General features: G+C 74.6%; 28 protein-coding genes and 1 pseudogene. 16 read left to right on the top strand and 13 right to left on the bottom strand.

Annotated features, from left to right (window positions below; genetic code table 11):
* Positions 1–121 precede the first annotated feature (121 nt).
* The 3 genes from ACFWIS_RS32940 to ACFWIS_RS32930 all read left to right on the top strand — a co-directional run bounded on the left by ACFWIS_RS32940 (position 122) and on the right by ACFWIS_RS32930 (position 1,949).
* Complete coding sequence (locus ACFWIS_RS32940; protein WP_380524169.1) at positions 122–481, top strand: hypothetical protein; 360 nt, start codon at positions 122–124, stop codon at positions 479–481.
* 97 nt (positions 482–578) lie between these two features.
* Positions 579–1,490 (top strand): hypothetical protein, encoded by a 912-nt coding sequence (locus ACFWIS_RS32935; RefSeq protein ID WP_380462169.1) that lies wholly within the window; start codon positions 579–581, stop codon positions 1,488–1,490.
* Between the two features lie 132 nt (positions 1,491–1,622).
* Positions 1,623–1,949 carry a putative quinol monooxygenase gene (locus ACFWIS_RS32930; protein ID WP_380462168.1) on the top strand — a complete coding sequence of 109 codons (327 nt, stop codon included), beginning with the start codon at positions 1,623–1,625 and terminating at the stop codon, positions 1,947–1,949.
* A gap of 135 nt (positions 1,950–2,084) precedes the next feature.
* Here the strand turns inward: ACFWIS_RS32930 and ACFWIS_RS32925 are convergent, their stop codons facing one another.
* A complete protein-coding gene (locus ACFWIS_RS32925) occupies positions 2,085–2,921 on the bottom strand; it encodes a DUF4389 domain-containing protein (protein ID WP_380462167.1) in 837 nt (278 codons plus the stop codon).
* A 269-nt stretch (positions 2,922–3,190) separates the two neighbouring features.
* Between ACFWIS_RS32925 and ACFWIS_RS32920 the strand changes: the two genes are divergently transcribed.
* The gene (locus tag ACFWIS_RS32920; RefSeq protein WP_380462166.1) at positions 3,191–4,012 is read left to right on the top strand and encodes a S1 family peptidase; all 822 of its coding nucleotides are present in this window, start codon (positions 3,191–3,193) and stop codon (positions 4,010–4,012) included.
* A 234-nt stretch (positions 4,013–4,246) separates the two neighbouring features.
* Here ACFWIS_RS32920 and ACFWIS_RS32915 read toward each other — a convergent pair whose 3' ends face one another.
* The 3 genes from ACFWIS_RS32915 to ACFWIS_RS32905 form a co-directional block, all read right to left on the bottom strand.
* Positions 4,247–5,791, bottom strand: coding sequence for a condensation domain-containing protein (locus ACFWIS_RS32915; protein WP_380462165.1), 1,545 nt, complete (start codon positions 5,789–5,791; stop codon positions 4,247–4,249).
* Positions 5,788–19,188, bottom strand: coding sequence for a MupA/Atu3671 family FMN-dependent luciferase-like monooxygenase (locus ACFWIS_RS32910; protein ID WP_380462164.1), 13,401 nt, complete (start codon positions 19,186–19,188; stop codon positions 5,788–5,790). The genes ACFWIS_RS32915 and ACFWIS_RS32910 overlap by 4 nt, the downstream gene beginning before the upstream one ends.
* A gap of 214 nt (positions 19,189–19,402) precedes the next feature.
* A complete protein-coding gene (locus tag ACFWIS_RS32905) occupies positions 19,403–20,707 on the bottom strand; it encodes an MFS transporter (protein WP_380462163.1) in 1,305 nt (434 codons plus the stop codon).
* Positions 20,708–21,179: 472 nt separating this feature from the next.
* Here ACFWIS_RS32905 and ACFWIS_RS32900 point away from each other — a divergent pair, with 472 nt between their 5' ends.
* The gene (locus ACFWIS_RS32900; protein ID WP_380462162.1) at positions 21,180–21,998 is read left to right on the top strand and encodes an MBL fold metallo-hydrolase; all 819 of its coding nucleotides are present in this window, start codon (positions 21,180–21,182) and stop codon (positions 21,996–21,998) included.
* Positions 21,999–22,163: 165 nt separating this feature from the next.
* Here the strand turns inward: ACFWIS_RS32900 and ACFWIS_RS32895 are convergent, their stop codons facing one another.
* Positions 22,164–23,558 (bottom strand): DUF4190 domain-containing protein, encoded by a 1,395-nt coding sequence (locus ACFWIS_RS32895; protein WP_380462161.1) that lies wholly within the window; start codon positions 23,556–23,558, stop codon positions 22,164–22,166.
* A gap of 703 nt (positions 23,559–24,261) precedes the next feature.
* Between ACFWIS_RS32895 and ACFWIS_RS32890 the strand changes: the two genes are divergently transcribed.
* Positions 24,262–24,705 (top strand): hypothetical protein, encoded by a 444-nt coding sequence (locus ACFWIS_RS32890; RefSeq protein ID WP_380462160.1) that lies wholly within the window; start codon positions 24,262–24,264, stop codon positions 24,703–24,705.
* A 25-nt stretch (positions 24,706–24,730) separates the two neighbouring features.
* Here the strand turns inward: ACFWIS_RS32890 and ACFWIS_RS32885 are convergent, their stop codons facing one another.
* On the bottom strand, positions 24,731–25,171 hold the full coding sequence (locus ACFWIS_RS32885; protein WP_380524167.1) for a VOC family protein: 441 nt from the start codon (positions 25,169–25,171) through the stop codon (positions 24,731–24,733).
* Between the two features lie 246 nt (positions 25,172–25,417).
* Between ACFWIS_RS32885 and ACFWIS_RS32880 the strand changes: the two genes are divergently transcribed.
* Positions 25,418–25,792 (top strand): hypothetical protein, encoded by a 375-nt coding sequence (locus ACFWIS_RS32880; RefSeq protein ID WP_380462771.1) that lies wholly within the window; start codon positions 25,418–25,420, stop codon positions 25,790–25,792.
* Between the two features lie 35 nt (positions 25,793–25,827).
* On the opposite strand, the gene ACFWIS_RS32875 is transcribed toward ACFWIS_RS32880, so the two are convergent.
* The 5 genes from ACFWIS_RS32875 to ACFWIS_RS32855 form a co-directional block, all read right to left on the bottom strand.
* Positions 25,828–26,436 (bottom strand): response regulator, encoded by a 609-nt coding sequence (locus ACFWIS_RS32875; RefSeq protein ID WP_380462769.1) that lies wholly within the window; start codon positions 26,434–26,436, stop codon positions 25,828–25,830.
* Positions 26,433–27,608: a sensor histidine kinase gene (locus ACFWIS_RS32870; protein WP_380462768.1), complete on the bottom strand. Its 1,176-nt coding sequence runs from the start codon at positions 27,606–27,608 to the stop codon at positions 26,433–26,435. Before ACFWIS_RS32870 ends, ACFWIS_RS32875 begins: the two co-directional genes overlap by 4 nt.
* Before the next feature lie 14 nt (positions 27,609–27,622).
* The gene (locus tag ACFWIS_RS32865) at positions 27,623–28,039 is read right to left on the bottom strand and encodes a hypothetical protein (RefSeq protein ID WP_380462766.1); all 417 of its coding nucleotides are present in this window, start codon (positions 28,037–28,039) and stop codon (positions 27,623–27,625) included.
* Between the two features lie 241 nt (positions 28,040–28,280).
* Positions 28,281–29,483 (bottom strand): PP2C family protein-serine/threonine phosphatase, encoded by a 1,203-nt coding sequence (locus ACFWIS_RS32860; RefSeq protein WP_380524165.1) that lies wholly within the window; start codon positions 29,481–29,483, stop codon positions 28,281–28,283.
* Positions 29,484–29,627: 144 nt separating this feature from the next.
* Entirely contained in the window at positions 29,628–30,563 is a 936-nt protein-coding gene (locus tag ACFWIS_RS32855; protein WP_380462762.1) for a class I SAM-dependent methyltransferase, read from the bottom strand.
* A 436-nt stretch (positions 30,564–30,999) separates the two neighbouring features.
* On the opposite strand from ACFWIS_RS32855, the gene ACFWIS_RS32850 reads away from it, so the two are divergent.
* The 6 genes from ACFWIS_RS32850 (at position 31,000) to ACFWIS_RS32825 (ending at position 36,286) form a co-directional block, all read left to right on the top strand.
* Positions 31,000–32,745, top strand: a complete 1,746-nt coding sequence (locus ACFWIS_RS32850; RefSeq protein ID WP_380462760.1) for an ATP-binding protein — start codon at positions 31,000–31,002, stop codon at positions 32,743–32,745.
* Between the two features lie 17 nt (positions 32,746–32,762).
* Positions 32,763–33,149, top strand: coding sequence for a roadblock/LC7 domain-containing protein (locus tag ACFWIS_RS32845; RefSeq protein ID WP_380462758.1), 387 nt, complete (start codon positions 32,763–32,765; stop codon positions 33,147–33,149).
* A 90-nt stretch (positions 33,150–33,239) separates the two neighbouring features.
* Positions 33,240–33,602 carry a DUF742 domain-containing protein gene (locus ACFWIS_RS32840; RefSeq protein WP_380462756.1) on the top strand — a complete coding sequence of 121 codons (363 nt, stop codon included), beginning with the start codon at positions 33,240–33,242 and terminating at the stop codon, positions 33,600–33,602.
* A complete protein-coding gene (locus ACFWIS_RS32835; RefSeq protein WP_380462754.1) occupies positions 33,583–34,200 on the top strand; it encodes an ATP/GTP-binding protein in 618 nt (205 codons plus the stop codon). Before ACFWIS_RS32840 ends, ACFWIS_RS32835 begins: the two co-directional genes overlap by 20 nt.
* An 88-nt stretch (positions 34,201–34,288) precedes the next feature.
* Positions 34,289–35,749, top strand: coding sequence for a cytochrome P450 (locus ACFWIS_RS32830; protein ID WP_380462753.1), 1,461 nt, complete (start codon positions 34,289–34,291; stop codon positions 35,747–35,749).
* 234 nt (positions 35,750–35,983) lie between these two features.
* A complete protein-coding gene (locus ACFWIS_RS32825) occupies positions 35,984–36,286 on the top strand; it encodes a hypothetical protein (RefSeq protein WP_380462751.1) in 303 nt (100 codons plus the stop codon).
* A 38-nt stretch (positions 36,287–36,324) separates the two neighbouring features.
* Here ACFWIS_RS32825 and ACFWIS_RS32820 read toward each other — a convergent pair whose 3' ends face one another.
* Positions 36,325–37,041, bottom strand: a complete 717-nt coding sequence (locus ACFWIS_RS32820; protein ID WP_380462749.1) for an SDR family NAD(P)-dependent oxidoreductase — start codon at positions 37,039–37,041, stop codon at positions 36,325–36,327.
* 124 nt (positions 37,042–37,165) lie between these two features.
* On the opposite strand from ACFWIS_RS32820, the gene ACFWIS_RS32815 reads away from it, so the two are divergent.
* Positions 37,166–38,218 (top strand): Lrp/AsnC family transcriptional regulator, encoded by a 1,053-nt coding sequence (locus ACFWIS_RS32815; protein WP_380462748.1) that lies wholly within the window; start codon positions 37,166–37,168, stop codon positions 38,216–38,218.
* Positions 38,219–38,266: 48 nt separating this feature from the next.
* Here ACFWIS_RS32815 and ACFWIS_RS32810 read toward each other — a convergent pair whose 3' ends face one another.
* A complete protein-coding gene (locus ACFWIS_RS32810) occupies positions 38,267–39,898 on the bottom strand; it encodes a purple acid phosphatase family protein (RefSeq protein WP_380462746.1) in 1,632 nt (543 codons plus the stop codon).
* A 197-nt stretch (positions 39,899–40,095) separates the two neighbouring features.
* Between ACFWIS_RS32810 and ACFWIS_RS32805 the strand changes: the two genes are divergently transcribed.
* Together ACFWIS_RS32805 and ACFWIS_RS32800 are read left to right on the top strand one after the other, a co-directional pair.
* Entirely contained in the window at positions 40,096–40,725 is a 630-nt protein-coding gene (locus ACFWIS_RS32805; RefSeq protein WP_380462744.1) for an RNA polymerase sigma factor, read from the top strand.
* A 56-nt stretch (positions 40,726–40,781) separates the two neighbouring features.
* Positions 40,782–41,036: pseudogene (locus tag ACFWIS_RS32800) on the top strand (hypothetical protein); the annotation flags it as partial.

Raw genomic sequence — 41,036 nt, 5'->3', positions numbered from 1 at the left:
TGGGGGCGGGGTCCGGGGGGGGCGGTACCCCGGTACCCCCGGCCCCGGGGGAACCGGGACAGCTCGATGCCTCGACAACCCGATGCCTCGACAGCTCGACACCTCGATCGAAGGGATCCTCATGCAGATCGGCAGGAAGCTCCTCACCCTCACCGCCACCGCCGGCCTCGCCCTGGCCGGCGTGGCCGTGGCGGCCCCGGCGAACGCCATCGACGGGGTGGGCTGCCCGACGTACGGGCTCACGGTCAACACCAGTGGCAACGGCAACTACTGCGCCGCAGGCTCCATCGGCTACAAGAACGTCAGCAGCCTCTTCGGGATCGGCGAGATCGACCACGTCACCTACGAGTCGACGCAGTGGAACTGGGCCCAGTTCTACAACTCCAGCGGCGTAGTCAGCCTGAAGCCCGGGCAGTCCACCGGCTACCTCGGCGGCGTGATCACCTACGCACTGGAGATCGACAACCCGAACTGGACGTGATCCCCGGCCGTACCGGCACGTGAGTGCGGCACCCGCCACCGACCACGGTCGCCCGTGGCGGGTGCCGCTCCGCCGTGCCCGCTCCCGAAGGACGGACATGAAACGCTCGACCACGTCGGCCCTGACGATCGCCCTGCTGGCGGCCCTCGCGGGCTGCGGCGCGTCAGGCACCCGCCCGGAACCCCCGCAGCTGGGCGAGATCCCCACCGTCACCGGCGTCGGCCAGGTGGTGCGTCCGATCGACGCCTACCTCCCCACCGCGGCACAGTCCCGCACCGTGGCCCGGGCCGCCTACCTCACGAGTGCCCGCTGTCTGCGCCGGCTGGGCATCTCGGAGCCTCCCGGACCGGACCCGGCCCGGACCGAGGGCGCCGACGACCGGGACGTCCGCTCCCAGCTCTACGGGTACTTCGCGCCCGAGCGCGTCGCGACCACCGGTTACGACGCCGTCGTGGCCCCCGGGACCGGGCAGCCCGCCTCCGCCGCCACCCGGCAGGCCCTCACCGGGCGGGACGCGACCGGCGCGCCGATCACCGAGTACCAGGGCAAGCCGGTCCCCGAGGGCGGCTGCCTGCAGGAGGGCCTGGACGCCGTCGGCGGATCGAGGTTCCTGCACTCCGACCCTTCGGCCCTCCCCGACGGCGGGCCGAAGGAACCCCTGACCGACCCCCGCGTCGTGGCGGCCGACCGGCGGTGGAGCGGCTGCATGAAGGAGCACGGGTTCGCCTACGCCACCCCGGCCGACGCCTACCTGGACCCGCGCTGGCGCGACTCCGCGCGGAGCAGCGGAACCTCCGTCACCCACAGTCCGGCCGAGATCGCCACCGCGACCGCCGATGACGCCTGCAAGCGGTCCACCGGCTTCATGGGGATCGCGGTGGCCGTCCAGTCCGCCTACGACCGGCAGTACATCGCGGCGCACCCGGACGACCTGGCGACGTTCGCACAGGGTGTCAGCCGGCACGTCGCCGACGCGGAGCAGGTCGTCGCAACGGGCGGGGACGGGTAGCGGGCCCGGTGGGTGGCCCGGTGGGGGCGGCGCTTTCCGGCACGGGGGAATGGCGGCGGCTTCCGTTTCGCGCGGCGGGCGGCGCTCGGGCAGGGTGGGGACTCGACCGTTCCACCGAACCGAGAGACCTCCATGATCTTCATCACCGCGAAGTTCCCCGTCCGCCCCGAGCACAGCGCCCAGTGGCTGGACATCGTCCGCGACTTCACCGAGGCCACCCGCGCCGAGCCGGGCAACCTGTTCTTCGACTGGTCCCGCAGCGTCGACGACCCGGACGAGTACGTGCTGGTGGAGGGCTTCCGGGACGGCGAGGCCGGCCGGGCCCACGTCGAGTCGGCGCACTTCCGGCAGGCGATGGAGACGCTGGCCGGCGCGGTCGCCGCCAAGCCGAGGATCATCAGCGTCGACCTCCCGGACCGCGAGGGCTGGGACCTGATGGGGGAGATCACGCCTCCCTAGGGCATGCCCCGGGGCATGCCCCGGGCCTGAGCCTAACGGTGAACCTTAGGGTGAGACCGGGGGTCGCCGGCCACCCCCGGTCCCGCCACCCGCTCACTGGACGGATCTCCCCAGGACGATCCGGAGGAGCACCCGTCATGGCCGGTCGGACCGGGCGGCGCCCCGTTCGACCGGGCCCGGCACCAGCGGCGCGATGACGTGCCGACTCGGATTCGTGCCGTCGTCGTCGCCGTCCTCGTCGCCGTTCACCGAGGCGGTGACGGAGCCCGTCGCCCAGGAGACCAGCCCGAGGAGCAGGAACAGGACCACCAGGCCGCGCCCACCACCGCTCAGCACCAGCGGGCGGGTGGCCGACACCCGCTCGGGCTCGCTGCCCGGCTCCTCGCCGAACAGCCGCTTGGGGTAGGCGGACGTGAGCATCATCAGGTAGGCGGTGTACCGCAGCTGGTAGCGCAGGATCGCCGTCGTCGCCTCGTACAGCGGCTGCGGCATCCGGCCGAGGACCAGCACCACCAGCCAGCTGATGAGCGAGACCATCCACCAGCCCGCGTGCACCAGACCCTCCACGATCGACGCCGGGATCACCAGGACGATGCGGAACAGCACGGCCAGCCGGTTCAGTTCGCCCGGTCGCAGATCCACCTGCACCGGGTACTCGGGGGCCCGGAACCGGAACGGCGGGTAGCGGTCCACGGTGAGCATCAGATAGGCGTTGACCCTGGTCGCGTACGGGACGAACGCGGTCAGGTAGTCCGCCACGAACGCCGGCAGCCGGCCGAGGACCAGCGCGCCGAACCAGCCGATCACGGTGACGACGAACGCCACCAGTGACAGCACCCACACCACCACGAACTGCGGGACCAGCAACAGGAGGCGCAGCAGCACCGTCCAGCGGTTCTGCTCGCCGGCCGCCGGCATGTCCAGCACCGGAAGCCACTCACGGCTGACGGGGGCGGGGGGAGCCTGCCACATCCGGGCCTCCACGGTCTCGGAACGACGGGGCCCGGCAGTCGGTCACTGCCGGGCCCCTCCGAAGATCGCAGTCGCCCGCCCGCCCCGCGCGCCGTGCTGCGCCGGACGGGTAGGCCGGTACCCCCGCTCGGGGCAGCCGCGGCCCGGCTGGCCCCCAGGACCGGGGGTAATCCCCACCATCCATGGTCCGGTTGGCCGGATGGCTCTGTGGATCTTGAAAAGGAAGGCTGAAGACAGAAGGAAATCCCACCTCCGAAGGAGAATCCCTGATGCTCAGCGGGAAGTTCATGAAGCGCCGCGCGGCCCGCGTCGCGACCGTGGCCGCGGTCGCCGTCGGGTGCGCAGTGGCGACGGCCGGCAGCGCCGGGGCGATCGTCAACGGGACGGACGCCACCCAGCGCTACCCGTTCATGGCCTCCGTCCCGGTGTCGGCCCCGGGCCTGGACGACGGTGTCTGCGGCGCCTCCCTGATCGACCGCCAGTGGGTGCTGACGGCGGCCCACTGCGTCGACCCGAACCTGGTCAAGCCCGCGGGCATCGTCCGCATCGGAAGCGACGAGCGCAAGTCCGGCGGCACCGTCCGCGGGATCGCCGGCACCTTCACCCACCCCGACTACCGGCAGGGAGGCGGTACCGGACCCAACCTGAACGACGTCGCACTGATCCACCTGGACCGCCCGGTCACGGAACGACCCGTCCCCATCGCCGAACGGCCCGGCGTCCCGGGTACCCCGACCCGGCTGCTCGGCTTCGGCACCGTCACCGACACCAACGACCTCGGCGGCCTGAAGTTCCCCGACCACCTTCAGCAGCTCGACACCCGCCGGGCGGCCGAATCCGAGTGCGACCCCGGCTACGCGGGGCCCACCCGGCTGTGCACCGTCAGCCGGGTCCCCCGGGCGATGGCCTGCTTCGGCGACTCCGGTGGGCCACAGATCCAGCGCGGCCGGGGCGGGCGCTACGAGCTCATCGGCGTCACCTCCGGCCCCGGCGTCGGTGGACACGTCCCCTGCTCCTCCGGCCCCGGCCTCTACAGCAGCGCCCCCGCCTACGCCGACTGGATCCGCGCGACGATCCGCGCGAACGGCTGAGCCCGGTGCCCGGCGCCTCCCGCACGGCGACCGGGCGGTGACGGGCGCCGACGGGCTCGGGCGGAACCCGAGCCCGTCACCCGCCGCCGGTCAGTAGGACGGGCCGGGGCTCAGCTGGTGGCCGTAGCCCGTGCCGGCTGGTGAGGCGAAGCCCGTCTCTCGCACGGCCCTCTCCGGCCCACGGGGCCAACGCCGCGTCATCCCGTGCAGGCGGGGCCCGAGGACCGCGGACGGTCAGTCCGTCAGGTCCCGGGCTAGCCCCGCCACCAGGGTCTCCAGCCAGGAGCACACCGTCCCGGGGTCGAAGAGGTCGGCGTCGTACTCGGCCAGGCCCGCGTAGCCGTCCCGGTCCGGGGCGAGCAGCAGGAGCAGGTCGGAGCGGTTGGAGGGGCCCGGTACGTCCTCGATCTCGGCGGTGAGGCCGGGGAGGTCGAGGGCGATGGTCGGGGTGCTCTGCACGGTGAGCAGGACCTGCGGGTACGAGTCCGGCAGCTGCACGCCGCGCTCGCGCAGCCCCTCGACCAGCTGGCCGAAGGGCACCGTGGCGTGGTCGAGGGCGGTGGCGATCGCCTGCGCGGCCGCGTCCACCAGCGCCCCGAACCCGCCCGGGCGGCGGGTGGGCAGCCGGATCGGCAAGCCGAACGTGAGCAGGCCGACGACCTGCTCGTCGACCGGCCGGGTGCGGTTGGCGTGCGAGAGCACCACCACGGTCTCCGCCGCCCCGGTCAGCTCCCCCAGTAGCCGGGCGTAGCCGGCGAGGAAGACGGCCGAGGCGGTGGTGGAGCGCCCGGCGGCGTACCGGCGAACCGCCTCGGCCAGGGCCGCCGGGACGCGCAGGTCGACCGTGCCGCCGCGCCCGGAGCGCTGCTCGGGGCGCGGGCGGGCGGTGGGCAGGTCGACGGTCAGCGGGGCGCCGCCCAGGGTCTCGGTCCAGTGGTCGAGGGCCTCGGCGACGGCGGCCGGGGTGACCACCGTCCGCTCCCAGCAGGCGTGGTCGGTCATCCGGCCCGGGTCCGGCAGCGGCTTGCCGTCGGCGCGGTAGAGAGCGCCCAGGTCGGCCAGCAGGGTGGCCAGCGACCAGCCGTCGACGACGATGTGGTGGAGCGTCAGCAGCAGCGTCCAGGCGTCGTCAGCCGATCGCAGCAGCCGGGCGCGCAGCAGCCGGGCCCCGGCCAGGTCGAAGGCCGTCGCGCCCTCCGCCCGGGTGGCCTCGGCGAGGGCCGCGTCCCGGGCGGCGGGGGCGAGCGCCCGCAGGTCGTCGACCGGCAGTGCCACCGGGGTGTTCGGCAGCACCTGCTGGAGCAGGCCCAGGTCGGTGTCCCGGTAGCGGGTCCGCAGGCTCTCGTGGCGGTCGGTCAGCGCCGTCAGCGCGGCGGCCAGCCGCTCGGGGTCCAGCGGCCCGCGCAGGGTGACGCGCTGGCTGATGTTCCACACCGCCGGGTCCGCGGAGCGGCCGTGCGTCCGGTACAGGCGGCGTTGGGCCAGCCCGGCCGGCGCGGCGGCGAGCGCCGTACCGGAGTCGGTCAGGACGGCCAGCAGCCGCTCCCGGTGTGCCCGGACCAGCCCGGCCACCTCCTCGTCCAGCGCGCCGGGCGGGGCCAGGTAGCCGAGCCGGTCGCCGGTGGTGCGCAGCACGATGTCGCGTTGGTCGAGCAGCCTGACCAGCCGGTCCCAGTCCGTCCCGGCGGCGGACGAGCCGGTGGCCGGGGTGACGGACGAGCCGGTGGCCGGGGTACCGGGCGAGGGGGTGGCCGGGGTGACGGGTGCGGCGGCGGTCACAGGGTGCCCTCCTCGTAGGCGGGGGCCGGGCGGTGCTCGGTCGCCGGGCGGTGGGCGGCCATCGCCCGGATGGTGGGGCGGCGGAAGAAGTCCAGTACGCCGATCCGCAGCCCGGTCGCCTCGCGGACCCGGTTCAGCAGCCGGGTGGCGGCCAGCGAGTGGCCGCCGAGGTCGAAGAAGGAGGTCTCCACGCCCGCCGGGCCGCCGAGTTCCTCCTCCCACAGCCGTTGCACGGTGCGCTCCAGCTCGGTGGCCGGGGCGACGGCGGCCAGGCCGGCGCCCAGCGGCAGCGGTTCCGGCAGGGCGTCGGCGTCGAGCTTGCCGTTCACGGTGAACGGCAGCGCCGGGACGGCGGCCCAGAGCCCCGGCACCATGTGCTCGGGCAGCAGGTCGGCCAGACGGTCGCGGACCCGGGGCAGGTCGGCGGCCGCGCACTGCACGTACCCGGCCAGCGTGGTGCCCGCCTGGGTGCGGCGCGCCGTCACCGCCGCGCCGCGCACCCCGGGCACGGTCCGCAGCACCGTCTCGACCTCGCCCGGTTCGACCCGGTAGCCCCGCACCTTGACCTGGCGGTCGGCCCGGCCCAGGTACTCCAGGGTGCCGTCCGGCCGCCACCGGCCGAGGTCGCCGGTGCGGTAGCGGCGGCCCTCCGGGGTGTCGGTGAACACGGCGGCGGTCTCCTCCGGCCGACCGTGGTAGCCGAGCCCGACCTGGACGCCGAGCACATGGATCTCACCGACCGCCCCGACCGGGGTCGGGCGCCCGGCGGTGTCCAGCAGCACGATCCGGTTGCCCGGCGCCGGACGGCCGATCGCCGCGTGGTCCGGTCCGCCCGGGTCGACCTCGCCGGCCGTGACCCCGTGGGTCTCGGTGGGGCCGTAGTGGTTCACCAGCCGGCAGCCGGGGTTGCGGGCCAGGAAGGCCCTCAGTGCCGGGGTGAGCAGCAACTGCTCGCCGCCCTGGATGAGTTCGCGCAGGTGGGGCACCGGTTGGTCGCCCAGTGCCTCGACCAGCGCGGCCAGCGGGGTGTACGGCAGGTGCAGCCGCTCGGCCCGGGTGGCGCGGACCACGGCGGCCAGCGCGGTGATGTCGTAGCGGGTCTCCTCCTCGATCAGCAGCAGGGTGCCGCCGCCGGACAGGGTGGTCAGCACCTCCTGGACGCTGACGTCGAACCCGCAGGAGGCGTACTGGAGGGTGCGGGCGGCCTGGTGGCCGGCGACGTTCCAGGCCAGGAAGGAGGCCAGGCCGAGGGTGTGCATCAGCACCCCCTTGGGCCGGCCGGTGGAGCCGGAGGTGTACAGCAGGTAGGCACCGGACTGCGCCGAGGGGACGGGCAGCAGCGGCAGTTCGACGGCCTCGGTGCCCGCCCCGGCACCGGTGTGGACGGTCGGCAGGGTGATGCCCATCAGGTCGGCGCCCGGGGCGGTGAGCAGCACGGTCGGTGCGGCGTCCGCGGCGATCAGCCGGCAGCGCTCCGCGCCCTGCACCGGGTCGATCGGCACCAGGACGGCGCCCAGCCGCAGCACCGCCAGCAGCGCGGCCACCTGGTCCACCGAGCGCGGCAGCAGTACGCCCACCCGGCTGCCCTCGCGCACCCCGGCGGCCAGCAGTCGGCGGGCGAGTTCCTCGGCCCGGGCGACCACCGTCCGGTAGTCGGTCGAGGTGCCGTCGGGCGCGACCACGGCGACGGCGTCCGGCTGGGCGGCCGCCGTGGCGGCCACCCTGGCCAGCGGGTGCGCGGGCGCCGGCTCCGCCTCGGGCCCGCACTCCAGGGCGGGGTCGGCCGGGGCGGCGGTCAGCTCGGCGAGCGGTCGGGCCGGGTCGGCGACGGCGGCGGCGAGCAGCCGCTCGAAGGCGTCGAACAGCCGGTCCACCGTGGCCCGGTCGAACAGGGTCTCGGCGTACTCGACCTGGCAGCGGATGCCGTCCGGCAGGTTGGTGAGGAACAGCGACAGGTCGAAGGCGGAGCGGTCGACCACGTGGTCCAGCGGACGGGCCGTCACCCCGGGCAGGTCCAGCTCGAAGACCGCGTGGTTCTCGAACTCGACCAGGACCTGGAAGAGCGGGTTGCGGCTGGTGTCCCGCTGCGGGTTCAGCTCCTGCACCAGGACCTCGAAGGGCAGTTGCTGGTGCTCGTAGGCGTCCAGCGCGGTGGAGCGGACCCGGTCCAGCGCCTCGGCGAACTCCGGCTCCCCGGAGAGGTCCAGTCGCAGCGCCAGGGTGTTGACGAAGAAGCCGACGAGGTCCTCCGTGCCCTCCGCCCGGTTGGCCAGCGGGGTGCCCAGCACCACCTCGTCCTGGCCGCCGTAGCGCTGGAGCACCCCGGCGAAGGCGGTGAGCAGCACCATGAACAGGGTCGAGCGCCGACTGCGGGCCAAGTCCCTTACGCCTGCGGAGAGTTCGGCGGGCAGGTGGCGGACGTGGGCGCGGCCGCGGCCGTCCGGCACCGCGGGGCGGGGCCGGTCGGTGGGCAGGGCCAGCACCGGCAGGCCGCCGCCGAGCACCTTGCGCCAGTAACCGAGGCTTTCCTCGTACGCCCCGGCGGCCACCGCGGCCCGCTCCCGGGCGGCCTCGGCGGCCGGGGTGGTGGTGAGCGCCGGCAGCCGGTGCGGCCGCTGCTCCCGGGCGGCCCGGTAGAGCTCCCCCAGCTCCCGGGTGATCACCACGGTGGACAGGGTGTCGATCACGATGTGGTGCATCGAGAGCACCAGGACGTGCCGTTCGGGCCCGGTCTCCAGCAGCCGGGCGCGGAACAGCGGGCCCTCGGCCAGATCGAAGCGGTGGACGCCCTCGGCGGCCACCAGCGCGGCCACCGCCCCCGGTGCCGAGCCGTCAGCGGCGCCCGCCGCACCGGCCTCGCCCACCGCCTCCACCGCGCCCACCGGGATCCGCTCCAGCAGCGGGCCCTCCGGCGCCGGGAGCACCTGCTGGAACGGTTCGCCGTCCTGCTCCCGGAACACGGTGCGCAGCCCGACGTGCCGTTCCACCAGCGCGCGCAGCGCGGCGTCCAGTGCCTCCCGGTCCAGCGGGCCGTCCAGTTCGACGGCCTTGACCTCGTTGTACTGCGCGGCGTCGGGCAGCATCCGGTGCAGGAACCACATCCGCTGCTGGGCGTAGGACAGCGGGGCGCCGCGACCGGTGGCGCGGCGCAGCGCGTCCAGCTGCGGCAGGCCGGCCGCCACCAGGTCGGGGGCGAGGCCGAAGTCGACGAAGCAGGCGATCTCGTCCGCGCCGGCCGCCCGTAGCTCGGCGAGCACCGACCGCACGCTCTCCGGGGTGCCGATCAGGGCGCGCGAGGCGCAGTAGCGCTCGTAGGCGCGCTCCAGCACGAACTCCAGGTCCTCCTCGCGGGTGTTCTCGAAGTCCAGGGTCAGGCCGAGGCTGTTGGCCATCTGCCCGAACAGCGAGAGCGAGGAGCGCAGGTAGTGGCAGAACGGGCGGTAGGCCTGGGCGCGGGCGGCGTCGAGGTCGGTGCCCAGGTAGGTGTGGACCAGCACGACCACCCGGCCGGCTTCCGGGTCCAGGCCGTGTTCGGCCCGGGTGCGCCGGTAGAGGGCGACGTTCTCGGCGAGCTGGGCCACGTCCTGGGTCATCAGGTTGGTGATGACCCCGAGGTCGTGCCGGGCGGCCTCGCGGAAGCTGTCCGGGTTGCCGACGATCGCGGTGAACATCGGCGGCTGTTCCTGCAGCGGGCGCGGGTGCAGGGTCACCTCGATCGGCTCCCCGTTGCCGTTGCGGCCGCGGTAGGGCTCGCCGCGCCAGAGCGCCCGCACCGTGTCGATCTGGCGGTGCATCAGTTCCTTGTGGCCGCCGTAGTTCTCCGGGAAGAACAGGAAGTCGTTGGGGTGCCAGCCACTGGCGCAGCCCAGGCCGACCCGGCCGCCGGAGAGGTTGTCGACCACCGACCACTCCTCGGCCACCCGGACGGGGTGGTGCAGCGGCAGCACCGCGCAGCCGGCGTTGAGCCGGATCCTGCTGGTCTCCCGGGCCAACGCGGCGGCCAGCACCGAGGGGTTGGGGAAGATCCCGCCGAAGGAGTGGAAGTGGCGCTCCGGCAGCCAGACGGCGTGGAAGTCGTGCCGGTCGGCGAATCGGGCGCTGTCCAGGACGATGCGGTACTTCTCGTCCTCCGGGGAGTCCAGGGGGTAGTCGCCGAAGAAGTAGAGGCTGAAGTCCACCGGGCGCTGGGGATCGCGGACCGGCTGGTACGAGGTGGCGGCGGGCTCGGTGCCGGTGTCGCCCTCCGCCACGAGTTCGGGCGGCGCGGCCGCCGCCGGGCGCGGGGCCGGGAGCCGTACCCCGGGCGAGGCCGGGAAGAAGCCGCCGCGCCGCAGGCCGCGCAGGGAGTCCCGGACGGCGTCGGCCACGAACTCCAGGTCGCCGTCGGTGTGCGCGGTGGAGAGGAAGAAGTTGCGCCACTCCCAGACGTAGACCCCGCGGGTCAGCAGCTCCGGGAAGAACAGCTCCACGTCGGCCCTCGGCTCGAACCGGAACAGCGAGCCGAAGTGGGCCAGCCGCAGCGGGAACTCCTCCTCCTCGAAGAAGCCGTTGAGGGTCGCGGCCAGTTCGTCGGTGCGGGCGTTCAGCCGCTCCTGGAGGCCGGGGCCGGCCTCCTTGAGGTGGCGCAGCACGGCACCGGCCGCGGTCATCGCCAGCGGGTGCTGGATGTAGGTGCCACCGAAGAAGGTGGTGTCCTGGGGCGGGTAGCTGTCGTCCCCGTAGTCCCAGTGGCCGCCGTCGATGCCGTCCAGGAGGTCGGCGCGCCCGGCGATCGCGCCGATCGGGTAGCCGCCGCCGAGCACCTTGCCGTAGGTGGAGAGGTCCGGGGTGACGCCCCAGAAGCCCTCGGCGCCGCGCAGGTGGGGGCGGAAGCCGGTGAGCATCTGGTCGAAGAGCAGCACGATGCCGCGGCGGGCGGTCAGTTCGCGCAGCGCGCGGACGAACTCGACGGGCTGGCGTCCCGGGTGGCGGCTCTGCACCGGCTCGACCAGGACGGCGGCGATCCGGTCGCCGAGTTCCTCGATGACCTGGAGGCTCTGCGGATCGCCGTACTTCAGCACCACCAGGTCGGCGACCGCGCTGCCGGGGATGCCGCTCGACACCGGGACGGTCTCCCGGTCGGCGCCGTGGCCCACCGTCCGGCCCAGGGTGTGGTCGAAGTGGCCGTGGTAGGAGCCCTCGAACATGACGATCTTGTCCCGGCCGGTGAAGGCGCGGGCCAGCCGGATCGCCCCGGCGTTCGCCTCGGTGCCGGAGTTGGCGAAGGCGACCCGCTCGGTGCCGGTCAGCTCGGCCAGCAGCTCGGCGGCCTCGCCGGTCTCCGGGCCGCGCGGGCCCAGTCGCAGCCCGCCGGCCAAGTGCTCGCGGACGGCCTCGGAGACGAACTCCGGGTCGTGGCCGAAGAGCAGCACGCCGAAGCCCATGGTGATGTCGACGTAGGTGTTGCCGTCGAGGTCCTCCAGCCGGGAACCCCGGGCCCGGCGGGCCGCCAGCGGGTAGAGCATCTCCTTGGTCGAGGAGCGGAAGCCCACCACGGCGCGGCTGTCCGCGAGGGTGCGCCGGTGGCGGCGGGTGACCGCCTTGGAGGCGGCGGTGCGGGCGGTGAAGCGGGCGACCAGTTCGTCCACGTGGGCGCGCTGGCGCTCGGTCAGGCCGCCGGCGGCCATGCCGGACTCGCGGGAGAGGGTCACCCGGGGGCCGTGCACCTGCGGGGCCGATGGTGCGGGGGCCGCCGGGGTGGCGGGCTCGGGGACGGGGACGGCCGGGACGACCGCGGGGGCCGGGGCGGCGGACGGCGGCAGGGCGACGGGGGCCGCCGCCGGGACGGGCGCGGACGGCACCGTACCGGTCCCGGCCAGCAGGCCGAGCTGGTCGCGCATCAGGTCGGAGAACTGGCCGAGCAGCGCGAGCTGTCGCTCGATCAGGCCGGTGCCGTCCGTCACCGGGGCGGGCGCGGCCGGCAGCGGAGGAACCACCGGGGCGGGCGTTGAAGGCACGGCGGGCGAGGCGGGGAGGGCGGGCGAGGCGGGGAGGACGGGCGAGGCGGGGAGGACGGGCGAGGCTGCTTGCGGTGCCGGTGCGGCGACGACCGGGGCCGCGACCGGAGCCGGGACGGGCGCAGCCGCCGCGGCCGGGGTCGGCTCCGGCTCAGCCGCCGGCAGCAGCGCGTCCCGGACGGCGGGCTCCAGCCGACCGGCGATCAGCCCCGCGAGCCGGGCCGGGGTGTCCGACTCCTCGAAGAGTTCGCGCATCGAGATCCGCACCCGGAAGGCGCGCTCCAGGTCCCGGATCATGTTGATCATCCCGAGCGAGTCGGCGCCCAGGTCGAAGAAGGGGTCGTCCGGGCCGACCGCCCCCTCGTCGTGGCCCAGCTGCCGGGCCGTCTGTTCCAGCACCCGGCGCAGCACCGCCTCCTGGGCGAGCTGCTCGGGGCTCGCGACGGGAGCCTGGGCGGCGGGTGCGCTCTGCTGGGACGGCGGTGCCTGGTGCATGGCGGGGTCCTCGGTGGTCGGCCGGTCGGGGGCGGTGAACCAGTGGCGGCGGCGTCGGAAGACGGTGGTCGGCAGGGGCACCCGGCGGGCCGGGCCGTCCGGCCAGTCCCGGGCGGCGGCGAAGCGCGCCCAGTCGATCGGGACGCCGTGGGACCACAGCGCGGCGGCCGCGGCGTCGAACCGCGGCTCCTGGGGCGCGCCGCGCCGGGCGGCGGCCACGAAGTGGTGGTGCGGCAGCTCCCGGCGGCCCATGCCGGTGAGCGTCGGGTGCGGGCCGAGCTCCAGGAACAGCTCGTGACCCTGCTCGTCCAGGGCGGCCAGCACCAGGTCGAAGCGCGCGGTCTCCCTGGTCTGCCGGACGAAGTAGTCGGGCGTGGGCACGGTGCCGGGGGCCAGCACCTCGCCGCCCAGGTTGCTCACCAGCGGTACGGTCAGCGGCCGCAGGCGCAGCCGGGCGAGCTGTTCGCGGAGCGGGTCGAGCACCGGATCGAGCAACCGGGAGTGGAACGCCCGGTCGGTGGCGAGGCGTTCGGTGGGCACGCCCTCGGCGGCCAGGACGGTCTCCGCCGCCGCGATCGCCTCCGGCGGGCCTGCCAGCACGCACTGGCCGGCGCCGTTGACCACGGCCGGCTCCACCCCGGGCAGCCGGCCGGCGAGTGCGGCGAGCCGCTGCGGGCCTACCATCACCGCCGTCATGGCGCCGGGCGCGGTCGCCCGTTGCATCAGCCGACCGCGCAGGGCGGTGAGGAACATCCCGTCGGCGAGGTCGAGCGCGCCCGCGGCGTGGAAGGCCGCGTACTCACCGGCGCTGTGTCCGGCGACCGCGGCCGGACGGAGCCCGAGCTCCTGCCAGAGCCGCAGCTGGGCCGCCTGCAGGGCGAACAGCGCGGGCTGGGCCGCCTCGGTGGTCCAGGCGTCGTCGGCGCCCTGGGGCACCGGGTCGAGCAGCAGCGGCAGCAGCGGTTCGTCCCAGGCCTCGCGGTGCAGCCGGTCGCACTCCTCCAGGACGGCCCGGAAGACCGGGAAGGCGCGGTGGAGTTCGGCGGCCATGCCCCGGTGCTGGGCGCCCTGGCCGGTGAAGAGCAGCACCGGCTGGACGTCGGTCCGCCGGGCCTCCCGGCGGACCGGCACGGCTCCGGTGGTGCGGCCCGCCAGGTGGGCCTCCAGGCCTCGGCGCAACTCGTCGGGGCCGGTGCCGGTGACGGCGAGGCGGTGGCGCAGCGCGCGGCGCCCGCCGCCCAGGGTGAGCGGCAGGTCGCCGGGGGCGGGCGCGGGCCCGGTGGCGAGGCGGTCGCGGAGCAGGGTGACCAGGGCGGTCAGGCCCTCCTCGGTGCGGGCGGACAGCGGCAGCACGGTCGGCGCCTGCCGGGGGCCCTCGGCGCCGCCGGGTAGGGCCGGGGCGGGCGCCTGCTCCAACACCAGGTGGGCGTTGGTGCCGCCGACGCCCAGCGCGCTGACCCCGGCCCGGCGCGGGGTGGGACCGGCCGGCCAGTCGCGGCGCTCGGCGGAGAGCCGGAACGGGCTGCCGGCCAGCTCCAGCGCGGGATTGGGACGGCTGAAGTTGACCAGCGGCGGGATGGTGCCGTGCCGCAGTACCAGCAGGGCCTTGATCAGCCCGGCCATTCCGGCGCAGGTGTCCAGGTGGCCGATGTTGGGCTTCACCGAGCCCAGCGAGCAGAAGTCGGCGGCCTGGGTGCGGGCGCGGAAGGCCTGGGCCAGCGCCCGGAACTCGATCGGGTCGCCCAGCGGGGTGCCGGTGCCGTGCGCCTCGAGGTAGCCGACGCTCTCGGCCGGCACCCCGGCCAGGTCGAGGGCCCGGCCGACCACCGCCGCCTGCCCGTCCACGCTGGGCGCGGTGTAGCCGACCTTCTGCCCGCCGTCGTTGTTGACGGCCGAGGCGAGGACCACGCCGTGCACGGTGTCGCCGTCCGCCAGCGCCCGGTCCAGGCGCTTGAGCAGCACGGCCGCCACGCCGTTGCCGCCGACCGTGCCGCCGGCCGCCGCGTCGAAGGCCCGGCAGACACCGTCGGGGGCGAGGATCGACCCCTCTTCGTAGCGGTAGCCGGCGGCCTGCGGGATGTGCAGGGCGGCGGCCCCGGCCAGGGCCAGGTCGCAGTCGCCGGCCAGCAGCGACTGCGCCGCCAGGTGCACCGCGACCAGCGAGGTGGAGCAGGCGGTCTGCACCCCGATCGCGGGGCCGGTCAGGCCCAGCCGGTAGGCGACCCGGGTGGCGGCGAAGTCGGCCTGGTTGCCGATCGCGGTCTGCAACGCGGGCACCGGCTCGGCCGGGTCGGCGGTGGCGGCCAGCGTGTGCTGGTAGTAGGTGCGCAGCGCGTACAGGGTCATTCCGGTGCCGGCGAAGACCCCGACCCGGCGCTGGGGGTCGGGCGCGTCGTAGCCGCCGTCCTCCAGGGCCTGGCGGCAGATCTCCAGCAGCAGGCGCTGCTGGGGGTCCATCAGCGCGGCCTCGGTGCCGCTGATGCCGAAGGCCTCGGCGTCGAACCGGTCGGTGTCGGGCAGTGCACCGGTGACCGGGACGTAGTCCGGGTGCCGGTACTCCTCCGGGCGCAGGCCCGCCGCCGCCAGCTCCTCCTCGGTGAACCGGGTGGTGCTGGTGACCCCGTCGACGATGTTGCGCCAGTACTGCTCGGGGGTGTCGGCGCCGGGGAAGCGCAGGGCCAGGCCGACGATGGCCACCCGGCGGTCGGCGCCCTCGGGGCCGCCGGGCGCGGTGGCGGTGGTCGGGGCGGTCGGGGCAGTGGGTGCGGTCGGGGCAGTGGATGCGGTCGGGGCAGTGGATGCGGTCGGGGCGGCGGGTGCCTCGGACAGGTGGGCGATCAAGGCGTCCACGGTGGGGTGCCGGAACAGTTCGGTGGGCGCAGGAGGTGTCGGCAGGGCTGCGCTCAGTGCACCGTGCACCCGCATCAACTGCAGTGACCCGATGCCGAGTTCGACCAGTGGGCGGGCCGGGTCGAGCGGGGCGTCGAGGACGGCCTCGAAGGCGTCCAGGACGGTCCGGCGCAGCTCGGTGGCGGCGGGTGCGGGTGCGGCGGACGCAGGTGCTGCGGGTTCGACGGGAGTCGCGATCGCCCGGCCCTCGGGCGCCTCGGGGACGGGCCTGGGTGCGGTGGCCAGCAGGTGGCGGCGCGCGGCGGGAGCGCTCGGCTCGGGCCCGGCGTACCAGCGGCCCGGGGGGCCGGCCAGCAGCAGGGTCGCCAGTCGACGCCCGTGCGCGGCGCTCAGTACGGCGATGCCCCGGGCGGCGGAGGCCTGTTCGTGGTCGGTGGCGCGGTTCATGCCGACCCGGCTCCACAGGCCCCAGGAGATCGTCCAGGCCGGGGTGCCGGTCTCCCGGTGCAGCCGCTCGACCGCGCTCTCCAGGTAGCGGTTGGCGGCGGCGTAGGCGGTGGAGCCGACGGCCTCCTGGAAGCCGACCATCGAGGAGAAGCCGACGAACTGGGCGCCGGGCCGCTGCCGGACCAGCTCGATCAGGTGGTCCGTGCCGGTCGTCTTGGCACGCACCGCCTCGCGCCAGCCGTCCGGGTCGGTGCCGGAGAGCAGGGCGATCCGGTAGGCGCCGGCCAGGTGGAGCACGCCGTCCAGCGGTGCCTGCCAGTCCCGTTCGGCCTCGGCGACCACCGCGGCCAGCTGCTCGCGGTCCGTCACGTCGGCGCGGCGGTAGTCGACCCGGCCGCCGTAGCTGGACAGCCGGTGCAGCGCGGCGCGGCGTTCGGCCGCCTCGGCGGTCGGCGCGTCCAGGTCGGTGCGGCCGATCAGCAGCAGCCGGGCGCCGTGGTCGCGCAGCAGGCCGGGCAGCAGCTCGGCGGCGATCCCGCCGAGGCCGCCGGTGACCAGGTAGCGGGCGCCGGGCGAGAGCAGCGAGCAGCCCTGGGCCTCGGTGACGGGTTCGGCCACTCCGAGCCGGGGCACCCACGGGCGGCCCTCGCGCCAGGCGCACTCGGGCTCCGGGCGGGGCTCGGCCAGCAGGGCGAGCAGGGCGGCGGCCTGCTCGGCGGGCGGCAGGCCGGTCGGCAGGTCGAGGTGCCTGGCCACCGGGACCAGTTGCTCGGCTCTGGCTCCCGCGGTCAGCGCCGCCGTCAACGCGGCTGCTGGGTCCGGGAGTTCGCCGGGGAGTACGGCATGCAGTCCGGCGCTGACGATGACCAGCTCGCCGGACGGCGGCCGGTCGGCGAGGGCCCGCAGCAGGGCGAGCAGTGCTTCGTCCGGCGGTGCGGCCTCATCGGGCCGGGCCGCTGCCCCGCCGACCGCGCCCCCGTCGGCTGCTCCCCCGTCGGCCGCTTCCCTGTCCGCTGCTCCCCCGTCCACCGCGCCCCACAGGTGCAGCACCCGTCCGGGGCGCTCCTCGCCGAGTGCCCGCAGCCACTGCTGGGGATCGGCGGTCGGCGGCCGGTCCACCACCACGGCCCCCGGCAGGGCGGTGCGCAGCGCCTCGACCAGGGTGCCGGGTCCGGCCGGGCCGAGCAGCAGCGTCGGCCCGACCGGGCCCCCGTCGGCCGGGGCGGCCAGGGAGGTCGAGGCCGTCGGGGCCGTCGGGGCCGTCGGGGCGGTCGGGGCCGCGGTGGCCTCCGGCGCCGGGCGTGGTTCCCAGACGATCCGGCGCACGCAGTCCGGCAGGGTCCGGGAGTTGGCCTCGGCCAGGTCGAGCGCCACGATGTGCTCGTCGAGTTCGCCATCGAGCAGGCGCCCGCGCAGCGCGGTGCGCTGGATCTTGCCGCTGGTGGTGCGCGGGAACTCGGCCGCCGGCACCGGCAGCACCAGGACGGGGGCGGGCTGCCGGCGGGCTGCCAGCAGACGGCGGACCTCGGCGGCCACCGGGGGTGCGGGGGCCGCCGGGTCGCTCGGCACGTAAGCGATCACCAGCTGCTCGGTGCCGGTGCGTTCGTCCGGGACCCCGAAGGCGGCGACGTGCCCGGACCGTACCCCCGCCACCGAGGCGACCACGTCCTCCAGTTCGTGGCAGAAGTGGTGCACCCCGTTGACGATGATGATCTCCTTTCGACGGCCGGTGAGCACCACCTCCCCGTCGGCCAGGAAGGCGAGGTCCCCGGTGTCGAACCAGCCGTCGCCGACGAAGGCTTCGCGGTCGGCGGCCGGGTTGTTCAGGTAACCGGGCGTCACCCGGCCGGAGTTGACCTGGAGCCGGCCCACCCGGTGCTCGGGCAGCGCCCGGCCGTCCTCGCCGGCCACCCGGATCCGGGTGCCGGGCGCGGGCCGCCCCATGCTGAGGAAGGCGGTGCCGCGCTCCGGGGAGTCCGCGGCGGCGGGCACCAGCCGGCCGCTCAGCGAGTCGGTGCGCACCAGGCGGCGGGCGCCGTCCTCGTGGTAGCGCTTGTAGGTGATGACGGTGCAGGTCTCGGCCATGCCCCAGCCCAGCAGCACATGGTCGGCCCGGACGCCGAACGGCCCGGTGGCGGCCAGGAACTCATCCAGCACCGCCTCGGTGCACTGCTCCCCCGCGTTGATCAGGGACTTGACCGAGGAGAGGTCCCAGTGCCGGTCGGGGCCGGCCGCCCGCACCGCCTCGGCGACCAGCCGGTAGCCGAAGTTGGGCGACCAGGAGTGCGCGCCCCGGTAGCGCTCCAGCGTGTCCAACCAGACCAGTGGGTCGGCGAGGACCAGCTCGGTGGGCACCTGCACCTGGTCGGCGGCCAGCACCACGTCCCGCAGGTGGAACATCAGCAGCCCGGCCACGTGGTCCAGCGGCAGCCAGTTGACGGTGACGTCCTCGGGGGTGCTGCCCTGGGCGACCGCGCCGGCCACGTACTCCAGGATGCCGCGGTGGGTGATCTGCACGGCCTTGGAGCGACCGGTGCTGCCGGAGGAGAGCTGGAGGATCGCGACATCACCCGGGTCGGGGGCGTACTCGGCGCCGGCGGGGGCTGTCTCGGCGCCGGCACTGACGGGCGGTGCGCCGTCGTCGGCGGGCCGGTCGACCGCGATGACCCGCAGGCCGGGCGCCGGGTAGAGCTCGCCGAGCCCCGCCAGACCCGCCACCGCCGGACCGGCGGCGAGCACCGGCGGCTCCTCCAGGGTCTGCCAGGCGTGCCAGAGCTTCTCCAGGACGGGGTCGGGCTGGTCGTACGCCGGTGGGCGGGCCACCGTGACCGGTTGCACCCCGCCCAGCAGGCAGGCCCACAGGGCGGTGAAGTAGTCCTCCGGCTCCGGCACTTGGAGGATCACCCGGTCCCCCGCCCGCAGTCCCGCGGCGGTCAGCAGGGCAAGGGTCCGCCGGGCCCGCTCCAGCAGTCGGCGGTAGGTCAGCCTGGTCGCCCCGCCGCCGGCCCGGACCAGGTGCAGGCCGCGCTCGGGGTGCTGCTCGGCGGCGCGCAGCAGTGCCTCGGGCAGCGTCCGGGGCGCGTCCGGGGCCGGCTCGGGCAGCGGGACGCCGACCGCCTCGGTCCCGACGTCCTCGGCGACTTCCCCCTCGGAGGCGGCGTCCTCGGGAACGGAGTCCTCGGAGGCGGCGTCCTCGGGAGCGGCCGTGGCGCTGTCCGGGGCGGGGCCGGCGGCCGTCCCGGGATCGCCGAAAGGCCGCCAGTGCGCGGTGAGTTCACGCAGGTGGCGCAGGGCGGGAGCGGGCTCGGCCGGCGGCCGGACCGTGGCGGCGGCCAGGGCGACGCGGTCGGGCTCGCCCTCCGGGGTGCGGACGATGCCGTCCAGGAGGTGCACCTCGGCGCCCGGGTCGGCCTCCCACAGGGCTGCGGTGGCCCGGCGGCGCAGTGCGGCCGGGTCGGTGTCGACGGCGGGCACCAGGTAGGCCAGCAGGCCGGGGCGACCGTCGGCGCGCTCGACCGGCAGCAGTGCGCAGTCGGCGACCTCGGGACGCAGCAGCAGCCGGGCCTCCAGGGCACGCAGCCGGGCGCGGTCGGAACCGGTGGGGCTCATCAGCGACGGCACCTTTCGGATCGGTGCGGGGCGTGCACGGGTACGGCGGCCCCGGGGTGCGGAGGGTGGGCGGATCGGGGTGGCCTGCCGCCTTGTGGGCGTCGGCGGATCCGGTGGCGCGGTACTTGCGGGTGCGGTGCGGGGCTGTGCCGTACGGCGCGCGGGGCTGCGCGGTGCGGCACGCGGGGCTGCGCGGTCGAGCGGGCCGGGCGTTTCAGCGGTTGCCGGACCCGGCCTTCCGGGACCAGGTGACGTGGGCCAGGAAGCCCAGCGCCAGCACGATCGGGACGGCGTGCGAGACGCCGACCACGGTCAGCGGGCTGAGCAGCGCCAGCAGCGATCCGCTCAGCAGCATCCCGGTGCCCATGCCGACGTTCTCGGCGGAGGCGAGCAACCCGAAGGCCTGACCGCGCCGTTCATCGGCGAGGGCCTGGATCCGGGTGGTGTACGAGATCTCGGTGAAGCCGTCGCCGAGCCCCGCGCCGATCGCCACCAGCAGGAACAGCGGGGTCGGCAGCCCGGTGAAGACCAGGATGAAGCAGCCGGACATCAGGCAGGTGCCCAGCGCGAAGGCCCGCTCGCCCGGTTCGATGCCCCGGCGCAGCAGGAGCCGGGAGACCAGTTGCTGGGCGCCGAGGTTGCCGACCGCCCAGGTGGCCCAGAACATGCCCAGCAGCGCGGCCGGGTTGCCGGGGTCGTGCTGGTTGGCGAAGACCGGCAGGCCGATGTTGTGCGCGGCCGAGCCGAAGGCGTCCAGCAGCCGGATCGCTGCCATCGCACCCACCACGGGGGCGGCGCGGAGCACGACCAGGGCCTGCCACCGACTGCCGAATCGTTTCGTCTTTCCGACGGCCTCAGCGGCACCCGGGCCAGCGGCACCCGGGTCAGCGGCACCCGTGGGCTCCTCGACCGCCTCGGGCCGGGTGCGCAGCGGCAGTCGGGCCACCACGAGGGCGAACACCACGAAGCTGGCCGCGTCGATGAGCAGCGCCGCCCTAAACCCGGCCCAGGCGACCACCACACCGGCGGAGGCGAAGCCGAGCACCATGGCGGCCGAACGGCAGCTCGCCATCAGGCTGTTGGCGCGGGCCCGGCGCTCGGAGCCGACCATCTCCGGGATGCTGGTGCGCAGCGCGACAGCGCACACCGCGGCCGCGCCGCCGAACACCAGCGCCAGCGGGTAGAGCACCGGGATCCGCGCGGAGACCGGGGCGAGGGCCACCATGACCAGCGCCACCGCCTGGGCCAGCGCGCAGCCCGTCATCAGCCGTCGCCGGTCGGTCCGGGCCACCAGCCGCCCGGCGAGCAGCCCGCCGGCGAAACCACCGGTCAGCCGCAGGATCAGGTACCCGGCCGTGCCGAGCGCGTTGCCCGCCGCCTCGTACGCGAACAGGCTGAGCGCCACCAGGTCGAGCTGGCTCCCGTAGCTGGACAGGGCGTCACCCAGGGCCAGCCGGTAGAACACCCGGGGCAGCTTCTCGGTGGTCTGGTGCGGTACTTGCTGTGCAGTGTCCGGCACCGGTCCCCCAGGAACGCCGCTTCGGTCAGTTCAGTGTCACATTGCACGGCAATGTAGGGATCCACCCGGCGACAGATCAAGAGCTTGATCGTCCACTGTCCGAAAGACCGTGCCTTCGGCCGATCCGGAACCATCGTTCCGGCCAGGCTGGCGAGTTGGCGCCGGTCCACCCCGCTTCCAGGGCCGTCGGCCCCGGGGCGCGGACACGATGTGCCTCGAAGCCGGTCTCCGGGTCACGGAAAACGGGGCGATCGCTCCTGCGCATGACGACGGCCGCACCGGACGCGGCAGTGGCCGGCGCGCCGATCAGGTCGTCACCGTGCCGCGGCTCGGCCGCGCTTCCGCCTTGCTCGACCACCGTGCTCCTCGATCGACGGATACCTCGCTACCCCGGTGCAGGGCTTCCCCTCATAGAAGATTTGATCTTCCATGAGGAGACTTGCGAATGCACCCGATCCGATGGAGGGGTTCCATGCGATTGATCTCAAGTGGCCCGCACCATGCCACGTTCGAATTCGGCGACCTGCAGGTGACCTCGTTGCGAGACGGGTACATCGACATGCCGCCGACCCGGCTGCGCGACGAGGACGGATGCCCGCTCGATGAGCTGCCGGCCACCGTCCCACTGGTCGGCGACAACCTGCGACTGTCGGTCAACGCCTTCTTCGTCACCGACGGCACGCGCTCGGTCCTCATCGACACCGGCGCGTCCGACAACTGGCACGAACCCACCATGGGGCTGATCTACCACGCGCTCGACGAAGCCGGTATCGACCGCGCGCACATCACCGATGTGGCCATCACCCACGACCACCAGGACCACGTGAGCGGCCTGATCGCGCCGGACGGCTCGGAGGCGTTCGCCCGACTCGAGCGCGTGTGGATCGGCGCGGGCGACACCTCGGTGTTCACCGGGCGGCTCGAACCGATCCGCGACCGGGTCGTACCCGTGTCGGAGCAGGTCGCGGTCAACGCCTGGACCACCGCCGTCCCGACCCCGGGCCACACTCCCGGTCACACCGTCTACGACGTCCGGAGCCGCACCGGTCACCTGCTCGTCTGGGGCGACACCGTTCACGTTCCCACGCTCCAGTTCGAGCGGCCGAAGGTGTCCTGGGAGTTCGACGGCGACCAGTCCCGGGCCCGCGCCGCGCGAGCGGCCCTGCTCGAACAGCTCAGCCGGCCGGACCACTTCGTCGCCGGCGCGCACCTCGACTCACCCGGCATCGCCCGCGTGACCCCCTCCGGCGACGGCTACGCGCTGGAGTACCTCGCACCACCGATCGGCTGATCGAGCGCGGTCGGCTCCGGGCCGACCGCGCTCGCGAACTCCGGCGGGCGGTGGGCGCCACCGTGCCAGTGACGCCCACCGCGCCGGACGTCGCCTCCGCACCCTCGATCGGACGTCACGGGACGTCGCCGTGGAGGAGGTCCGAACCGGCCTGCCGGGCCCGGATCAGCTGGGGGAGCCGGTCCAGATGACGTTCTTGCGCTCCAGTCCGCTGCCGTAGTTGAACTCGACGGAGAACCGGTCGGCCGCGCCGTTCGGCAGGGCGTACGCGGTCACGCCGACGGCCTCCCGGCCCGGCCCGAGCGAGCCGCCGAGCAGCTTCTGCCGGGAGCTCCCGTCGATCAGCGAGGTGACGAGGGCACCGTTCGCGTCCCAGACGAAGGGCAGCCCGGATCCGTAGAGCGAGACGTCCTTGGAACCGGTGTTGACGACGGTGATCTTCACCTGGATGATCTTGGCGTTCTTGGGCGCCTCGAACACGGTCTCGTTCGGGACGTACGGCTCCGGCGGGGCCATGGTGACCTTCAGTCCGTCCCCGTACGTGTAGGACTGGCCGAACTCCAGGCGCCGGGCCTTCTCGTCGGCGGCCTTCGCCTGCTGCTCCTCCTCGATCTTCTTCTTCGCGGCGTCGAGCCGTTCCTTCGCCTTCGCCAGCCGTTCCGCCGACGCGCGCTCCTCCTCGTCCGCCCGAATCTGGGCGGCCCTCGACGCCGCCTTGCGGTCCTCGTTCGCCGCGTGCACCCCCAGCGCGAAGAACGCCCCGGTGCCCGCCGAGACGAGCAGGCCCACGACGCCCAGGACGACGCCCGCGAGCGCCATTCCCCGGTTGGTCGCCTGGCCCTTGCGCGCGTAACCCAGGCCGATGATGCCGAAGACCAGGGCGAGCAGGGCCGGCAGCCAGGACAGCCAGAAGAACACCAGGACCAGGCCGAGGACGACCCCGACGATCCCGAGCACCATCGCCGCGGTGCCCAGGCCGTTGCGGGGCTGCGGCGCGGCCACCGGGTACTGCGGCCAGTACGGCGCACCCGGGTACCCGCCGGGGCCACCGGCCGGGGCAGCGAACGGCGAAGGGGCGCCGGCCGCCGGGTCGCCGGCCGGGGCAGCGAACGGCGAAGGGGCGCCGGCCGCCGGGTCGCCGGCCGGCGGCACGAACGGCGTGGTGGCTCCGACGGCGGCGGGCGCGGGGGCCGGGGCGGGCGCGAGTACCTCACCCTGCGCCGGGGCCTCGCCCTGCGCAGGGGTCGGCGGCGGCGACTCCGGCTCGGCACCGGCACCGGCACCGGCACCGGCACCGGCACCGGCACCGGCACCGGCACCGGCATCGGCATCGGCATCGGCATCGGCATCGGCATCGGCATCGGCATCGGCCGGAGCGTCAGCGGGAGCAGGGGACTTGGCAAGCGAGACGGCGTCAGCGGGCGCAGGCTCCACGGCGGGGCCCGGGGCCTCGCCCTGCTCCGGAGCCTCGCTCTGCCCCGGGGTCAGCGGCGTCCTCGGCTCGGCGCCGGCGGGCGCCTCCCCGGGCTGCGGGCTGTCGGGCGGGACAGGAACGGTCATACGGGATCCTTCGGGAACGTCGGGATGGTGAGCGGCTTTCCGCCCCGGGCCGAGGTCCCTCCGTGGTTCCCCCCGCACCGACGGCCCGACCTCCGCGAGACGCGCACCGGTCCGGGCCGGACCCGGGCGTCGGCATCCCGGGACGGGAGCGCGGCAGGGTCGGCGACTGATCAACATACAGGTGTCCGATAACGGTTCCGTCACCGCGGTGGCCGCCACGGCCCGGTACCGGCCGACGTCCTTCGCCCGCGGAGCGGTCCGGGGAGCGGTCCGGGAAGCGGTCCGGGGAGCGGTCCGGGAAGCGGTCCGGGAAGCTCCGGGGAACGGTCCGGGGAAATTCGCTTGCCGTCGGCCCCGGCAGTGGATGCAATGTCCCGCGTGATCACGCAGGCGAGCCCGCCGCGCCGGTCGGCGGTCCCGGAACCGGCCCGCCCCCGACCGCTTCCGCGTCCCGCACACCGACTGACGGACTCACCGGCTGACAGGCCGGCCGACTCACCGCCTGACGGACTCACCGACTCACCGACTGCTGGAGAGCCCACCCACGAAGCCTGACGGATCGTTTTCGGTCAGGTGCACCGATCATCCGATCAGGATCTATCGGCGGACTGATCACCACCGCTAGGGTGCGGCGCATTCCCGCAGTTACGCCCGCCCGCGCCGCCCCAGCGGCGCGGAGCCGACCGATCGGACCGGTGTCGCCGTGACCAGGACCTTCCGCCAGCTGATGACCCGGATGGGACGGGCGGCCGCCACGGTCGCCGTGCTCGCGGCCGCCCTCACCGGCACGGCGGCGGCCGGCACCGCCTCCGCCACCGGCGGCTGGAGCTGCTCCGGGGCGCCCGTCCCGAGCGGCTACGTCATCACCATGTACGACCCCGGCGGCTGCAACAACCACGGCGCATGGTTCCAGCGGCCCGCCCAGAACCGGCTGTGGACCTGCTCCGGCTCCCCGATCGTCTCCGGCTACGTACTGACGAACTACGACGTCAGGGGCTGCAGCGGCGTCGGCGCCTGGTTCCACGAGCAGGTCCGCAACGGCATCTGGACCTGCCCGTACTCGCCGATCCCGGCCGGCTACCGCAGCACCAGCTACGACGCCCGCGGCTGCGCCGGCCTCGGCGCCTGGCTCACCATCAAGGCCTGAACCACCCCGGCGGGGGGCTGACCGGTCAGCCCCCCCCCGGACCGGCGGCGACGCAGAACTCATTGCCCTCCGGGTCCGCCATCACCACGTGGTGCCCGTCGAACTCCGCCAGCACCACCGCGCCCGCCGCCACCAGCCGAGCGGCCTCGGCGCGGATCCGCGCCCAGCGCTCCGCCGTGCCGCCGTGGCCCGGCACCCGGATGTCGATGTGCAGCCGGTTCTTCGCGCTCTTCGGCTCGGGGACCTCGAGGATGGACAGCCGGGGCCCGACCCCCGCCGGGTCGCAGAGCCACGCGCCGCCGTTCGCCGAGTCGTCCTCCGGCAGGTCGAACTGCGCGAGCCACTCCTCCCGCGTCCGGAACGGGGCGGGCGGCGGCTCGTCCACGTACCCGAGCGCCGTCCTCCAGAACCCGGCGAGCAGCGTCGCGTCCGCGCAGTCGAGAGTCAGATCGATTCCGATGGTCATGGCAGGACGGTACTGCGCACCGCCGACAACCACGCCCGACGGAGTTCTTGTCCGCCTCTTTCATCGCTCTGCCGAACGCCTGACGGACCCCCGGCAAGGTCGTGCCCACACCGACCACCGGACGCCAGGAGGGCACCGCGATGACCACTGACCCGATCGCCATCACCACGAACCGCTCCCGCCGGGGCGCAGGCCCGGGCCGCCTGGTGCCCGACCGTCCCCGGCCACCAGGTCGACTGCACCACGATGCGCCGCCCGCTGGTCGCCGACGAGCCGGGCCCGGGCACCATCGGCATCAGCCACGCCCTGGTGCGCCACAGCCGCCCCGGCCCGGCCCTGGGCACCGTGGCGGTCAACCCGGTTGGCCCCGGCGAGACCCTGATCGACCGCGCCGAGCAGGTGAGCGCGGCGCTCCAGGGGGTGCTGGACGACTACGACGTGCTGCTGGATCCGCGCGGCACCGGCCGCTCCGGCCGGCTGCCCTGTGACGTCACCGAGGCCGAGTACCGCTGGGCCCCGCGGGCCGGGCAGCGCGAACCCGTCGCCGACTGCGCCGACGCCGCCCCCTCCGGCGGTGCCGGGGTCGGCTTCCGGCTGCCGCCCGCCCCGGTTACCACCTGAGAGGACGCCAGGGGCCGCCCTCGGCCGGACAGGGCCTACAACCAGCCGCGCTCGTCGGCGACCCGCAGGGCCTCGGTGCGGTTGCGGCTGCCGGTCTTGGCGATGGCCGCGGAGAAGTAGTTGCGGACGGTGCCCTCGGAGAGGTAGAGCTTCCCGGCGATCTCGGCGACTCCGGCGCCGGAGCGGGAGGCGTTGAGGACGTCGCGCTCGCGGGCGGTCAGCGGAGAGGCCCCGGCGGCGAGGGTGGCGGCGGCCAGTTCCGGGTCCACCACCCGCTCCCCCGCCGCGACCCGGCGGATGGCATCCGCGAGCACCTCGGCCGGGGCGTCCTTGACCACGAAGCCGAGCGCACCCGCCTCCATGGCCCGGCGCAGGTAGCCGGCCCGGCCGAAGGTCGTCAGGATGACCACCTGGCAGCCGGGCACCTGTTGGGCGAGCACGGCGGCCGCCGCCAGTCCGTCCAGTCCGGGCATCTCGATGTCCAGCAGGGCGACGTCCGGCCGGTGCTCGCGGGCGGCCTCGACCACCTGGTCGCCGCGTCCGAGGGCGGCGACCACCTGGAAGTCGTCCTCCAGGTCGAGCAGGGCGCGCAGCGCGGTGCGGACCAGCTCCTGGTCCTCCGCGAGCAGCAGGCGGATCGTCATGTCGTCCCTTCGGGGCGGTTGCCGGGTCGGGGCTCGGGCGGCCGGACGGTGACCAGCAGTCGCCAGCCGCGTGGGTCGAGCGGGCCGGCCTCGACCGTACCGCCCGCCGCCGTGACCCGTTCCCGCAGCCCGGTCAGGCCCTTGCCGCCGCCGACCAGCCCACCGCCCGGGCCGTCGTCGCGGATCTCCACCGAGGTCGCGCTGAGCAGGACGGAGCAGCGGGCGGCGCGGGCGTGCCGGACGACGTTGGTGATGCCCTCGCGCAGCACCCAGCCGAAGAGTTCGCGGTGTTCCGGCCCGACCGCGTCGGCCGCCGAGGGCAGGTCGGCCACCACCCCGGCGGCGCGCAGCAGTTCGCGGCCGCGGGCGAGTTCACCGGTCACGGTGACCTCGCGGTAGCCGGTGACGGCGGCGCGCACGTCGGCGAGGGCCTGCCGGGACAGCTTCTCCACGGCCGTCATCTCGGCCACCGCCCGGTCCACGTCCTTGACCGCCAGCCGTTGGGCGAGCCGGGACTTGACGGTGATCGCGGTGAGCGAGTGGCCGAGCAGGTCGTGCAGGTCGCGGGCGATCCGGTTGCGTTCGGCCTCGGAGGCGAGGCGGGCGACCTCGGCCCGGGCGGCCACCAGGGCCTGGTTGGTGGCGGCGATCTCGGCGAAGGCGCCGCAGGTGAGCGAGGTGAACAGCAGGGCCAGCGCCTGGAAGCCGCCGGGCCCGGTGTGCCAGGCGGGCACCGCCCAGGGCACCAGCAGGGCGGCGAGCGCTCCGGCGGCCGCGGCCTTGAGTGCGTGGCGGCCCCACAGCACCGCGACCGCGGAGACGAGGACGGTGGCGAGGAAGAAGGCGTCCTCGTGGGCGGACGGCAGCGCGGCCAGGAACAGGGCGGCCATCGCCGCCAGCAGCGCCTCGATCCACCGCGCCCGGTACCGGCCCCCGGCGCGCCCGACGACGATCGCGAGGAGCACGTAGCAGAGGCAGAACGCGACCACCACGGCGTACCCGGCGACCGCCGCCGACCCTCCGACATTGCCGCTCATCGCCATCGCGGTGAGCGCCGGGAAGACCAGCATCCCGGCGCCCAGCAGGATCCGCCGCACTCCGCCCGCCCAGTGCAGGCCGGGCGCGGGCGAGCTCTCCTGCCCCGGAGCGCTCTCGCGGTCGAGGTCGGTCACGCCTGCGTCCTTCCTCAGGGCCGGGCGGCGAACAGCGTGCGCAGCCGCCGTCCGTTGATGACCACGGCCACCCCCAGCAGGGCGAGGCCGCACAGGCCCTGTTCGATCTTCATCCAGACCGGGAAGACGCCCGGTACGGCGATGATCGCAGCAATCGCGACCAGCATCACCCCGGAGATGATTCGCAGCCGCCGGAAGGCGCCGTGGGAGCCGCCGGCCGCACGGACGGTGAGCAGCAGGGTGACGGCGGCCCCGGCCAGCACCAGGATGCCGCGGATCCACACGGCCGGGGTGATCAGGTCGGTGTGCGAGCGGAGCGCGAAGGCGGCCACCATCGTGGCGGCGCTGAGGCCGAGGTAGGCGGCCACGCACCGCCGTACGGTACGGAAGGCCCGACGGATGTCGGGGTGGTGCAGGTCGGTGGAAGTCATGCCCTCATCGTGGCCGCCGCCCGGTGCCCGGCGGCAGTGTGCTGCCACACCCCCGCACCATGACAATTGTCAGCCGTGTCCCGCCGGGGCGTCCGCCCGCCGAACGGCCTGGTGACGGTGTTCCTGCGGCGTCATGATGAGCTGCGGCGATCAGCTGGCGGTTCGACTCGTCCTCGAAGAGCAGGAGTTCGATGACCCGGTCGGTGATCCGCCGCACCGGTCGACGGGGCCGGGGGGGGTTCTAGGCGGCGGGGTGCCATTCGGCGAGGAGGATGGTGGCGTCGTCGGTGAGGCGGCCGTTCTGGTGGTCGAGGATCGTGCGGATCAGGCGGTGCAGGGCCTCCGGTGCGGCCTCGCCGGCGGCGGTGGCGCGGACGACGGTGTCGATCAGGCGGGCCTCGCCGAAGAGTTCTCCGGACGGGCCCCGGCCGTCGGTGACGCCGTCGGTGTGGATCAGGAGGCGGTCGCCGGGTTCCAGTTGGGCGTGGTCGACGCGGAAGGTGGGGGCGGGGTACTCGGGGCCCAGGCCGAGCGGGAGTTGGGCGGGCCGGATCAGGGCGTTCGGGACGACGCGGTGGCGGCGGATGAGGAGTGGGGCGGGGTGCCCGAAGTTGGCCCAGGTGAGGCGGCCGGTGGCGAGGTCGAGTTGGGCGAAGACGGCGGTGAGCAGCCGCTCGGGCGCCCAGGTGGCGAGGGCCTGGTCCACCGCGGCGGCGATCCCGGCCAGGCCCGCGTCGATGCGGCGGGCGCAGCGGCAACTCGCCAGGGCGAGGGCCGAGGACAGGCCGGAGGCGACGTCGTGGCCCATCGCGTCGATGACGCCGAGGTGCAGGTGCCGCTCGTCCAGGGCGTGGTCGAAGGCGTCGCCCCCGATCTCGTAGGCCGGTTCCAGGACGGCGCTGGAGGTGACGTCGGTGGTGCCGATGGTCAGCGGCGGCATGAAGGCCCAGGCCAGTTCGGCCTGGAGGCTCATCGGACGGGTGCGGACCAGCTTCAGGATGGCGTCGCTGGTGGCCGCCTTGGAGGCGGTGACCAGCGCGACGAGACGCGCGAGGGTGTGGCAGCGGGAGAGGGTGGCGGCGTCGAGGGCGTCGGCGGTCAGCCGCAGGACGCCGATCCGTTCCCTGCCGTTCAGCAGCGGCAGCCACAGCGTGAGGTGGTCCTCGGAGGAGATGCGCACCGACTGGGTCCGGTAGGCCCAGCCGCCGAGGGTGTCCTCGATGCCCTCCGGGTCCCGCGTGCCCTCCCCGGCCGGCTCCGGCCCCGGGGTGGCGGGCAGCGGGACCAGGTGGATCTGCTGGACGTCGGCCAGGTAGACGGCGGCACCGGCCAGGCCCATGGTCCTGGCCGCGTGGTCCACCAGGGCGGCCAGCTCGACGGGGGCCGCCCGGTGGGCCCGGTCGAGCAGGTCGCCGAGGAGCCGGCCGAAGGCCGCGTCGTCCATACCCACCACCGTGCTCCGCACCGCGCACCCCCGCCAGCCGGTGGGCGCACCGGCCGGCGGGTGGGGCTCCGCGGCTCCGGAGGGAGGGTCTGCCCGACGGGTCTTCGCGCGCCCGGGAAAGATCCGCCGGACCGGCGCCACGGCTCAGCCGAGCCGGACCCGGGTGCACCTGGTCACGTACGGCATGGCGATCTCGTCCCGGCCGGCCACCCCGGGGTGGGTGGCGAGCAGGTGCTCGACGTCGGCGAGCAGACGGGCGCGTTCGGCCTCGGGCAGGGCGATGACGTAGCTGCGGGAGGCGACCATGTCGAGGAGGCCGGCCGGGGTGGTGGGGTGTTCCCACCGGATCTCCAGCCGCTCGGGGGCGCCGAAGGGCGCGGGCACGTCGGGTGCGCTGTCGATCTGCTGCCGGCTGGAGCGGTGCATCAGGGCGCCGAGGGCGGCGGCCCAGGGCTCGGTCTCGTCGCGGATGTTCCAGATCAGGGCGAGGGTGCCGCCGGGGGAGAGCACCCGGGCGATCTCGGGCACGGCGGTGGCCTGGTCGAACCAGTGCCAGGCCTGGGCGACCACCACCGTGTCCACGCTCGCGTCGGGCAGCGGGATGCGTTCGGCGCTGCCGGCCCGCACCGCCGCCTTGGGGACGGCGGCGGCGAGCCGGTCGCGCATGCCCCGGTCTGGTTCGACCGCGACCACGTCCAGTCCGGCGTCGACCAGCAGCCTGGTCAGCTTGCCCGTCCCGGCGCCCAGGTCGAGCACCCGGCGGGCCTCGCGCGGTACGGCGGAGCCGATCAGTGCCTGCGGGTAGCCGGGCCGGCCGTGCTGGTAGGAGGAGGCGGCGAGGCCGAAGGAGCGGGCGCGCAGCCGTCCGGCCCAGTGGCGGGTCGCGCCCTGCCTGGTCATTCCGCAGGCCCGGCCGATCTCCTCCCAGGTGGCGTGGCGGCCGCGGCGCAGTTCCTCGACCAGTTCGGTGCGCCGTTCCTCCAGTGCGTCGATCGTGCGGGACAGCCGCCGCAGGCCGTCCAGTCCGCCGTCGCCCGCCACGTCCTCCGCCACCCGTCGACCGGGGTCATCGATGTCCATGGCCCGCACTCTAGGGACCGGACGGAGGCCACGTCAACGACCATTGCCCAATAGGGCAACAGATGTTGCGGCACTCCGAGGCGCGCGCCACGTCCCCCGGAGGAGTGATCAACTGGCCCCGGCGGCCGGACGTAGCACGAACTCGCTCCCGATCGTGGCGACTTGGCCCGGAAACCCTTCACATGAGCGAATCCCGGCCGGGTTGCCGGTGCGCGGGCGGCCGGGCGAGAAGCCTGGTGACCGGGCGGTGACCGAGCGGACTGCAACAGGTGTGCGAGATGTCTGGCATGTCCGGCAAGTTGCCACAAGTCGGTTGACGGACAGTATTTTTGAGTTTCGGTCAGGATGTCCTGAACTTGGCTATGCTGCAGCACCACGCCTCCGGAGCCGGTCGTCGCCCGTCCCCGTTCTGTTCCGATCGTTTGAGGATTGCCGAATGCTTCGAGCTGGATCGTCATCCGCCAGACGGCGCCCCGCGCCCCTGCTCGGCTGGCTGCTGCCCACCGCCGTGATGGCGGCGGCGGTCGCGGTCGCCGCGGTGGTGGTGTCCGCCGGAGCCCGGGCCCAGGTGCTGTGGTGCGGGGCGACGGCCACCGTGCTGGTCGCCGTGGTGGCCGCCGAATCCGCCCGCCGCGGGCGGGCCCTGGCCGAACTGAGCGACGAACACACCCGCCAGGTCGACCTGTTGAACCGCAAGCTGGCCGGGCAGGAGGACGAGATCGAGCGGATGGCCACCGGCGAGCTGCGCCGACTGGTCGGCGGCGCCCGGTACGGGTCGTCCATCGACGTGCTGCTCCAGCCCTTCCAGCGCCCCAACGCGCTGCTGTCGCAGAGGTTCCGCCGCTCGCTGGAGCTGGTGGTGCGCGGCATCGCCCAGGCCGTCGACGACGAGGTCAGCCGGCGCGACTCCGCCGAGCGCGCCTTCGTCAACCTGGCCCGGCGGGTGCAGGCGATCATCCACCGCCAGGCCAAGGACCTGCGGGAGATGGAGGACCGGCACGGCAACGACCCGGCGGTCTTCGACGACCTGCTGCGCCTGGACCACGGCAACGCCCTGGTCGGCCGCCTCGCCGACTCCATCGCCGTGCTCTCCGGCGCCCGGCCCGGCCGCCAGTGGACCCGACCGATCGCCCTCTACAGCGTGCTGCGCGGCGGGATGTCCCGGATCCTCGAGTACCAGCGGGTCGACCTCCACCCGGTGGCCCAGATCTCGGTCACCGGCCCGGCCGTCGAACCCCTGATCCACGCGGTGGCCGAACTGCTCGACAACGCCACCCGCTACTCCCCGCCGCACACCCACGTCCACCTGAGCGCCTCGGAAGTGCAGAGCGGGATAGCGATCGAGGTCGAGGACGGCGGGCTCGGGCTCACCGACGAGGCCCGGATCCGGGCCGAGCGCTCGATGCGCGAGGCCATGGTCTCCAAGGACTTCGACGACCTCACCGAGTCCCCCCGACTGGGCTTCGCCATCCTCGGCCGGCTCTGCCAGGCGTACGGCTTCCAGGTGTCGCTGCGCCGCTCCGCGTACGGCGGCGTGCGCGCCGTCCTGGTGGTGCCGCAGGAGCTGCTCACCACCGCTCCCCCGACCGGGCGCGCACACGGCATCGGCGCCTTCTCCGGCCCCCGCCCGCTCCCGGCCAACCCGCCCCGGCACGCGGCCCCGGCCCGCCCCTGGGGCGCCCGGACCACCGGCACCGGCCCGTCCACCGGGCTGGGCCAGACGCCCGGGCTCGGGCAGACCGCCGGGCTCGGGCAGTCGGCAGGTGTCGGGCCGTCCTTCGGCTCGACCAGCCCGTGGGGGCCGCCGCCGTCCGGCCCGACCGGCGGGGACGACGAGGTGATCGTCACCGAGCGCACCGCGAACGGCCTGCCCCAGCGCCGCCGCAGCAACGTCACCGGCCGGGCCGCCTTCGCCACGCCCGCACGCGGCACCACCGCCCAGCCCAGCGGCCCGACGGCCGGACCCGCGGCCGGACCGGCCGCACCGGCGCCGCGCCCCAAGAAGCAGCCCGGCCTGTGGCTGGAGGCCTTCATGGAGGGCTACAAGGGCACCGGCGGCACCGGGAAGAGCACCGGCCCCGGCAGCACCAGGTCGAACAGCGACACCGGGCCCGGCAGCACCGCACCGAACAGCGCCGGACAGACCAGTAGTGAAGAGACGGCAGGGAAAGGCGAGCAGTGATTCCGCACCGCAGCAACATGGACTGGATCCTCAACGACCTCGCACACAGCGTCCCGTACGTGCGCCACGTCATCGTGCTCTCCGCCGACGGCCTGCGGATCGCCCAGTACGGCGCCGACCCGGACACCGCCGACCGGCTGGCCGCCGCCTGCGCCGGACTGCAGAGCCTGGCCGCCGCCGTCGGACACGAGTTCCCGCACGGCAACGGCGCGATGAAGCTGGTCGTCATCGAGGTGGACGGCGGCTATTTCTACCTGATGTCGGCCGGTGAACGCGCCTACCTCGCCGTGCTCGCCGACGAGGGCGTGGACGCCGGTCTGGTCAGCCACCAGATGCGCGACCTGGTGGACCGGATCGGCGAGCACCTCTCCACCCCGCCGCGCAACCCGGAGGCGGTCGCGTGACCCGGCCCGCGACGAAGCGCCACGCGACGACCCGGCCCGCGGACCCGGGCCCCGGGGCGGGCACGTGAACGAGCACAGTGAGGCAGTGACATGACCGCCGAGCAGGGCGGCGGCTGGGACGGACCCGAGCCCGATCGCCTGTACGTGATCACCCGGGGCCGCAGCGGCCCCTCCGGGCCGGGCGTCTTCGACCTGGTCACCCTGATCGTCTCCCTCGCGGAACCGACCCCCGCCATGCAGCCCGAGCACGCGGCCATCCTGCGCCTGTGCCGCTCGCCGCTCTCGGTGGCGGAGGTCTCCGCCTATCTCGAACTGCCCACGAGCGTGGTCACCGTCCTGCTGGCGGACCTGCTCGACGACGGGCACATCGAGGCCCGCGCCGCGATCCCGGCGGCGGAACTCCCCGACCGTGCCCTGTTGGAGGCGGTGATCCATGGACTTCAGCGGCTCTGACACGGTCGTCGGCCCGGCGAGCACGGACCTGCTGCCGAACACCGTCACCACGGCGGTCAAGGTGGTGATCGTCGGCGGGTTCGGGGTCGGCAAGACGACCCTGGTCGGCGCGGTCAGCGAGATCCGCCCGCTGACCACCGAGGAGACCATGACCCAGGCCGGGGTCGGTGTGGACGACCCCACCGGGGTCGAGCGCAAGACCTCCACCACCGTCGCCATGGACTTCGGCCGGATCAGCATCAGCGACAAGCTCGTGCTGTACGTCTTCGGCACCCCCGGGCAGGAGCGGTTCTGGTTCCTCTGGAACGGCCTGTTCGAGGGGGCGCTCGGCGCGGTGGTGCTGGTGGACACCCGTCGGCTGGAGGTCAGCTTCGAGGTGATCGGCCGGCTGGAGGACCGCGGCGTGCCCTTCGTAGTGGCCGTCAACGGCTTCCCGGAGGCGCCCAGTTACCCGCTGGACGAGCTGCGCCAGGCGCTCGACCTGCCCGCCGAGGTGCCGATCATCGCCTGCGACGCCCGCAGCCGGGAGTCCAGCCGGGACACCCTGATGACGCTGATGCGCTACCTCTACGAACTGGCCGCGCCGCCCGTCGGCTGACCGCCCACCACCCCTCCGCCGACCACGTCCGACTCCGCCCCACGCCCCTAAGACCTGCGACCCTGCGACCCTCGCGACCGGAGACCTTGTGACCACCCCGTTCCCCGACGACGCCGCCCCCGTCCCGCCGCCCGGCTGCCCCGCCCACGGGCGCGCGATCGAGCCGGTCGGCCCCGGCGGACTGCGCCGGCTCTACGGCCCGGAGGCAGAGGCCGACCCGGCGGGCCTGTACGAGAAGCTGCGCGCCGAGCACGGCGACGTCGCCCCGGTGCTGCTGCACGGCGACCAGCGGGCCTGGCTGATCCTCGGCCACGGCGCCAACATCACCGCGATGCGCACCCCCTCGCTGTTCTCCCGCGACTCCCGGCTGTGGAGCGCCTTCCGCAACGACGAGGTGCCGCCCGACTCCCCGCTGCTGCCGGTGCTCGCCTGGCAGCCGATCTGCGTGTTCGCCGACGGCGAGGAGCACCGCCGACTGCGCAACGCCGTGCTGGACGGCCTGAACGGCTTCGACCGGCGCGGCATCCGCCGCCACGTCCGCCGCTTCACCACCGACCTGGTCCAGGTGGTCGGGCCGACCGGCCGGGCCGAGCTGATCACCCAGTTCGCCGAGCACCTGCCGATGCTGGTGATGACCAAGCTGCTCGGCATGCCGGACGAGTACGGCCCCCAACTCGTCAACGCCGCACGGGACCTGATGAAGGGCACCGAGACGGCGATCGCCAGCAACGAGTACGTGGTGGCCAGCTTGCGCCGCACCATCGCGATCAAGCACGAGTCCCCCGGCGACGACCTGACCAGCCGGCTGCTCGCCCACCCGGCCAGGCTCAGCGACGACGAGGTGATGGAGCACCTGCGGGTGGTGCTGCTGGCCGCCAACGAGACGACCGTCAACCTGATCGCCGACTCGCTGAAGATGGTGCTCACCGACCCGCGCTTCCGCGCTCACCTGTCCGGGGGCCAGATGACCCTGGGCGAGGCGCTCGACCAGGTGCTCTGGGACTCCCCGCCGATGTCCCTGGTCGCCGGGCGCTGGGCGACCGCCGACACCGAGCTGGGCGGCCAGCAGATCCGGGCCGGGGACCTCCTGCTACTCGGCCTCGCCGCGGGCAACGTCGACCCGGTGGTCCGGCCCGACCTCACCACCCCGCTGTACGGCAACCGCTCCCACCTGTCCTTCGGGGCCGGGCCGCACGAGTGCCCCGGCCAGGACATCGGACGGCACGTCGCCGAGGCCGGCATCGACATCCTGCTCACCCTCCTCCCGGACCTCCGACTGGCCGTCCCCGAGGAGGAGCTGACCTGGAGCTCGGCCTGGATCTCGCGCCATCTCACCGCGCTGCCGGTGGAGTTCACCGCCCACGAGATCGAGCCCGACCCGGAGTCGGTGGCCGAGGCCGAGCGGGTGAAGGAGGAACGGGAGCTGGCGGCCCGGGCCCTGGAGGCCGCCCAGCGGGCCGCGGCCACCCCCGTTCCCCCAGCCGCCGCCACCGTCCCGGCGCAGCGGCGCAACTGGTGGGACGTGCTCACCGGCCTGTTCCGACGCTGACCCCGCCCGGCGCGGGCGGGGGGCGCCGCTCCCCCGCCCGCCCTTCGGCAGGAGGCGCCCGGACCGGGCCGGGTCCGGCCGGACGCGGAAGCCTCGATCCGGCCGACCGTAGCGGGCCGTCGTGCGGGCCGGGGCGCGGGGTGCGCCCCGGCCCGGGCCTCCGGATCCGCCGTCGACTGGTCCGGATGCCGCTCTGCGCGTGCAACGTGACGGATCCGCGGCGACGTTGAGGAGATGAACACCGTCATCGTGCTCGAACCCGACACTCCGACCAATGTCCGGCTCCTCGGCCCCGACCATGAGCCGGCCGACCCGGAGAACCCCGTGCGCCGGGCGCACTCCGCCCCGGCGGACGACTCCGGCCTCTGCGGTCCGCTCACCCTGTGCGGCCTGGACGCCTCCGACATGACCGTCGCGCCGCACCGCACCACCGACGACGGCCGGCCGTGGCCGTACTGGAACGCGTGCACGGCGTGCCACACGGCCGGGGAGGGCGCGGAGGGGACGGCCCCGCCGACCGGCGACCCGGGCGCGTAGGCGCCCCCGGGCAGCGCGGCGGGCGTCCGCCACCGGGTTCACCAGGGGACGGTCCGGCCGAAGCGGTCCAGGTAGGCCAGGCCGGGCGTGCCCAGTCGGGAGAGCAGGACGTCCACCAGCAGGGGGACGGTCTCCTCGATGGTGAACGGCGCGTCCGGACCGCCCAGGTCGGTGCGGATCCAGCCCGGCGCCAGGAGGACGAAGGAGCGCCGCGTCCCACTTCGCCGGGCGGCGAAGCTCCGCAGGAACATGTTCAGGGCCGCCTTGCTCCCCCGGTAGAGCTCGCGGCCCCCGGTCGTGTTGTTCGTGATGCTGCCCTGTCCGGAGGTCATCGCCCCGATGAGTCCGGCCGGGGGGACCAGGTCTTCGAGGGCTTCGATGACGCGCATCGGGCCGAGCGCGTTGGTGACCATCACCTCGATGAAGTCGGCCGTCGGGACGGCGCCGACGGGTGTCCGCTCATGGCTCGCGGTGCCCGCGTTGACGAAGAGCACGTCGAGTCGGCGGTGCGCCAGGCGTTCGCGCAGCGGGGGCAGGTGGGCGGGGTCGTTGACGTCGAGGTGCTCGACGGTCACCCGCCCGTCCGCCTGGTCCGCGAGCTCGTGCAGCGGCGTGCGGGCGGTGGGGTCACGGACGGTGCCGACGACGTGCCAGCCCCGGTCGAGGAACTCCGCTGCCATCGCGTGGCCGAGGCCCCGGGAGGCCCCGACGATGAGTGCGGTCGGTGGGTGTTGTTCGGTACCAGCCGATGACATCCGGTGTCATCTCCGTTCTTCGAGTCCGTGCTTCGAGTCCGTGCTTCGGACGTCGTGCTCCGGAGTGTTCCGTCCGCACCGTGTCTCGGGCGAGCCACCGGCGCGTTTTCGTACGATTGCCCGCATGAATAGGGCGCTGATGACGGAATCCGCTGCACTGCAGCCCGACGACGTACGAATCATCCGGGCGTTGCAGATCGCGCCGCGAGCCTCGTTCGCCGCGATCGCGACCGCCCTCGGGCTGACCGAGGGAAGCGTCAACCGGCGGTACCGCCGTCTGCGCGCCGACGGGGTCATCCGGGTGGCCGGCATGGTCAACCCGGGCGCCCTGGGGCAGAGCAGGTGGCTGGTGCGACTGCGCTGCCGCCCGGGCAGTGTGGTGGCGATCGCCGACGCGCTCGCCGAGCGGGCCGACGTCAACTGGGTGGCCCTCGGCGCGGCGGGCTGCGAGATCACCTGCGCGACCCAGTCCCGGACCAGGGAACAGCGCGAGGACCTCCTGGGGCAGCGGCTTCCCCGTACGGCCGCGGTGCTCGACATCAACGCCTTCGCCGTCCTCCGCCAGTTCCTCGGCGGCCGCGGCCACTACTGGTCCGCCCTGCAGGGCACGCTGACCCCAGAGCAGGAAACCGCGCTGGGGAGCAGCGGGCCCCCCTTCACCGAGGCTCCCGTGGTCAGCCGCGAGCCGCTGCGGCTCACCCCCGAGGACGAGCGGATGCTCGACGTGCTCGCCGCGGACGGCCGTGCCAGTCTGGTCGATCTCGCCGCGGCGGCCGACCTCACTCCGGGGCGCGTCGCACGGCGCCTCGAAGTCCTGCTCCAGCAGCGGGCCGTCCACATCGACGTGGAGATCGCCGCCGCGGCCCTGGGCTACCACGCGCGCGCGAACCTCTGGCTCCGGGTGCACCCGTCGGCGGTGAAGAGCGTGGGCCGCGCGCTCGCGCAGGAGCCCGAGACCGCCTTCGTCGCGGCCGTCTCCGGCCCCTGGAACCTCCACGCCGTCGCGCACTGCCGGGACCTCGACGAGTTGTTCGAGTTCACGTCGGATCGCGTCGGGTCGCTGGCCGGTTTGCAGAGCATGGAGGTCTCCCCGGTGCTGAGGCACGTCAAGCAGGCCGGCACCCGGCTCGTCGACGACCGCCTCGTCGATCCGTCCGCCGCCCGCGCGCGGCGCTGAGCGGGCGCGTCCGCCTGCCGGGCCGCGTCCCGCCCGCCCTTCGGGCCGTCAGTCGTGCCCGTCGGCGCGGCGCCGACGGAGGGTGAAGGTGTCGACCGGGGTGAGGTCCCCGTACGGGCCGTCGAAGGTGTAGTAGGTGACCCGCATCGTGGTGGTGCCCCCGCGCCGGTCGCCGGGGTCGACCTCGAAGGCGGCGAAGCCATGGGTGTGGGTGCGGTCCTGGTAGGCGGCCCAGGGGGCGTCCTCGGTGAGCCAGACCGACTCCCGGTACGGCGCGCCCGGGGCGGGCTCGGGCTCCAGGCCGATGACCACCCGGCCCTGGGGGCGTTCGAACAGGTCGTCCTGGGTGGTGGCGGCGTTGCCCCCGGCGCCGATGATCATGTGGACGGTGCCGAGGCCGGTGTCGGCCACCCGGGGGTCGGTGCCGGTGGGCACCGGGGTGCGGGTGTCGTTCGGCAGGGTGCCGCGGACGGGGTGGGAGCGCTCGTAGTAGTGCTCGTGGCCGCTGACCACCAGGTCGACCCCGTAGGCGTCGAACAGCGGGCCCCAGGCCTCGCGCACGCCGAGGTCGCTGCCGGAGCCGTGCTTGGAGCTGGAGATCATCGGGTGGTGCATGCAGACCACGATCCAGTCGATCGCCCGGTCGCTCCGGGCCATCCGCAACTCCCGCTCCAGCCATCGCTGTTGGGCACCACCGGAGTAGCCTCGCAGATACGTCTCGCCGGAGTTCTGGATGGCCACGTCGTCGTTGGCGAGGCTGATGAACCGCACCGAGCCGACCGTGAAGGCGTACCACATGCCCCGGGTCTCCTGGTCGCGGTCGGCGGTGGAGTCGGGGAGGGTGAAGTAGGTCTGGTAGCCGGCGGCGCCGATCGGGCCGTTGCCGCTCTCGTTCTCGTGGTTGCCGGCGCAGGGCATCCAGGGGCGCAGCCGGGCCGAGCGGCTGTTGCTGATGAACCAGTCGGCCCAGGTGGCGGTGCGGCTCTGACCGTGCCGGCCACTGTAGGAGGCGTAGCAGAGGTCGCCGTTGACCAGGTTGAACAGCGGGCCGACGCGTTCCACCGCGGCGACGATGTCGGCGGCGTGCGGCGAGCCGATCTGGCTGCTCATGTAGACCGGGTAGTTGCCGAGCGGCGAGGGCATGCCCTCCGGGAAGACGAGGTGGCGGCGCAGGTTGGGGGTGGCCTGGTCGCCGAAGCTGGTGAAGGTGAAGGGGGTGCGGCCGCGCGGCGCGGTGGTGAAGCTGCCGGTCTCGGGATTCGCGCCGTCGTGTCCGGCGCTGTAGAGGTAGGTGGTGGCCGGGCGCAGGCCGGTGAGCCGGGCGTGGTGGACGTACACCTCGTCCTTGCCGAGGGCGTCGCGGTAGCTGCGGGTCTCGGCCTCGACCACCGTGCCGGGGCCGCCGCCGGGCGAGCCGAGCCGGACCAGCGGGCGGCTGACGGACTGCGGACTGATCCAGGAGACGGTCATCTCGCTGGCCGGGTCGGTGCCGAACTGGAGGTGCAGGCCGCTCACCGCGGGCGCACCGATCCGGTGCGGGCGGGCGTGCAGCAGCGGGCTCGCCGGCGGGCCGGCCGCCCCGTCGTCCGCGTTGGCCGGACCGACGGAGGCGCCCGCGCCGACCAGGGCGGCCCCGGCCGCCGACGTGCCCTTGAGAATGGACCTGCGTGCGATCGTCATGATGCTCCGTCTACCGAGTGGGGGCCGGATCGCAGCACTGTAGCGGCATGCTCATGTAAAGACGACCGTTTCGGGCCGACCTGACGGACAGGGCCTGGTTGACGGATCGTCCGGTCCGGCGAGCTCCGGCGGCGGGGCGCCGTGCGGAGTGAGCGGGATCACAGGGAACCCGGCGGGCCGGGCGGACAGGGATCGGTGTGGAACTTTCACAGCGGGCACGACTACGTGCCGGGGACCAGAGCGCACTGGCAGAGCTCTTCGACGCGCACGCCCAAGGCATCTACGGGTACGCCCTGCGGACCCTCGGGGACTGGGCGGCGGCCGAGGACGCCGTCTCGCTGACCTTCCTGGAGGCCTGGCGCCTGCGCGGCAAGCTGCGCGAGGAGGCCGAGGACCTGCGGCCCTGGTTGTTCGGCATCGCCACCAACATCCTGCGCAACACCGCACGGGCCGCCCGCCGGCACCGGGCCGCCATGACCAGGCTCCCCGAGCGGGAGCCCGTACCGGACTTCGCCGACGAGCTGGTCGACCGGCTCGACCACGACTCCCGGCTGGCCGCCGTCCAGCGGGCCCTGGCCGGGCTGCGGCGGGGCGAACGCGAAGTCTTCCGGCTGTGCGTCTGGGGCGGCCTGGACTACGCCTCCGCCGCCGAGGCCCTGGGCGTCCCGATCGGCACCGTGCGCTCCCGGCTGTCCCGGGCGCGCACCCGTCTGCGCCTCCTCACAGAACAGGAACTGACGATCTCCATGGAACTGGCCGTCGCCTCCGGACAGGTACCGGGCAGCCGCCCCGAGGCGGTCCGGTCGATGCGGGGGGACCTCCGGTGAACGACACACCCGAGCGGCTCTCCGCCGACCGCCACCGAATGCTGAAGGAGCATCTGATGAGCGAGATCGCAGGGAACCCGGCCGTCAGGAAGCCGCGATCCCGGCGGCGCCTGGGCTGGCTGGCGGCGCCGCCGCTGGTCGTCGGCCTCGCCGCGGCGACGGCCCTGATCATCCCGGGGCAGCAGGCGACCGGCGGTCGCACGGCGATCGCGCCGGCCAACGCCCCGGGCCGCTCGGGGCCGCCCGCGCCCAGCCCCCGCGGCGGCGGGGGCGCCATCAGCGATTCGGCGACCACCGCCGCCGCGGCCACC

The organism is Kitasatospora sp. NPDC127060 (assembly GCF_042724935.1).
Classification (GTDB): domain Bacteria; phylum Actinomycetota; class Actinomycetes; order Streptomycetales; family Streptomycetaceae; genus Kitasatospora.
This window is presented reverse-complemented; position numbering and strand designations above follow the sequence as displayed.

What these genes read in the sequence shown, in the direction of transcription:
- ACFWIS_RS32940 (WP_380524169.1), top strand. Translation starts at nt 122, where the DNA reads ATGCAGATCGGCAGGAAGCTCCTCACCCTCACCGCCACCGCCGGCCTC.
- ACFWIS_RS32935 (WP_380462169.1), top strand. Translation starts at nt 579, where the DNA reads ATGAAACGCTCGACCACGTCGGCCCTGACGATCGCCCTGCTGGCGGCC.
- ACFWIS_RS32930 (WP_380462168.1), top strand. Translation starts at nt 1,623, where the DNA reads ATGATCTTCATCACCGCGAAGTTCCCCGTCCGCCCCGAGCACAGCGCC.
- ACFWIS_RS32925 (WP_380462167.1), bottom strand. Translation starts at nt 2,921, where the DNA reads ATGTGGCAGGCTCCCCCCGCCCCCGTCAGCCGTGAGTGGCTTCCGGTG.
- ACFWIS_RS32920 (WP_380462166.1), top strand. Translation starts at nt 3,191, where the DNA reads ATGCTCAGCGGGAAGTTCATGAAGCGCCGCGCGGCCCGCGTCGCGACC.
- ACFWIS_RS32910 (WP_380462164.1), bottom strand. Translation starts at nt 19,188, where the DNA reads ATGAGCCCCACCGGTTCCGACCGCGCCCGGCTGCGTGCCCTGGAGGCC.
- ACFWIS_RS32900 (WP_380462162.1), top strand. Translation starts at nt 21,180, where the DNA reads ATGCGATTGATCTCAAGTGGCCCGCACCATGCCACGTTCGAATTCGGC.
- ACFWIS_RS32895 (WP_380462161.1), bottom strand. Translation starts at nt 23,558, where the DNA reads ATGACCGTTCCTGTCCCGCCCGACAGCCCGCAGCCCGGGGAGGCGCCC.
- ACFWIS_RS32885 (WP_380524167.1), bottom strand. Translation starts at nt 25,171, where the DNA reads ATGACCATCGGAATCGATCTGACTCTCGACTGCGCGGACGCGACGCTG.
- ACFWIS_RS32880 (WP_380462771.1), top strand. Translation starts at nt 25,418, where the DNA reads ATGCGCCGCCCGCTGGTCGCCGACGAGCCGGGCCCGGGCACCATCGGC.
- ACFWIS_RS32875 (WP_380462769.1), bottom strand. Translation starts at nt 26,436, where the DNA reads ATGACGATCCGCCTGCTGCTCGCGGAGGACCAGGAGCTGGTCCGCACC.
- ACFWIS_RS32865 (WP_380462766.1), bottom strand. Translation starts at nt 28,039, where the DNA reads ATGACTTCCACCGACCTGCACCACCCCGACATCCGTCGGGCCTTCCGT.
- ACFWIS_RS32860 (WP_380524165.1), bottom strand. Translation starts at nt 29,483, where the DNA reads ATGGACGACGCGGCCTTCGGCCGGCTCCTCGGCGACCTGCTCGACCGG.
- ACFWIS_RS32855 (WP_380462762.1), bottom strand. Translation starts at nt 30,563, where the DNA reads ATGGACATCGATGACCCCGGTCGACGGGTGGCGGAGGACGTGGCGGGC.
- ACFWIS_RS32850 (WP_380462760.1), top strand. Translation starts at nt 31,000, where the DNA reads ATGCTTCGAGCTGGATCGTCATCCGCCAGACGGCGCCCCGCGCCCCTG.
- ACFWIS_RS32845 (WP_380462758.1), top strand. Translation starts at nt 32,763, where the DNA reads ATGGACTGGATCCTCAACGACCTCGCACACAGCGTCCCGTACGTGCGC.
- ACFWIS_RS32840 (WP_380462756.1), top strand. Translation starts at nt 33,240, where the DNA reads ATGACCGCCGAGCAGGGCGGCGGCTGGGACGGACCCGAGCCCGATCGC.
- ACFWIS_RS32835 (WP_380462754.1), top strand. Translation starts at nt 33,583, where the DNA reads ATGGACTTCAGCGGCTCTGACACGGTCGTCGGCCCGGCGAGCACGGAC.
- ACFWIS_RS32825 (WP_380462751.1), top strand. Translation starts at nt 35,984, where the DNA reads ATGAACACCGTCATCGTGCTCGAACCCGACACTCCGACCAATGTCCGG.
- ACFWIS_RS32820 (WP_380462749.1), bottom strand. Translation starts at nt 37,041, where the DNA reads ATGTCATCGGCTGGTACCGAACAACACCCACCGACCGCACTCATCGTC.
- ACFWIS_RS32815 (WP_380462748.1), top strand. Translation starts at nt 37,166, where the DNA reads ATGAATAGGGCGCTGATGACGGAATCCGCTGCACTGCAGCCCGACGAC.
- ACFWIS_RS32810 (WP_380462746.1), bottom strand. Translation starts at nt 39,898, where the DNA reads ATGACGATCGCACGCAGGTCCATTCTCAAGGGCACGTCGGCGGCCGGG.